This is a genomic window from Paraburkholderia sp. UCT2, from assembly GCF_014397665.1.
GTDB classification, from domain to species: domain Bacteria; phylum Pseudomonadota; class Gammaproteobacteria; order Burkholderiales; family Burkholderiaceae; genus Paraburkholderia; species Paraburkholderia tuberum.
Map to the genome: position 1 here is coordinate 54745 of NZ_VZQO01000008.1, position 56955 is coordinate 111699.

At 64.9% G+C, this 56955-nt stretch carries 50 protein-coding genes (1 of these 50 only partly in view); 15 read left to right on the forward strand and 35 right to left on the reverse strand.

Annotated features, from left to right (window positions below):
- The 6 genes from F6X39_RS09015 to F6X39_RS09040 all read right to left on the reverse strand — a co-directional run.
- Nucleotides 1–516 carry the 5' end (the start) of an FGGY-family carbohydrate kinase gene (locus F6X39_RS09015; protein WP_187616378.1) on the reverse strand. The gene continues 1029 nt to the left of window position 1, outside the view, so 516 of the gene's 1545 nt are visible here — the first part of the coding sequence; it begins with the start codon at nt 514–516; the stop codon falls past the left edge of the window.
- A 31-nt stretch (nt 517–547) separates the two neighbouring features.
- Entirely contained in the window at nt 548–1636 is a 1089-nt protein-coding gene (locus F6X39_RS09020; RefSeq protein WP_187616379.1) for an alcohol dehydrogenase catalytic domain-containing protein, read from the reverse strand.
- A gap of 40 nt (nt 1637–1676) precedes the next feature.
- The gene (locus F6X39_RS09025) at nt 1677–2684 is read right to left on the reverse strand and encodes an ABC transporter permease (protein ID WP_184023043.1); all 1008 of its coding nucleotides are present in this window, start codon (nt 2682–2684) and stop codon (nt 1677–1679) included.
- A complete protein-coding gene (locus tag F6X39_RS09030) occupies nt 2671–4191 on the reverse strand; it encodes a sugar ABC transporter ATP-binding protein (protein WP_187616380.1) in 1521 nt (506 codons plus the stop codon). Before F6X39_RS09030 ends, F6X39_RS09025 begins: the two co-directional genes overlap by 14 nt.
- 62 nt (nt 4192–4253) lie before the next feature.
- Nucleotides 4254–5207: a substrate-binding domain-containing protein gene (locus F6X39_RS09035; protein WP_187616381.1), complete on the reverse strand. Its 954-nt coding sequence runs from the start codon at nt 5205–5207 to the stop codon at nt 4254–4256.
- 111 nt (nt 5208–5318) lie between these two features.
- A complete protein-coding gene (locus F6X39_RS09040; protein WP_184023040.1) occupies nt 5319–6296 on the reverse strand; it encodes an AraC family transcriptional regulator in 978 nt (325 codons plus the stop codon).
- Between the two features lie 377 nt (nt 6297–6673).
- Between F6X39_RS09040 and dalD the strand changes: the two genes are divergently transcribed.
- The 3 genes from dalD (at nt 6674) to F6X39_RS09055 (ending at nt 10669) form a co-directional block, all read left to right on the forward strand.
- Nucleotides 6674–8095 carry a D-arabinitol 4-dehydrogenase gene (dalD, locus tag F6X39_RS09045; protein WP_187616382.1) on the forward strand — a complete coding sequence of 474 codons (1422 nt, stop codon included), beginning with the start codon at nt 6674–6676 and terminating at the stop codon, nt 8093–8095.
- A gap of 67 nt (nt 8096–8162) precedes the next feature.
- Nucleotides 8163–9644, forward strand: coding sequence for a xylulokinase (xylB, locus tag F6X39_RS09050; RefSeq protein ID WP_090801671.1), 1482 nt, complete (start codon nt 8163–8165; stop codon nt 9642–9644).
- Between the two features lie 77 nt (nt 9645–9721).
- Complete coding sequence (locus F6X39_RS09055; RefSeq protein ID WP_187616383.1) at nt 9722–10669, forward strand: sugar-binding transcriptional regulator; 948 nt, start codon at nt 9722–9724, stop codon at nt 10667–10669.
- Nucleotides 10670–10871: 202 nt separating this feature from the next.
- Here the strand turns inward: F6X39_RS09055 and F6X39_RS09060 are convergent, their stop codons facing one another.
- The 3 genes from F6X39_RS09060 to F6X39_RS09070 are packed head-to-tail and all read right to left on the reverse strand — an operon-like array spanning nt 10872 to nt 12308.
- A complete protein-coding gene (locus F6X39_RS09060) occupies nt 10872–11030 on the reverse strand; it encodes a contact-dependent growth inhibition system immunity protein (RefSeq protein ID WP_262413723.1) in 159 nt (52 codons plus the stop codon).
- Nucleotides 11031–11051: 21 nt separating this feature from the next.
- Nucleotides 11052–11462 (reverse strand): hypothetical protein, encoded by a 411-nt coding sequence (locus tag F6X39_RS09065; protein WP_143037119.1) that lies wholly within the window; start codon nt 11460–11462, stop codon nt 11052–11054.
- Nucleotides 11463–11477: 15 nt separating this feature from the next.
- Entirely contained in the window at nt 11478–12308 is an 831-nt protein-coding gene (locus tag F6X39_RS09070) for an RNase A-like domain-containing protein (protein ID WP_187616384.1), read from the reverse strand.
- Between the two features lie 297 nt (nt 12309–12605).
- Between F6X39_RS09070 and F6X39_RS09075 the strand changes: the two genes are divergently transcribed.
- Together F6X39_RS09075 and F6X39_RS09080 are read left to right on the forward strand one after the other, a co-directional pair.
- Nucleotides 12606–13439, forward strand: a complete 834-nt coding sequence (locus tag F6X39_RS09075; protein WP_187616385.1) for an RNase A-like domain-containing protein — start codon at nt 12606–12608, stop codon at nt 13437–13439.
- Nucleotides 13440–13448: 9 nt separating this feature from the next.
- On the forward strand, nt 13449–13736 hold the full coding sequence (locus F6X39_RS09080) for a contact-dependent growth inhibition system immunity protein (RefSeq protein WP_184023033.1): 288 nt from the start codon (nt 13449–13451) through the stop codon (nt 13734–13736).
- A 146-nt stretch (nt 13737–13882) separates the two neighbouring features.
- On the opposite strand, the gene F6X39_RS09085 is transcribed toward F6X39_RS09080, so the two are convergent.
- The 6 genes from F6X39_RS09085 to F6X39_RS09110 all read right to left on the reverse strand — a co-directional run bounded on the left by F6X39_RS09085 (nt 13883) and on the right by F6X39_RS09110 (nt 19953).
- Nucleotides 13883–14992: an ABC transporter ATP-binding protein gene (locus F6X39_RS09085; protein WP_184023032.1), complete on the reverse strand. Its 1110-nt coding sequence runs from the start codon at nt 14990–14992 to the stop codon at nt 13883–13885.
- Nucleotides 14993–15079: 87 nt separating this feature from the next.
- On the reverse strand, nt 15080–15781 hold the full coding sequence (locus F6X39_RS09090; protein ID WP_187609898.1) for an HAD family hydrolase: 702 nt from the start codon (nt 15779–15781) through the stop codon (nt 15080–15082).
- Entirely contained in the window at nt 15778–16653 is an 876-nt protein-coding gene (locus F6X39_RS09095; protein ID WP_090801681.1) for a carbohydrate ABC transporter permease, read from the reverse strand. Before F6X39_RS09095 ends, F6X39_RS09090 begins: the two co-directional genes overlap by 4 nt.
- Nucleotides 16650–17585, reverse strand: a complete 936-nt coding sequence (locus F6X39_RS09100; RefSeq protein WP_026226016.1) for a carbohydrate ABC transporter permease — start codon at nt 17583–17585, stop codon at nt 16650–16652. Before F6X39_RS09100 ends, F6X39_RS09095 begins: the two co-directional genes overlap by 4 nt.
- Nucleotides 17586–17753: 168 nt before the next feature.
- On the reverse strand, nt 17754–19076 hold the full coding sequence (locus tag F6X39_RS09105) for an ABC transporter substrate-binding protein (RefSeq protein ID WP_184023030.1): 1323 nt from the start codon (nt 19074–19076) through the stop codon (nt 17754–17756).
- Between the two features lie 97 nt (nt 19077–19173).
- Entirely contained in the window at nt 19174–19953 is a 780-nt protein-coding gene (locus F6X39_RS09110) for an L-iditol 2-dehydrogenase (protein ID WP_187616386.1), read from the reverse strand.
- Between the two features lie 298 nt (nt 19954–20251).
- Here F6X39_RS09110 and F6X39_RS09115 point away from each other — a divergent pair, with 298 nt between their 5' ends.
- From F6X39_RS09115 to F6X39_RS09130, 4 genes are all read left to right on the forward strand, one after another.
- The gene (locus F6X39_RS09115; RefSeq protein ID WP_187616387.1) at nt 20252–20749 is read left to right on the forward strand and encodes a Fur family transcriptional regulator; all 498 of its coding nucleotides are present in this window, start codon (nt 20252–20254) and stop codon (nt 20747–20749) included.
- Nucleotides 20750–20840: 91 nt separating this feature from the next.
- Nucleotides 20841–21830, forward strand: a complete 990-nt coding sequence (locus F6X39_RS09120; RefSeq protein ID WP_187616388.1) for a metal ABC transporter solute-binding protein — start codon at nt 20841–20843, stop codon at nt 21828–21830.
- Nucleotides 21827–22777, forward strand: coding sequence for an ABC transporter ATP-binding protein (locus F6X39_RS09125; protein ID WP_187616389.1), 951 nt, complete (start codon nt 21827–21829; stop codon nt 22775–22777). Before F6X39_RS09120 ends, F6X39_RS09125 begins: the two co-directional genes overlap by 4 nt.
- Nucleotides 22770–23552, forward strand: a complete 783-nt coding sequence (locus F6X39_RS09130; protein ID WP_090801692.1) for a metal ABC transporter permease — start codon at nt 22770–22772, stop codon at nt 23550–23552. Before F6X39_RS09125 ends, F6X39_RS09130 begins: the two co-directional genes overlap by 8 nt.
- Before the next feature lie 82 nt (nt 23553–23634).
- On the opposite strand, the gene fghA is transcribed toward F6X39_RS09130, so the two are convergent.
- From fghA to F6X39_RS09145, 3 genes are all read right to left on the reverse strand, one after another.
- Complete coding sequence (fghA, locus tag F6X39_RS09135) at nt 23635–24486, reverse strand: S-formylglutathione hydrolase (protein ID WP_187616390.1); 852 nt, start codon at nt 24484–24486, stop codon at nt 23635–23637.
- Nucleotides 24487–24501: 15 nt separating this feature from the next.
- Nucleotides 24502–25608 (reverse strand): S-(hydroxymethyl)glutathione dehydrogenase/class III alcohol dehydrogenase, encoded by a 1107-nt coding sequence (locus F6X39_RS09140; RefSeq protein WP_184023024.1) that lies wholly within the window; start codon nt 25606–25608, stop codon nt 24502–24504.
- 148 nt (nt 25609–25756) lie between these two features.
- Nucleotides 25757–27238, reverse strand: a complete 1482-nt coding sequence (locus tag F6X39_RS09145) for a xylulokinase (protein ID WP_187616391.1) — start codon at nt 27236–27238, stop codon at nt 25757–25759.
- 466 nt (nt 27239–27704) lie between these two features.
- On the opposite strand from F6X39_RS09145, the gene F6X39_RS09150 reads away from it, so the two are divergent.
- Nucleotides 27705–29114, forward strand: a complete 1410-nt coding sequence (locus F6X39_RS09150; RefSeq protein ID WP_187616392.1) for a nucleobase:cation symporter-2 family protein — start codon at nt 27705–27707, stop codon at nt 29112–29114.
- Nucleotides 29115–29228: 114 nt separating this feature from the next.
- Here the strand turns inward: F6X39_RS09150 and F6X39_RS09155 are convergent, their stop codons facing one another.
- From F6X39_RS09155 to F6X39_RS09165, 3 genes are read right to left on the reverse strand one after another with little or no spacing between them, the layout of a single operon-like run.
- Entirely contained in the window at nt 29229–30749 is a 1521-nt protein-coding gene (locus F6X39_RS09155) for an efflux transporter outer membrane subunit (RefSeq protein WP_187616393.1), read from the reverse strand.
- A 1-nt stretch (nt 30750) separates the two neighbouring features.
- Nucleotides 30751–33981 carry an efflux RND transporter permease subunit gene (locus F6X39_RS09160; protein ID WP_187616394.1) on the reverse strand — a complete coding sequence of 1077 codons (3231 nt, stop codon included), beginning with the start codon at nt 33979–33981 and terminating at the stop codon, nt 30751–30753.
- 18 nt (nt 33982–33999) lie between these two features.
- A complete protein-coding gene (locus tag F6X39_RS09165; protein WP_187616395.1) occupies nt 34000–35223 on the reverse strand; it encodes an efflux RND transporter periplasmic adaptor subunit in 1224 nt (407 codons plus the stop codon).
- 428 nt (nt 35224–35651) lie between these two features.
- Between F6X39_RS09165 and F6X39_RS09170 the strand changes: the two genes are divergently transcribed.
- Nucleotides 35652–36293: a TetR family transcriptional regulator gene (locus tag F6X39_RS09170; protein WP_184023018.1), complete on the forward strand. Its 642-nt coding sequence runs from the start codon at nt 35652–35654 to the stop codon at nt 36291–36293.
- Between the two features lie 92 nt (nt 36294–36385).
- Here F6X39_RS09170 and F6X39_RS09175 read toward each other — a convergent pair whose 3' ends face one another.
- Nucleotides 36386–37024 (reverse strand): cysteine hydrolase family protein, encoded by a 639-nt coding sequence (locus F6X39_RS09175; protein WP_184023017.1) that lies wholly within the window; start codon nt 37022–37024, stop codon nt 36386–36388.
- Nucleotides 37025–37194: 170 nt separating this feature from the next.
- On the opposite strand from F6X39_RS09175, the gene F6X39_RS09180 reads away from it, so the two are divergent.
- Complete coding sequence (locus F6X39_RS09180; RefSeq protein WP_187616396.1) at nt 37195–38190, forward strand: helix-turn-helix domain-containing protein; 996 nt, start codon at nt 37195–37197, stop codon at nt 38188–38190.
- A 107-nt stretch (nt 38191–38297) separates the two neighbouring features.
- On the opposite strand, the gene F6X39_RS09185 is transcribed toward F6X39_RS09180, so the two are convergent.
- From F6X39_RS09185 to F6X39_RS09210, 6 genes are all read right to left on the reverse strand, one after another.
- The gene (locus F6X39_RS09185) at nt 38298–39020 is read right to left on the reverse strand and encodes a CoxG family protein (RefSeq protein WP_187616397.1); all 723 of its coding nucleotides are present in this window, start codon (nt 39018–39020) and stop codon (nt 38298–38300) included.
- 34 nt (nt 39021–39054) lie between these two features.
- Nucleotides 39055–39435 (reverse strand): DUF427 domain-containing protein, encoded by a 381-nt coding sequence (locus tag F6X39_RS09190; RefSeq protein WP_184023015.1) that lies wholly within the window; start codon nt 39433–39435, stop codon nt 39055–39057.
- A 147-nt stretch (nt 39436–39582) separates the two neighbouring features.
- Entirely contained in the window at nt 39583–40077 is a 495-nt protein-coding gene (locus tag F6X39_RS09195) for a carboxypeptidase regulatory-like domain-containing protein (RefSeq protein ID WP_187616398.1), read from the reverse strand.
- A 278-nt stretch (nt 40078–40355) separates the two neighbouring features.
- Complete coding sequence (locus F6X39_RS09200) at nt 40356–41873, reverse strand: DegQ family serine endoprotease (RefSeq protein WP_184058614.1); 1518 nt, start codon at nt 41871–41873, stop codon at nt 40356–40358.
- Between the two features lie 168 nt (nt 41874–42041).
- Nucleotides 42042–43340, reverse strand: a complete 1299-nt coding sequence (locus F6X39_RS09205) for an ATP-binding protein (RefSeq protein ID WP_187616399.1) — start codon at nt 43338–43340, stop codon at nt 42042–42044.
- 4 nt (nt 43341–43344) lie between these two features.
- The gene (locus F6X39_RS09210; RefSeq protein ID WP_027198735.1) at nt 43345–44007 is read right to left on the reverse strand and encodes a response regulator; all 663 of its coding nucleotides are present in this window, start codon (nt 44005–44007) and stop codon (nt 43345–43347) included.
- Nucleotides 44008–44317: 310 nt separating this feature from the next.
- On the opposite strand from F6X39_RS09210, the gene dacB reads away from it, so the two are divergent.
- The 3 genes from dacB (at nt 44318) to F6X39_RS09225 (ending at nt 48308) form a co-directional block, all read left to right on the forward strand.
- Nucleotides 44318–45901: a D-alanyl-D-alanine carboxypeptidase/D-alanyl-D-alanine-endopeptidase gene (gene dacB, locus F6X39_RS09215; protein ID WP_410449947.1), complete on the forward strand. Its 1584-nt coding sequence runs from the start codon at nt 44318–44320 to the stop codon at nt 45899–45901.
- A gap of 188 nt (nt 45902–46089) precedes the next feature.
- On the forward strand, nt 46090–47007 hold the full coding sequence (locus F6X39_RS09220; RefSeq protein ID WP_187616401.1) for a sterol desaturase family protein: 918 nt from the start codon (nt 46090–46092) through the stop codon (nt 47005–47007).
- A gap of 95 nt (nt 47008–47102) precedes the next feature.
- Entirely contained in the window at nt 47103–48308 is a 1206-nt protein-coding gene (locus F6X39_RS09225) for an SGNH/GDSL hydrolase family protein (RefSeq protein WP_184023009.1), read from the forward strand.
- Between the two features lie 162 nt (nt 48309–48470).
- Here F6X39_RS09225 and F6X39_RS09230 read toward each other — a convergent pair whose 3' ends face one another.
- From F6X39_RS09230 to F6X39_RS09260, 7 genes are all read right to left on the reverse strand, one after another.
- Nucleotides 48471–49523, reverse strand: a complete 1053-nt coding sequence (locus F6X39_RS09230; protein ID WP_187616402.1) for an L-threonylcarbamoyladenylate synthase — start codon at nt 49521–49523, stop codon at nt 48471–48473.
- 10 nt (nt 49524–49533) lie between these two features.
- The gene (locus tag F6X39_RS09235) at nt 49534–50730 is read right to left on the reverse strand and encodes a 5-(carboxyamino)imidazole ribonucleotide synthase (protein WP_187616403.1); all 1197 of its coding nucleotides are present in this window, start codon (nt 50728–50730) and stop codon (nt 49534–49536) included.
- A gap of 104 nt (nt 50731–50834) precedes the next feature.
- Nucleotides 50835–51353: a 5-(carboxyamino)imidazole ribonucleotide mutase gene (gene purE, locus F6X39_RS09240; protein ID WP_018421699.1), complete on the reverse strand. Its 519-nt coding sequence runs from the start codon at nt 51351–51353 to the stop codon at nt 50835–50837.
- Nucleotides 51354–51410: 57 nt separating this feature from the next.
- Nucleotides 51411–52301 (reverse strand): phosphoribosylaminoimidazolesuccinocarboxamide synthase, encoded by an 891-nt coding sequence (locus F6X39_RS09245; RefSeq protein WP_187616404.1) that lies wholly within the window; start codon nt 52299–52301, stop codon nt 51411–51413.
- A 133-nt stretch (nt 52302–52434) separates the two neighbouring features.
- Nucleotides 52435–53499, reverse strand: coding sequence for a class II fructose-bisphosphate aldolase (fba, locus tag F6X39_RS09250; RefSeq protein ID WP_184023005.1), 1065 nt, complete (start codon nt 53497–53499; stop codon nt 52435–52437).
- 187 nt (nt 53500–53686) lie between these two features.
- Nucleotides 53687–55123 carry a pyruvate kinase gene (gene pyk, locus F6X39_RS09255; RefSeq protein ID WP_018421702.1) on the reverse strand — a complete coding sequence of 479 codons (1437 nt, stop codon included), beginning with the start codon at nt 55121–55123 and terminating at the stop codon, nt 53687–53689.
- A 442-nt stretch (nt 55124–55565) separates the two neighbouring features.
- A complete protein-coding gene (locus F6X39_RS09260) occupies nt 55566–56759 on the reverse strand; it encodes a phosphoglycerate kinase (protein ID WP_187616405.1) in 1194 nt (397 codons plus the stop codon).
- Nucleotides 56760–56955: the final 196 nt, after the last annotated feature.

Genomic DNA, 56955 nt, shown 5'->3' on the forward strand with positions numbered 1-56955 from the left:
GCCGGTCAGCATGTAGATCACGTACGCGTTCGGCGGCAAAAAATAGCGTGTATGCGCCCACACGTCCGGCTCGTTCTCGCGCAGCCACAGCATCTTCGTATAACCGTAGTAGCTGTCCACCCCGTTGCCGGTGATCGTATAGAGCCGTTCGAGATCGACGTTCTCGCGCACCCAGTCGACCTGCGCGGTCGCGCGCCGGTCCATCCAGATCAGGCAGGGCGCGAGCGGCCGCATGTCGTTGTCGACCGCAATGCCCGAGCCGCCGTACAGGCTGCTCACGCACAGCGCCTTTATCGCGCCCGGCGCGATGCCGGCCGCCTTCGCCTCGCTCACGCACGCGGCCACGCATTCGACCACGGCCTTGAGCCACACCGCGGGCCACTGCTCGGCCCACAATGGCTTCGGCGTATCGGGCTGATAGCTCGACGCATGCTGCGCGACGATCGCGCCCTGCTCGTCGACCAGCAGCGCCTTCGTGCTCTGCGTGCCGATATCGACGCCGATGACGTAGTTCATAGAGTCTCCGTTGAAACGCCGCGCCCCAGATTCACGCGCGCGGCTTCATCAGCACCTTGATCGAATCGAGCGAGTTCGCGATCCTGATCGCTTCGTCCCATTCTTCCAACGAAAAGCCGTGCGTGACGATGCCCTTCGACGTAACGAGTCCGCGCGCGAGCAGATCGATTGCGATCGGATAGCAATAGGGCCCAAGATGCGCGCCGCGCACGTCGAGTTCCTTGCGATCGCCGATCACCGACCAGTCGAGCGTCGTATCCGCGCCGAACACCGAGAATTCGACAAAGCGCCCGAGCTTGCGGATCAGGTCCATCCCCTGATTCACCCCAATCGGCGCACCCGTCGTTTCGATATAGACGTCGCAGCCGTAGCCGTCCGTCAGTGAATGGATGATCGCGAGCGCGTCGTCCTTCCGGGGATTGATCGTCACGTCCGCGCCATATTCGCGCGCGAGTGCGAGCCGCTCTTCGACCAGATCGATCACGACGAGCCGCTTCGGCGTCTTCAGATGCGCAACCTGCGTCATCATCAGACCGAGCGGCCCCGCGCCCGCGATCACGACCACGTCGTCGAGTTGCAGATCGCCGCGATTGACAGTGTGAATCGCACACGCGAGCGGCTCGATGATCGCGGCGTCTTCGAGCGAGATGCCGTCGGGAATCTTGTGGACGATCGCGGTCGGCGGAATGCGCATGTACTCGGCCATGCCGCCGTCCGCCACCTCGCGCTGAAAGCCGAAGATGTTGTGCACTTCGCACATCCAGTACTGACCGGATTTGCAATAGCGGCACTTGCCGCACGGCACGATCTGCTCGGCGATCACGCGCTCGCCCTTCTGCACGCCGAAATGCTCGGCCGCGCCTTCGCCCAGTTCCTCGACATAGCCGAAGAACTCGTGGCCCGGAATCACCGGCGCCTTGACCCACGGGCTCGGGCCGCCCCAGAACATCTTCGCGCCCGAATGGCATTTGCAGTCGCTCGCGCAGATGCCGCACGCGGCGATGCGGATCACGAGTTCGTGCGCGCGCGCGCGTGGTTTTTGTACCTGCTCGACGCGATAGTCTTTCGGTGCATGACAGACGATGGCGGTCATGTTCCGCTGGTCGGATTGAGTCGTCATTGCATGGTCCTGCGAAAAGAGGGATGTGGGGAAGCGAGCGTTACTTTCTGCGCTCGCGGCTGATATAGATCGCGAGCAGAATGATTCCGCCCTTGATCACGTTCTGCACGTACGGATTCACGCCGACCATGTTCAGGCCATTATTCAGGACGCCGAGTAACAGCGCGCCGATCAGCGTGCCGATGATCGAGCCGCGCCCACCGGAGATCGACGTGCCGCCCATCACGACGGCGGCGATCGCGTCGAGTTCGAAGCCGACGCCCGCGTTCGGCTGGCCGCTCATCAGGCGCGCGGTCAGCACGATCGCGGCAAACGCTGACGTCAAGCCGGCGATCGTGTAGACGATCAGCTTCACGCGCGCCACACGCACGCCGGACAATCGCGTCGCCTGCTCGTTACCGCCGATCGCGTACACATAGCGGCCAAACGGCATCCGTTCGAGCAGCACCCACGCGATCAGATAGATCACCGCCATGATCACGACCGGTGCCTGGACGCCGAGAATCTTGCCGCTGCCGAAGAAGCTGACCCAGTCGGGCAGACCGTCGATCGGGTAGCCGCCCGTGTAGATCAGTGCGAGGCCGCGCGCGATACCCATCGTCGCGAGTGTGACGATGATCGGCGGCATGCCGGCGAACGCGACGAAAAAGCCGTTGGCCGCGCCGAAGCCGAGACCGACCGCGAGGCCGACCGCAAGCGCGGCCACCCCATTCATGCCGGCGACCATCAGCCCGGCCGACAGCGTGCCCGAAAGCGCCATCACCGATCCGACCGACAGATCGATGCCGCCCGTCAGGATCACGCAGGTCATGCCGACCGCGATGATCGCGTTGATCGACACCTGGCGCAGCACGTTCTCGATGTTCGCGGCCGACAGAAAGCTGTCGCTCGCGAACACCATCACGATGCAGACGACCAGCAGGCCGATGAACGGATAGAACAGTGTCGAGCGTTTCAGCGCGGCCCACGTGAAGCGCACCGGCGCGCCCGGCGTGTCGCTGTTGACACTCGATGTTTTCGGCGAAGAGAAAGGATTAGGCATGTTCATGAGAGGCTCCGAGCGAACCGGCGGTCGCATAGGTCATCACGGCATTCGATTCGATCGCGTCGCCTTCGAGCAGCGCTTCGATGCGGCCCTGCCGGAATACGGCGACGCGGTCGCACATGCCGACGATCTCCGGCAACTCGGACGAGATCATGATGATCGAGTAGCCGCGCGCGGTCAGTTCGCGCATCAGCAGATAGATTTCGGCCTTCGCGCCGACGTCGATGCCGCGTGTCGGTTCGTCGAAGATCAGGATGTTGGTGTGGTGATTGAGCCAGCGCGCGATCACGACCTTCTGCTGATTGCCGCCCGACAGCGTCGCGACTTCGGTGTGCATCGTTGGGGCCTTCACGCCGACGCGCTTCATGATGTCGGCGGTCGCGCGCGCTTCGCTACGTTGGTCGATGAAGAAACGTAGCGACCGGTACTTGCCGAGGTTGTTGATCGAGATGTTCTGCTTGATCGAGAACTCGGTAATGAGCCCTTCGGTCTTGCGGCTCTCGGGCAGAATGCCGACGCCCGCGCGCAGCGCATCGGCCGGATCGGCGAGCTTCGCGGCCGCGCCGTTGACGCGAATTTCCTTCGCGTACGCACGGTCCGCGCCGATCACCGCGAGCGCGCTCTCGGTGCGCCCCGAACCGACGAGTCCCGCGAAGCCGAGAATCTCGCCCTCGCGCAGCGTGAAGCTCAGCTCGGGGCTGTCTTTGAACAGCTGCAAGCGCACGACGTCGAGCACGACCTTCGCATCGGCGCGCGGCGCCGGTTTCGGCGGAAAGCTGCTTTCGATGCGGCGTCCCACCATCATCTGCACGAGCCGGCTCACGTCGGATTGCGCGACCTCGGTCGTGCCGACGTACTGGCCGTCGCGCAGCACCGTGATGCGGTCGCACACCTCGAAAATCTCTTCGAGGTGGTGCGAGATGAAGATCATCGCGACGCCCTGCTGCTTCAGCTCGCGCATGATCGTGAACAGATGCGCGGCCTCGGCGGGCGTCAGCGTCGCGGTCGGCTCGTCGAGAATCAGCACGCGCGCATCGAGCGACAACGCCTTGCCGATTTCGACGAACTGCTGCTGCGCTACCGACAGTTCCCGGATCGGCACCGACAGATCGATCGCTACGCCAAGCCGCTCAAAAATCCGCGCCGCCGCGCGCCGCATGCTGCCGCGTTCGAGCAGACCGAAGCGGTTGCGCAATTCACGGCCGAGAAACATGTTCTCCACCGCGTTCAGATACGGAATCAGGCTGAACTCCTGAAACACGATAGCGACGCCCGCGGCCACCGCGTCGTGATAGTTCGCGAAGTGGCGTTGCTCGCCGTCGAGCGTGATCGTGCCTTCGTCCGGCTGGTAGATACCGCACAGAATCTTCATCAGCGTCGACTTGCCCGCGCCGTTCTCGCCGAGCAGCGCGTGAATCTCGCCGCGCGCGATCTCGAGGTGAATGCCTTGCAGCGCCTTCACGCCGGGAAAGCTCTTGCTGATGTTGTCGAGCTTCAGAATCGTGTCCATCGCATGTTCCTGTGCCGCGCGCCGCCGCGCATGATCCGCACGCGCGGCAGCCTGCGCTTGCGTTACCAGCTGAAGCCCTTGGCGTTGCTCTTGTCGATCATCTTCACGTCGACCGGAATCGCTTTCGGCACATTGGCGCCCCACTTCTTCGCGAGCGCGATGCCGAGCGCGATGCGCACCTGGTCGGCCGGGAATTGCGCGGACGTCTCGACGAATTTCGAATTCGGCTTCTGGATCGCGGCGATCGCTTCCGGTGCGCCGTCGACGCTCGTCAGCTTGATGTCCTTGCCCGACGATTCGATCGCCGACAGCGCGCCCATCGAGCCGCCGTCGTTCACGCTGAACACGCCCTTCAGATTCGGATGCGCCTGGATCATGTTCTCGGTGACGGACAACGCGGTCGCGCGTTCCTGCTTGCCGTTCTGCGTATCGACGAGCTTCACGCCCGGCGACTTCGCGAGCGCCGCCTTGCAGCCGCGCACGCGTTCGAGAATCGGCACGACCGGAATGCCGTCGAGAATCGCCACTTCGCCGCTGCCGCCGATCGACTTCGCGAGGTAGTCGCACGCCATCACGCCCGCGTCGTAGTTCTTCGAGCCGACGAACGAATCGACCGGACCGTTCGCGTTCGCATCGACCGCGACCACGACGACGCCCGCCTTCTTCGCCGACGTGACCGCCGACTGGATGCCGGTCGAGTCGGTCGGATTGACGAGCAGGATGTCGATCTTCTTTTGCAGCATGTCTTCGACGTCGCTGACCTGCTTGCTGACGTCGTGATGCGCGTCGGTGACGACGACCGTCGCGCCGGTCGTCGCGGCCGCGTCGTTCAGCGCTTTCTGCATCGTCACGAAGTACGGGTTGTTCAGTTCCTGGAACGTCATGCCGATTTTCAGCGGCGCGGCCTGCGCGGTCTGCGCTGCCGACACAGCGACTAGCGACAAACCGAACGCGAGCGCGGCGACGCGGCGCGCGAACATCATCGAAGGGTTGAGCGAAAGAGTAGACGGCTTCATGGTTGTCTCCATTTTTTGAAGTGAGCACGCCCCCTCGCGCTGTGGGCGCACAGCGCGATCGATGCGTGTTGAAACGCGAGTGGAATAAAGCGGTGAACTACCGGGCGGGCACTATGTGACCGGGTACGCGACGCCGCTACGCGGCAAGCCCGGCGCGAGCACGATCGCCGGCGCGTTGTCGATGCCCCTGCCATGCGCGGCCGCTTGCTCGGAAGCATCGCGGCTCGCATCGTTCAGTTGCTGATAACGGCGAAACGTCGACGGCGCCATGCCCTTCATCGCAAGGAACTGCCGGTTGAAATTCGACAGGTTGTTGAAGCCCGCCTTGAAGCAGATGTCGGTCACGCTCAGTTCGTCATCGGTCAGCAACTGGCACGCGAGATTGATGCGCATGCGGTTCACGTACTGCACGAACGGCAGCCCGGTATGGCGGCGGAAATATCGCGAAAACGCGCTGACGCTCTGGCCGGCGAGTTGCGCAAGCTCCGACTCGCGCAACTCGTTCGCGAGGTTCTTGCCGATATACGCGAGCACGTGGTTGATGCGGGTCGCCGCGAAGCTGGTCGGATCGGCCTGATAAGCGGGACTCGCGAGCGTGTCGCGATCCGGCGCGTTGATCAGGATCTCGAGCATCGACATGAACAGCACGAGCCGGCGCAGCCCGCGCGCCGCGAGCAGTTCGAGAAAGAGCGGCTTGATCTGCGCGGACGTCTCCAGACCGAACGACAGGCCGCGACGCGCATCGGCGAGCAACGCCTCGACCTGACGCCACTCCGGAAAACTCTCGAGACAGTTCGATACGAACTCCTGGCCGAATTGCACGACCAGATTGCGCTGCGCGACGCTCTCGCCTTCGGGCACGTCGCTGACCCAGTTGTGCGGCAGGTTCGGCCCCATCAACACGAGGTTGCCGGGCGCGAAGCTGCCGATGTGATCGCCGACGAACATCTTGCCGGTCGTCGCGACGATCAGATGGATTTCGTACTCCGGATGAAAGTGCCAGCGCACCGTGCGATACGGATAGCCATGCGACCACACTTTGAACGATTCGTCGTGGCGTACGGCCACGATTTCGAGATCAGGTTGCACTGTCTGCCTCCATGAAGCGGCGCGCGGGAGGCGCCGCCGATCTTGATCTTGTAAAGCGAAAAGTAACCGCCAAACGCGTTGGCGACCACTTTAAAAGAAACCGCGGACCGATACTTTTTTGTATTCGGGTTAGCCCCGACGCGCGCACGGTCAAATTTGATGCAATGCAATATGAGCGGCGCGACTCGTTCTCTCGCCTCGGGCGCTCGTCGCTCCCGCCGGCGCATCGCCCATGCCGCGCTGCGCCATCAAAAGCCCGCCCCTTGCCTTGACTTTCGTTTCTCCGGGTACGATCATTCGCTCACACACAGAGCAAATGCTCTGCACGCACAGAACGCGCGCCGCGAGCGCCGCGGACAAGTTTTTGGAGACACAACATGAACAGCGGGCAAGGCAGCGGCGCGGCCGCACACGTGATCCTGCACATCGGCGCGGGATCGTTTCATCGCGCGCATCAGGCGTGGTATCTGCACCGGCTGAACGAAGCGAGCACGGCCGGCGAGCCGCGCTGGTCGCTGAGCGTGGGCAATATCCGCGGCGACATGAACCCGGTGCTCGAAGCGCTCGCCGCGCAGAACGGCGTCTACACGCTCGAAACCGTCACGCCGCAAGGCGAGCGCGCCTACGAGACGATCCGCTCGATCGAGCGCGTGCTGCCGTGGAGCGAAAGCCTCGACGGACTGATCGAAGCGGGCGCCGATCCGGCTTGCAAGATCATCGCGTTCACCGTGACCGAAGGCGGCTATTACCTCGACGAACACGACCGGCTCGACACCGCGAATGCCGATCTCGCCGCCGACCTCGCCGGCGGCCACACGACGATCTACGGCGCGCTCGCGGCGATTCTCGACGCGCGCGTGAAGCGCGGCGCGGGACCCGTCACGCTGCAGACCTGCGACAACCTGCGCAGCAACGGCGAGCGCTTCCATGCGGGCATGAGCGAGTTTCTCGAACGACGCGGCGCGAACGAACTCGCGCAATGGTTCGACGACAACACGTCATGCCCGTGTTCGATGGTCGATCGCATCACGCCGCGTCCGACGCCCGACGTGCGCGAGCGCGTGAAGGCCGCGACCGGCGTCGACGACGCGAGTCCGGTGATGGGCGAGGCGTTCATCCAGTGGGTGATCGAAGACCGCTTCATCGCGGGACGGCCGGCCTGGGAGAAGGTCGGCGCGGAACTCGTCGATTCGGTGCTGCCGTACGAGGAAGCGAAGATCCGCATTCTCAACGCGACGCATAGCTGCATCGCGTGGGCGGGCACGCTGGTCGGCCTGAACTACATCCACGAAGGCACGCTCGACGCCGACATCCGCCAGTTCGCGTACGACTACGTGACCGAGGACGTGATCCCGTGTCTGACACCGAGTCCGCTCGATCTCGAACGCTATCGCGACGTCGTGCTCGAGCGCTTCAGCAACCCGCATATCCTCGACACGAACCAGCGCGTCGCCGCCGATGGCTTCTCGAAGTTGCCCGGCTTCATCGCGCCGACACTCGCCGAATGCTTCGAGCGCGGCGTCACGCCGGCGGCGAGCGCGATGCTGCCCGCGTTGTTCTTCCGCTTTCTGGAACGCTGGCACACGGGCAAGCTGCCCTACGCGTATCAGGACGGCGTGATGGAAGAGCGCGTCGCGCACGCCTTTTTCACGGCGCCCGATCCGCTGCGCGCGTTCGCCGCCGACCGGCTGCTGTGGGGCGGCATGGCGCAGACGCCCGAGCTCGAAGCGGCGCTCGCGGGCGCGCTCGCGCGGGTCGACGCATGGCTCGCCGAACGCGGCGCGACTAGCCAGGCTTAATGCGCATGACAGCGCGCGCGATGAACCGCTAAAGTAGCGCATCCCCAACGACGAAGGTTTCGCTCCCATGTACCTTGGCATCGACCTCGGCACGTCCGAAGTGAAAGTTCTGCTGCTCGCCTCCGACGGCCGCGTGATCGGCACCGCAGGCTCGCCGTTCACCGTTTCGCGTCCGCACCAGCGCTGGGCCGAGCAGAATCCCGAAGACTGGTGGGCCGGCACGCGCACGGCGCTCGCCGCGTTGCGCGCGCGTCATCCCGACGAATTTGCGCAGATTCGCGGCATCGGCCTGTCAGGGCAGATGCACGGCGCGGTGCTGCTCGACGCGGAAAACCGCGTGCTGCGGCCCGCGATCCTGTGGAACGACATGCGCAGCGACAAGGAGTGCGCGGAGCTGACCGAGCGCGCGCCGGAACTGCACAGCGTCGCCGGCAATCTGGCGATGCCCGGTTTCACGGCGCCGAAGCTGCTGTGGGTCGCGCGTCACGAGCCGGAGATTTTCGCGAGGACTGCCTGCGTGCTGCTGCCGAAAGACTATCTGCGCCTGCAACTGACGGGCGGCAAGGTGTCCGATCCATCGGACGCGGCCGGCACATTGTGGCTCGACGTCGCGAAACGCGATTGGTCCGATTCGCTGCTCGCGGCCTGCAACATGACGCGCGCGCAGATGCCGGCGCTGCGCGAAGGCAGCGCGCCGGCCGGCACGCTGCTGCCGGAACTCGCGCGCGAATTCGGCCTGCGCGACGACGTGATCGTCGCGGCCGGCGGCGGCGACAACGCGACCAGCGCGATCGGCATCGGCGCGACGCAACCGGGCGACGGCTTCGTGTCGTTGGGCACCTCGGGCGTGCTGTGCGTGGTCGGCGACAGCTTCCGGCCGAACCCGGCCTCCGCCGTGCACGCGTTCTGTCATGCGATCCCGGACCGCTGGCATCAGATGAGCGTGGTGCTGTCGGCGGCGAGCTGTTTGCGCTGGGTCTGCAAGCTGACGTCGACCGACGAGCCGACGCTGCTCGCCGAAATCGAGGCGCTGCCCGCCGAGGCCTTGACCACCGCGCCGCTCTTTTTGCCGTATCTGTCGGGCGAGCGCACGCCGCACAACGACCCCTATGCGCAAGGCGTATTCTTCGGCATGACTCACGCAACCGACCGCGCGCTGCTCGGCTACGCGGTGCTCGAAGGCGTGACGCTCGCGCTGACCGACGGCCTCGACGCGCTGCGCGCGGCCGGCACCGAGGCGAAGGTGTTGTCGCTGCTCGGCGGCGGCGCACGCAGCGACTACTGGGCCCAGTTGCTCGCCGATGCGCTCGACACCGTCACCGTCAAGCACGGCGGCGGCGAAACCGGCGCGGCGCTCGGCGCGGCGCGTCTCGGCTGGCTCGCCGCCGGTGGCGAGCCGGCCACCGTGCTGACCAAGCCGCCTGTCGAAAAGGAGTTCACGCCGAATCCGCGCCGCCACGCGCAATTGCGCACGCGGCTCGAAGCGTATCGCGCGCTGTATCGCCACGTACGGCCGCTGTTCGATCCCGCGCGCGCACCGCTCGCCTGAGCGTCAACCGCGGCCGGCCCGCGCGACAGACGCGCCGCCGGCCGCTATCATCGGCGCACTTCAACCGAAACCTCATCGTGCCCAGGTCCACAGAAAAACTCGATCTCGCCACACGCGCCGCGTGGCTTTATTACGTCGCGGGCAATACCCAGAACGAAATCGCCGAGAAGCTGCAGGTATCGCGGCCGGTCGCGCAGCGGCTCGTCGCGTTCGCGGTCGAAAAGAACCTGATCCGCGTGCGGGTCGATCACAAGCTCGCTGATTGCCTGTCGCTCGCCGATCAGCTGTCGAAGCGCTATGGCCTCAGCATGTGCGAGATCGTGCCGATTGATGGCGATACCTCCGAGGAAGTCGACCGTAAGCTCGCGGTAGCCGGCGCGCAGGTGATGGAGCGCTATCTGAGCGAGGAAAAGCCGATGGTCGTCGCGGTCAGCAGCGGCCGCACGCTGAAGGCCGCGGTCGATCAGATCGCGCAGCTAGACCGTCCGCAGCATCGGCTGGTATCGATGGTCGGCGCGATCGCGCAGGACGGCTCCTCGAACCGTTACGACGTCGCGCTGCACATTTCCGAAAAGACCGGGGGCAAGCATTTTCTGCTGCCCGCGCCGCTGCTCGCCGACAGCGAGGCCGAGCGCGCGCAGTGGTGCAATCACCGTCTGTACCGGATCGTCGAATCGCTGTCGGCGCAGGCCGATGTCGCGTTCGTCGGCATCGGCAACATTGGGATGACCTGTCCGTTGCACGAGGACGGCTTCATCACGGAAGGCGAGGTGAATGAGTTGATGCACAACGGCGCGGTCGCCGAAATGCTTGGCCTGCCGATCGATGCGGCCGGCGCGCACGTCGAATCGCCGACCGGCCGACGCGTGACGAGCATTGCGCTCGACACGCCGCCGCGCCGGCCGACCATCGGCTTCGCGGGCGGGCTGCGTAAGCGCGAGGCGCTGATCGCGGTGCTCAAGGGGGGGTGGCTGTCGGGGCTCGTTACCGACGAGGTGTGCGCGCGGGCGGCGTTGGAGGCGTGAAACGGTGCCCGCAGAAGAAGCGGGCGCGATTGGTGTAGACGCGCCGTAAGTTGGCGTAGCCGAGAGTCTTACTCGCTCGGGATCTGCTTCAACTCCACAAGAAGCGAGGCGGTTGTGTGACCTCACAGGTCTGGCGAACAATCTTGGCCGTAAGCCTCCTCAAATGCCTCGTCCAGGTCTGGATGTTCGCCCTTGAATCACTCTATCTCGGACAGCGCATCCTTTCATGCGCGTCCACAGGCGTCCCCTGTTTGTAGCATTCAACGACCTCCGCGAGTGTGTCTCCTGAAAGGTCGTAATCCTGATTGAGGTAGGCTCCGAAGAAATGACCAAGCTCTGGATAAGTTGACTGGTTTTTCATGACTTAACTGAAGACGTCAAATTAATCTTCATCTTCAAGCCAGATACAGAAATATCGACCATCCCCACTACTTATCACAATACCTGAGTCAAAGGTCGAGCCCGTAAGACCATTCCACGAATCCGATGACGGTGATTCCTTGTTTGAAAAATACCTACTTTCTTTTGATTCATTTTCAGAAATTATTTTTTCAGCAAGCTCTTCCGCTTTACTCCTGCCCATGCATTCACAATCATAAGCCTGCCCTTTCCATAGCAGGTTCGTGAGAATAGCAATGGCCCCGGCTCTATCATGCCGCACAAGCATCGCCTCATCTTGAGTCAGGCCGAATTTGGACAGTACCAGGGACAGGTCATTTGAATAGTCCAGTACATTGGAAATTCTAACCATCGTTGGGCCTCTCGCCGCGAGGATATCCGCGATTAAACTCATTTTCACTTCCCTAAATTAGGCATCCAGATAAGCGGTGAGAATATAGTATGGCATTCCATTGTATGCCTGATGTCGAAGAATAACAGTGACCTTGCTCGAACTTATCAATTTTTCTGATTTTTTGAACAAGGTGTAGCCAACATTTTTCCCGACATCTTTCTTTAAAGCTAAATCTCGTGATGGTGAAGCAACCCACGACTTTATCGCAATGGCGTTCGCCTGCATCGTCTCCGAGATGGCCCATTCCGCCGCAGCAATATTCGCAAATGACGAGACCCGATCTCGCCACGGTTCCTTCAACAATCTCTCTGACAATTGTGCCTCAGTACGCCCCACATGTTTCAGCAGCGTGTGCCCGCCAATCCCGCTGCCCGTCTTCGCTTCGTGCATCATCAAGTTGATCCGGCCCAATGTGATCTCGGACGCCCGCACTGCCTTGATCGATCCCGCCACGCCTGCCGACACTGCGATATCGAGCGACAGGCCGATATTGTTGGCCATGTCGGGGCTGGCCTTCATAGTTTCGGCCAGCTTCGCCATACCGCGTTGGATCAGCGTGGAGGAATCTCGCCCGGTCCAAACCTGTCGCAGACCTGCTGCTGCGGTATCCGAGCCATGCACGCCAAACACAATGCACCCGGCCTTGCTTGCCATCGTCGGCTCTGGCAGCACGCATAACGCACCCGCGCCGACCATTTCCAATACTCCGCCGACAACCTGCAAACCGCCCCATGAACGGTTCGAAAGCATCTCAGTCTGGCTAATCGACTGACGAACCAGAACGGCCGCCATTTGCGGGGCGCTCAGTACGACGCGGACGCCGTCTGACTCATTCACCTGTGACATGCAAAAAGTCCCCTTCTCTTTTTTCTCGGACTTTCACATTAACCGGTGGATTCACTGTCCGGCTATGGGCGAAGGATGATTCGGAGAGAAGGGGAAAGTCTGGCGTAGCGGCCCGCTGTAGTGATGCAGGACAGGATATGACCGGAAAATCGCGGCGTGCGTGATGTTGCGCCTGGTCCCGCCCGATGCAGAACGGGTCCGTGCATCGAGCTACGGAAAATTCGGAGTTATCCGAATCTTGAGAGATGGTCAGCAAGGCAGCATCGAAGCCCCATAAAAACATAAGAGGGTTTCTATATGCCCGGTGCCGATAACGCCGACGGAGTGAAGGTTGTACTGAGCGCTCCGCAACTCGCGGCCGTGCTATCCCGCCAGTCGATCAGCCAGACCGAGATGCTTTCCAACCGGCTTTGGGGCGGGTTACAGCTCGTCGGCGGCGTGCTGGAAATGGTCGGTGCGGGTGCGCTGTGCGTTTTGCCCGACCCGACGATGGCGAGCAAAGCCGGCTGTGTCGTGTTCGGGGTACATGGTTCGGACTCGGCGGCGGCGGGCCTGCGGCAGGTCTGGACTGGTCAGGATACGGCCACGCTGACCCAGCAGGGCACGACGAAACTCGCTGAAGCGATGAGGGCGAGCCCCGACATGGCGAACAATATCGGCCTGTCGCTCGATATCGCCGTGCCATTCGGCTTTGCCGGCTCGATCAAGGCGGCACGCGCTGCGCGCGTCACGATGGGCCGGATCAACCTGGACATGCATGAGGCGAAGGCGGGCAGCCGGATCGGTGGACATACGCTCTTGAAACATGTCGGACGGACCGAAGCGCAGTTGCGGGAAAGATTGGTAAATGAGCCGAAGCGGAAAATCGTGTCGTCGTTCACAAGCCGCGGGACTGCGGAATGGGCTATATCGGAAGTTATGTCTTCAAACGTAGGTAGAATCCGCACGTGGGCGCAGAATCCGACGCGAGATATTACTCTCACACTGATTAAGCACGTCGCGGGTGACGTTGGATATGGGATATCGAGGGCAACAGGAAAGCTAACGAAGATGAACAGGGTTACAGTCTTTCTAAAGTACGAACCCTATAATGGCATGTCATATTACGTGCTTACCGCTTACATTGACTGAAGGGAAACGATGTCGCCCGAACGCTACCCGGCGATGCGCCGCATATTTCACGTGTATTTTGGTCAGGATTTTGACCTGTTTGGCGAAACCATTGCCGAAATCGTGGCTTGTTACAAGAAGGACAGTCCCCACACATATTCGGATTTGATTCGTGAAATCAATTCGTTCATGGATGAGCACTCGACCGATCTGGATTCTGCGTTCGAAACAGGCTATGGAGCGGGTTTTGATCCGACACTGTGGGGACACACCACCGAGTCTTTTCTCAATGAACTTAAGCGTCTCATGAGCGAGTAACCTCGTTTTCCCCGAACCGGACGACTCCCCGCCGTCCGGTAGGTTTTTCGTGCGTTCGTTTCACCTTGGGAAGCGAACGCGCCTAACTCCTTCCGCGGACAGCGCCTTGCGTGCGCCGCCTGCTTATGCAATGCGTCATCGCGCGATCAAGCCGCCAGCACCTCCACAATCTTGCGCTGGAACGCCTTACCTTCGCTGTCGAACAGATGGCAATGCTCGGGCGTCGCGCCCAGCTTCTGCGTATTGCCCTTCGCATGCCGTTCGAGCGGCGGAATCCGCGCGATCAAACCATCGGGCGCGACGCTCGACTCCGCGTACAGATACGCGGCATCGCCGAGCGATTCGACCGTCATCGTGCGTGCCTCGATACCATCCTCGGTCGTGCTGACGTGCAGATGCTCGGGGCGGATGCCGACCGTCACCTTGTCGCCCTGCTTGGCCGCGCCCGGCTCGACCAACACGCGCTGCGTCTCGCCGGTCTCGTAACGCACCGAGACGCCGTCATGCGACACCGACTGCACGACGCCTTCCATGAAGTTCATCTTCGGCGAGCCGATGAAGCCAGCGACGAAGCGGTTCGCCGGCGCGTGATACAGCATCGTCGGACTGCCGACCTGCTCCAGATTGCCCGCCGACAACACGACGATCTTGTCGGCCAAAGTCATCGCCTCGACCTGGTCGTGCGTCACGTAGATCATCGTCGTCTTCAACTCGTCGTGCAGGCGTGCGAACTCTAGGCGCATCTTCACGCGCAGCGCGGCGTCGAGATTCGACAGCGGCTCGTCGAACAGGAACACCTTCGGCTTGCGCGTGATCGCGCGGCCGATCGCGACGCGCTGACGCTGCCCGCCCGACAACTGCTTCGGCTTGCGATCGAGCAGATGGTCGATGTGCAGGATCTTCGCCGCGTTGCGCACGGCTGAGTCGATCTCCGGCTTCTTCGCGCCGGCAAGCTTCAGGCCGAACGCCATGTTGTCGTACAGCGTCATGTGCGGATACAGCGCGTACGACTGGAACACCATTGCGATGCCGCGCTTGGCCGGCGGCACGTCGTTCATGCGCACGGCGTCGATGTTCAGATCGCCGCCCGTGATGTCCTCGAGGCCCGCGATCATCCGCATCAGGGTCGATTTGCCGCAACCGCTCGGCCCGACGAACACGACGAACTCGCCATCGGCGATGTCGAGATTGATGTCGCGCATCACTTCGTTTTCGTCGTAGGCCTTTCTGATGTTGCGCAAGGTTACGCTTGCCATGATGTGTCTCCGTGTAATGCCGTTCGATGCTGCTCGTTACTTCATGCTGCTACCTGATGCCGTGTCACGTCGCGTGCATTCGTGCGCTCATGGCGCCGCGGCCGTCGCGGAGAGCGTCCATTGCGCGACGAGGTCGGGCAACTGCCGCATGTCCTCGAACACATGACGCGCGCCCGCCGCGTGCAATCGATCGATCTGCGCATCGCTCGCATGACCGCCGCCGATAAACCCCAGCACCGCCATGCCCGCCGTGGCCGCCGCCGTGACGCCGGTCACGCTGTCCTCGACGACGAGGCACGCACCCGGCGCGAGCCCGAAGCCTTGCGCCGCCGCCAGATACACGTCCGGCGCGGGCTTCGGATTCGGCACCGCATCGGCGCAGAACAGCCGCTCGCCGAAGAAACGCTTCAGGCCCGTGCGCGCCAGCACCGTCTCGACGTAGGGCCGGAAGCTATTGCTCGCGCAGCCTTTGACGAGCGGCACCTGGGTCAGCGCCATCTCGATGCCGTCGACGGCGGGCGCCTCGATCGCCGCCGCTTCGACCGCGCGGCGGATCGCATCGATATCGTCGGCGCCGAGCTGTTTGCCGAGCTGAGTCGCGGTGTCCTGCAACACGCGCTCGATGCGCAGCCCGAGCAGCGGCAGCACGACCGGCGCGGCGTCGATGCCGGGCCAGCGCGCCTCGAGTTCGCGCACCAGCATGCGCGCGGCCACCGCTTCGCTGTCGATCAGCACGCCGTCGCAATCGCAGATCAACGCATAGCGCACGATGCCCGGGCCAGCCGTCATTTGACGGCCCCGAACGTGAGCCCCCGCACCAACTGCTTCTGCGACAGCCAGCCGACGATCAGGATCGGCGCGACCGCCAGCAACGAAGCGGCCGACAACTTGGCCCAGAACAAACCTTCAGGACTCGAATACGACGCGATGAACACGGTCAGCGGCGCCGCGTTCGAGCTCGACAGGTTGATGCTCCAGAACGCCTCGTTCCACGACAGGATCACGAGCAACAGCGCGGTCGACGCGAGCCCGGGCAGCGCCATCGGCATCAGCAGATAGACGATCTCCTGCCACGTCGCCGCGCCGTCGATGCGCCCGGCTTCGAGAATGTCGCGCGGAATCTCGGCGAAGTACGTGAACGCCATCCAGACCGCGATCGGCAGATTGATCAGCGTGTAGACGATGATCAGGCCCGACACGGTATCCAGAAGGCCGGTGTTTTTCCACAGCAGATAGATCGGCACCAGCACGCCGACCGACGGCATCATCTTCGTCGACAGCATCCACAGCAGCACTTTCTGCGTGCGGCGCGTCGGGAAAAACGCCATCGCGTACGCGCACGGCACCGCGAGGATCAGGCACAGCAGTGTGACGCCGACCGAGATCAGTATCGAGTTCCACGCGAACGCGAAGTAGTTGCTGCGCGCGAACACCTCGCGAAAGCTGTCGAGCGTCGGCACGAAAAACAGCGACGACGCATAGGCCTGCTGCTCGGTCTTGAACGCGGTGATCGTCATCCAGAAGATCGGGAAGAACAGCAGCAGCGCGACGAGCCACGCGATCACGCCGGGAATGCCGCGACGAATCGTGTCGAACGGCGATTTGGTCGGCACCGCGACCGGCTGCGTCGTCGATGCCGTAGTGGAGGCAACGTGGCTCATTTTTCGTACTCCCCTTTCAGGTTCTTCGCGAGCATCCGCACGAGGAAGATCGACACGATGTTGGCCAGCACGACCGCGAGAATACCGCCCGCCGAGGCGAGACCGACGTCGAACTGTTGCAGGCCCAGCGCGAAGATCAGGTACGACAGGGTGGTGGTCGCGTTGCCCGGACCGCCGCCCGTGGTCGTATAGATCTCGGCGAAGATCGACAGCAGGAAAATCGTCTCCATCATCACGACGACCGCGATCGCACGTCGCAGGTGCGGCAGCGTGATGTAGAAGAACATCGAGAACGGACCGGCGCCGTCGATCTTCGCGGCTTCCTTCTGCTCCTGGTCGAGCGACTGGATCGACGTGAACAGGATCAGGAACGCGAACGGCAGCCACTGCCACGCGACGATCATGATCACCGCGGTCAGCGGATAGTCGGCGAACCAGTCGATCGGCTGCATGCCGAGCGCGCGCATGCCCTGCGCGACGAGGCCGTACACCGGGTGCAGGATCATGTTCTTCCAGATCAGCGCGCTGACCGTCGGCATCACGAAGAACGGGCCGATCGCGAGCAGGCGTGCCACGCCCTGCCCGTAGAACTTGCGGTCGAACAGGATCGCCATCAGCACGCCGCCGCCCACGGTGATCACGAGCACCCATACGATCAGCTCGATCGTATGCGCGATCGACGGACCGAACGACGGATCGGTCGCGAGATAGCGGTAGTTGTCGAAGCCGGCGAAGCCGCGCAGATCGGGATTGAGCAGGTTGTAGTGCGAGAACGAGAACCAGATCGTCATCGCGAGCGGAATGACCATCCACAGCACGAGCACGCCGACCGACGGCGCCACGAGCCAGCGGGCCGAATTGGCCTTACGCTCCTCGCGTTCTTTTTCTGTCTGGGGATGGGTTTGCATCAGAGGTAGGCGCAAAGGACGCATGATGGACCACCTGTTCGGTAATGCGCGGAGCGTTCGCCGGAGCCGCGTATGTGCGACGCGGCGTGCCGTGCCTGAATGGCGCACGACACGCGCCGCATCGCATCGGGCGCAGACGAACGGCCGCCCTGCTGCATGAGCCGCATCGGTCGATGCGGCGGGCCTGCCGGGTTACTTCTGATAACCCGCCTGCTTGACCGCGCGATTCGCGGCCGCGTTGCCGGCCGCGAGTGCCTGGTCGACCGTCATCTGACCAGCGATCGCGCCGGAGATGCTCTGCCCGACCACCGTGCCGAACGACTGGAATTCGGGAATTCCGACGAACTGCACACCTGTGTACGGGACCGGCTTCAAGGTCGGATGATCCGGGTCGGCGGTCTGGATCGCCTTTAGCACGAAGTCGCCGAACGGCGCGGCCTGCTTGTACTCGGGGCGCGCGTAGGTGGACTCGCGCGTGCCCGGCGGCACCGAGGCCCAGCCTTCGTCCTTCGCGACCATGTCAATGTACTCCTTCGAGGTCGCCCACTCGATGAACTTCTTCGCCGCATCTTGCTGCTTCGACGACTTCGGAATCGCGAGCGCCCACGCCCACAGCCAGTGCGAGCCCTTCGGCGTGACCTCGATCGGCGCGGCCGCGAAGCCGACCTTGTCCGCGATCTGCGACTGCTGCTTGTTGTACAGCATGCCGGCCGCGACCGTCGCGTCGATCCACATCGCGCACTTGCCCGACGACATCAGCGTCAGGTTTTCGTTGAAGCCGTTCGAGCTCGCTCCCGGAGGACCGTCCTTCCTCAGCAGATCGACGTAGAACGTTATCGCCTTCTTCCATTCCGGCGACGTCAGCTGCGCGTTCCACTTCTCGTCGAACCAGCGGCCGCCGAAGGTGTTCACGACCGTCGTGGCGTACGCCATATTCTCGCCCCAGCCCGCCTTGCCGCGCAGGCAGATGCCGTACTGCTCCTTGGACTTGTCGGTGAGCTTGTCGGCGAATTGGCCGATCTGGTCGTAGGTCGGCTGGTCGGGCATCTTCAGACCGGCCTTGTCGAACAGATCCTTGCGGTAATAGGTCATCGAGCTTTCGACGTAGAACGGCAGCGCATACAGCTGGCCGTTCGCGGACAGGCCGTCGCGGGCCGTCTTCACGACGTCGTTGAGGTCATAGCTCGCCGGCAGGTTCGTGATCGGCGCGAGCCAGCCGCGCTTGCCCCATTGCGGCGTTTCATATGCGCCGATCGTCATTACGTCGAACTGGCCGCTGCCGGTCGTGATGTCGGTCGTCGCGCGCTGACGCAGCACGTTTTCCTCGAGGATCACCCAGTTCAGCTTGATGTCCGGATTCGCTTTTTCGAACGCGGGCGACAGCTTCTTCAACTCGATCATGTCCGGATTGTTCAGCGTCGCGATCGTCACCGTCGCCGCCGATGCGCTCAGCGCGAAGCAGGTGGCCGCGCCGGCACCGGCCGCCTTCAGTGCGAATTTGAAAGCTGGTTTCATCGTTGTCTCCTTTCTCGTACGTTATGTGATGCTGCGTTCGTTTGACGGAATGACGCGCCGCTCAGAGCAGTCAACGTGCCCGCTCCCTGCTCTTTATTCAGCTCATCCAGTTGCCGCCGTCGACGTTCAGCGTCTGCGCGGTGATGTAGTCGGCATCGGCCGACGCGAGGAACAGCGCGGCGCCGGTCAGGTCGTCGGGCACGCCCATGCGGCCGAGCGGCACGGCCTCGCCGACGAGGCGCTTCTTCTCGCCGAGCGGCCGGTTCTCGTAGCGCGCGAACAGCGCGTCGACCTCGTTCCACATGGGCGTGTCGACGACGCCCGGCGCGATGCCGTTCACATTGATCTTATGCGGCGCGAGCGCGAGCGCCGCGGACTGCGTATAGCTCAACACCGCCGCCTTGGTCGCGCAGTAGTGCGACACGAGCGCCTCGCCGCGCCGCCCGGCCTGCGACGACATGTTGATGATCTTGCCGCCGCGGCCCTGCTCGACCATCTGCCGCGCGACCGCCTGCATCAGGAAGAACATGCCCTTCACGTTGACCGCGAACAGGCGGTCGAACACGTCCCAGGATTCGTCGAGGAGCGGGCGCATGTCGAACAGCGCCGCATTGTTGAACAGGATGTCGATCTGGCCGAAGCAGCCGAGCGTGCTCGTGACGATGCGCTCGATGTCCTCGCGGCGCCGGACGTCGGCGCTGACGCTCAACACGCGCTCGCCGTAGGTGCCGCGCAGCGCGCCGCCGAGGCTGTCGGTCGGCTTCACGTCGACCAGCACGCAGCGCGCGCCCTCGTCGAGATAGCGCAGGGCTACCGCTTCACCGATACCGCTGGCCGCGCCCGTCAGAATGGCGACTTTGTCCTGCAATCGTGCCACTGCCTGTCTCCGCTTCGTTTTTACATTTTGGCGCGCGGTGAGCGAACGCTCATCGTGCGAACAATTGCTCGGCTAGTGATCGAATGATCGGATACGGACCGGATCATGTCAAGGCACGCGGACGAATTTCGATGGTGCAGCGCGGCAGGAGCAAGCCCATTGCGCCATGGGTCGCCACGACGCGTTCGCTGCGTGCCGCCGTGCGAAGATTCGCGCCGCTGACAAAAAACCGCGATACGTTATATCATTTCGACCTTGCAGCCCGCTCGGGGGCCGCCATGTCAGGAGATTCACGCCGATGACTACCTCGCTCGCCGAACAGCACGCCATGCAGCTCGCGCATGCGGACGCGCACGCCGCGGCGCAGGGGCTCGCGCTGACGCCGCTGCGCCGCCAGGTGTACGCGGCGATCGTCGCGAGCGAGCGGCCGGTCGGCGCGTACGAGTTGCTCGACGCGCTCGCGCCCGAGCGCGGTCGCATGCCGCCGACCACCGTCTATCGCGCGCTCGACTTCCTCGTCGCGCACGGCTTCGTGCACCGGATCGAATCGAAGAACGCGTTCGTCGCCTGCTGCGAAATCGGCGTGCCGCATCGCAGCCAGTTCCTGATGTGCGACGGTTGCGGCGCGACCGTCGAGATTCCCGGCGACGAGCTCGCCGACCGCCTGTCGCACAGCGCACCGGCGCATGGCTTCGAGGTGCATCGTCAGGTGATCGAGCTAAGTGGACTGTGCGGGCCATGTGCGCGAGCGGCGAAGCCTGGCGGCGCCGGCGGCGCAGCAGGCACTTCGTCGTGATCAGATGCGCGGCGCCGCGCTAAGCGCCACCCCATATTTGGCCTTGCCACCGCGAGTGGCTGATTCAACTCTCACCCAGCAGGAAACAACGATGAAAACAATCGGCTTGATGTTGTCCAGAGCGCACCGCGCGCTGAAGCGTTCGACGTCTGTGCGCACCCATCTGTGCACCTGCCTGCTCGCGATCGCGGCGCTCGGCTTCGGCCACAACGCGTTCGCCGCCGACGCGAAAATTCCGGTCGTCGCCGCGGAGAACTTTTATGGCGACGTGGTCCGGCAACTCGGCGGTGATCGCGTCGACGTGACCAGCATCCTCAGCAACCCGGACCAGGACCCGCATCTGTTCGAAGCGAGCCCGGCCACCGCGCGCGCGTTGCAGCACGCGAGCCTCGTCGTCTACAACGGCGCCGACTACGATCCGTGGATGGCGAAGCTGCTGGCCGCGTCGAAAGGCGCGCATCGCACGGTGATCGTCGCGGCCGACCTCGTCGGCAAAAAAGGCGGCGACAATCCGCACCTGTGGTACGACCCGGCGACGATGCCGAAAGTCGCGCGCGCGGTCTGCGACGCACTCAGCGCTGCTGACCCGGCGCACAAGTCGGCGTACGATGCGGACCTCGCGAAGTTTCTCGATTCGCTGAAGCCGATTGACGCGAAGGTCGCCGAGCTGCACGGCCGCTATGCGGGCTTGCCGGTCACGGCGACGGAGCCGGTGTTCGGCTATATGTCTGACGCGATTGGCCTCGCCATGCGCAACCAGCGCTTCCAGCTCGCCACGATGAACGACACCGAAGCGAGCGCGGCCGATATCGCCGCGTTCGAACGCGATCTGCGCGAGCGGCGCGTGCGCGTGCTGATCTATAACAGCCAGGCCACCGAGGCGCTGACCAAACGCATGCTGAAGCTCGCGCAACAATCGAAGGTACCGACGATGAGCGTCACCGAAACCCTGCCGCCCGGCAAGACCTATCAGACGTGGATGCTGACGCAGCTCGATGCGTTGCAGAAAGCGCTCGCGGCGGGTGACACGAACGGCGCGATCGGCGCGACCAGCGCGAACGCGCAAGGAAAGGCTCCATGATTCCGACTGGCCATCAAACGCCAGCAGGTGTGCAATCAGGCGCACCCACCGCGCGCGGCGACAGGCCCGTGCTCGAACTCGACAACGCGACGCTCGATCTGGGCGGCCGCACGATCCTGCGCGACACCAGCTTCGTCGTGAACCAGGGCGAGTTCATCGGCGTGCTCGGGCCCAACGGCGCGGGCAAGACGACGCTGATGCGCGCGGTGCTCGGCCTCGTGCCGGCCGTGGGCGGCGCGATCCGCGTGCTCGGGCAGACGGTCGAGCGCGGCAACGCGTCGATCGGCTATATGCCGCAGACGCGCAGCGCGCTCGCCGGCCGTCGCGTGCGCGGCCGCGATCTGGTCGCGATGGCAGCCGATGGTCATCGCTGGGGCTTGCCGCATGCGGATGCAAAAACGCGCGCGGACGTCGATCGGGTGCTCGAGCTCGTCGGCGGGACGAATCTGTCGAAGCGGCCACTGTCGGAGTTGTCGGGCGGCGAACGGCAGCGGCTCCTGCTGGCGCAATGCCTGCTCGGCAATCCGAAACTGCTGCTGCTCGATGAACCGTTGATCAGTCTCGATCCGCATCACCAGAAGAGCGTCGTCGAACTGGTGCGGCGCGTGCAGCAGGAGCTCGGCATCGCGGTGCTGTTCTCCGCGCACGAACTCAATCCGCTGCTGAACTCGATCGATCGCGTGCTGTATCTCGGCAGCGGCGTCGCGGCGCTCGGCACCGTCGACGAAGTGATCACGCGGCCGGTGCTGTCGCGTCTGTACGGTTCGCCGATCGACGTGATGCGCGTGAACGGCCGCATCTTCGTGATGTCGGGCGGCGTCGAAGTCGAGAAGCACGATCACGAGCACGAACACGACGAGGACGGCGGACATACGCATTCGCACGGCCACTCACACAGTCGCCCAAACCCGCACGACTTACGCGACGGACACACGCACGATGTTTGAATACGATTTCATGGTGAACGCATTCGCGGCCTCGGGGATCGTCGCGGTGCTGGCGGGCGTGGTCGGCTATTTTCTGGTGATGCGCGGACAGACGTTCGCGGGCCACGCGCTGTCGCACGTCGGCTTCACCGGCGCGACCGGCGCGGTGCTGATCGGCATCTCGCCTATCTGGGGGATGATCGGCTTCACGCTCGCGGCCGGTGTGGGCATGGGCGCGCTCGGCGAACGGCTCGCCGGCCGCGACGTCGCGATCGGCGTAATCCTTTCCTTGTCGCTCGGCTTTGGGCTGCTGTTTCTGCATTTCTTCACCGCCTACGCGACGCAGGTGACGGCGCTGCTGTTTGGCAACGTGCTCGGCGTCAATGCAGCGACGCTCGGTGTGCTCGCGGCGTTGGGCGTCGTCAGTCTGGCCGCGCTCGCGGCCATCATGCGGCCGCTGCTGTTCGCGTCGCTGCAGCCGGAGCTGGCCGAAGCGAAGGGCGTGTCGCTGCGCCGCGTGTCGGTGCTGTTTCTCGCGATCGCCGCGCTAGCCGTCGCCGCTTGCACGCAGATCGTCGGCGTGCTGCTCGTGTTCACGCTGATGGTGGGGCCGGCCGCCGCCGCGCAGAACCTGAGCACGCGGCTGTCGACGGGTCTCGTGCTCGCGGCCGTGTTCGCGCTCGCGCAGGCGTGGCTCGGGCTGACGCTCGCGTTCTATACCGATTGCCCGACGAGCTTCTGGATCACCGCGCTGTCGGCGGTGGTGTATGGCGGGAGTCTGTTGAAGCGGCATTGAGCGGCGCTTACGCCGATCAAATGAAAAAACGGCGGCACATGAAGTGCCGCCGTTTTTTTTGCCCCGCGTTTTACGACGTTGTTCAGCCGAGCAACACCTTCGCGTGATGCGCGAGATGATCCTCGACGAACGTCGAGATGAAGTAGTAGCCGTGGTCGTAACCCGCATGCCGGCGCAACGTCAGTGGCTGACCCGCGGCCTTGCACGCCGCTTCGAATACGTCGGGATTGAGCTGCGTGGGCAGGAACTGATCCGCGAGCCCCTGATCGACGAGAATCCCTTCCGCGAACTTGTGCGTCGCGTGCGAAACCAGCTCGCTCGCGTCGTACTGCTTCCACGCTTCACGGTTCTCGCCGAGATAACCGCCAAACGCCTTCTCGCCCCAGGGACAACGCATCGGCGCCGCGATCGGCGCGAACGCCGACACCGACCGATAAATGTCCGGATTGCGCAGCGCGAGCATCAGCGCGCCGTGCCCGCCCATCGAATGACCGAAGACGCCGAGACGCGCGCCATCGATCGGCAGGTTCGCAAGCGCCGTTTCGCGCAGCTCGTCGCGCACGTACGAGTACATGCGGTAGTTCCGCGCCCACGGCTGCTCGGTCGCGTCGACATAAAAGCCCGCGCCGACGCCGAAGTCCCACGCATCGCTCTCGCCGGGCACGCCCGCGCCGCGAGGGCTCGTATCCGGCGCGATCAGCGCGATGCCGTGCCGGGCCGCGAAGCGCTGCGCGCCGGCCTTGATCGCGAACGTCTCTTCGGTGCAGGTCAGCCCCGCGAGGTAGAACAGCGCGGGCACCTTCGCATTGCCCCGCAACGCCTGCGGCGGCAGATAGACCGAGAAGCGCATCGGCAGACCGACGGTGCGCGACTCGTGCCGGTAAAAGCGCTGCTCGCCGCCGTGGCAGGCGTGCGACGATAGTAGTTCGAGCATCGCGACGCTCCTCGCTTAGTAGAGCACGACCGAGCGGATCGACTCGCCCTTCTTCATCAGCTCGAAGCCCTCGTTGATGCGCTCGAGCGGCAGACGGTGCGTAATCAGATCGTCGATATTGATCTTGCCTTCCATGTACCAGTCGACGATCTTCGGCACGTCGGTGCGGCCTCGCGCGCCGCCGAATGCCGAGCCCTTCCACTCGCGGCCTGTCACCAGTTGGAACGGCCGCGTGCTGATCTCCTCGCCCGCCGCCGCGACGCCGATGATGAACGACTGCCCCCAACCCTTGTGCGTGCATTCGAGCGCCTGGCGCATCACCTTCACGTTGCCGATGCATTCGAACGAGTAGTCGGCGCCGCCGTCGGTCAGTTGCACGATGTGATCGACGACGTTCTCGACTTCGTTCGGGTTGATGAAGTGCGTCATGCCGAACTTCTTCGCGAGTTCGACGCGGCCCGGGTTGAGATCGACACCGATGATCTTGTCCGCGCCGACCATCTTCGCGCCTTGAATCACGTTCAGCCCGATACCGCCGAGCCCGAACACCACCACGTTCGCACCCGCCTCGACCTTCGCCGAATACACGACCGCGCCGACGCCGGTCGTCACACCGCAGCCGATGTAGCAGATCTTGTCGAACGGCGCGTCTTCACGCACCTTCGCGACCGCGATCTCCGGCACGACGATGTAGTTCGAGAACGTCGACGTCCCCATGTAGTGAAACAGCGGCTTGCCATCGAGCGAGAAGCGCGAGGTCGCGTCGGGCATCAGGCCTTTGCCCTGCGTCGCGCGGATCGCCTGGCAGAGATTCGTTTTGCGCGACAGGCAGAACTTGCACTGACGGCATTCGGGCGTGTAGAGCGGAATCACGTGATCGCCCTTCTTCAGCGTGCCGACGCCCGGCCCGACATCGACGATCACGCCCGCGCCTTCGTGGCCGAGAATCGCCGGGAAGATGCCTTCGGGATCGGCGCCCGACAGCGTGTAGTAGTCGGTGTGGCAGATGCCCGTCGCCTTCACTTCGATCAGGACTTCACCGGCGCGCGGCCCTTCGAGATCGACTTCCTCGATCGTCAACGGGGCGCCGGCTTTCCATGCGATTGCTGCTTTGGTCTTCATCGTCAATGCTCCTGTGAGTCTGTGAGTCCGTGAGTGCGTGAATGCGAAATGGCATCGCGTGCCGGCGACTGCGTGGCGCGCGAAAAGCGTCATGGTATTGCATAGTGCGTGAAGGCTGCGTCGCCGATGGCTGCGCTCGGCACCGTGTTCAACGCCCTCGCTGTCGCTGCGCTTCGCACGGCGCGCTACCACCGAACCACGGCTCGACCCGGACATACAGATCGACGAAGCGCGCATAGCGTTCAGCAAGCGCCGCATCGCCTCGTGGACCCGCGACGCGCCTCGCGCCCGGCGCGAGCGCGGCGAGATCGCGCGTCTGCCAGTGGCCGCACGCGAGACCGCCGAGGATCGCCGCGCCGCGCGGCGCCGCGTTCGGGCAATCGACCGCATGCAGGTCGACGTCGAGCGCATCGGCGAGCAGTTGTCGCCAGCGCGCGTCGACGGAGCCGCCGCCCGCGAGCTTGAGCGCCGTCACCGGCGCGCCGCTCGCGCGAATCGCGTCGAGCCCCGCGCGCAACGAGAACGCGACGCCCTCGAACGCCGCACGCATCATCGCGCCGCGCGTATGCTCGAGCGACAAACCGAGCCAGCCGCCTCGCGCCTGCGGGTTCAGCCACGGCGTGCGCTCGCCGGTCAGGTACGGCAGGAAGCTCAGCGTCGACGCCACTTCAGCGGCGGCATGAGCGCTTGCATCAGCCGCATCGTCAAATGCCTCCCGGTAAGCCTCCGCCCACCCAAACGACAGCCACCCGCGCACCCGCTCCAGCGCGATGCCGACGTTCTGCATCGCCGCCATCCGATACCAGTGATCGCTCGCCGCGCGATAGCGATGCAAGCCCTTTTGCGGCGCAGGCTCGTCGTTCGCGAGCACGACGATCTGTCCGCCGGTGCCGGTCGTCAGCAGCGCGTCGCCGTCACGCACGAGTCCGCTGCCGAGCGCCGCGCACGGCGTATCCGCGGCGCCGGTTGCGAGCACGATACCGGCCCGTAAGCCAAGTGCCTGCGCGGCCTGCGGCGACAGCGCGCCCGCCGCCGCATACGACGGCGCCACAGGCGCGAACCACTCGGGCGGAATCTCGAGGCGTTGCAGCAGCGCCGTGTCCCACGCGCCGGCGGGATCGGCGAGCGCGGTCGCGCACGCGTCGGACGCATCGGTCACGCACGCGCCGCCGAGCGCGACGCGCAGCCAGTCCTTCGGCTGCAGCGCCCAGCGCGTGCGGCGCGCAGCTTCCGGCTCTTGCAGCACGAGCCAGCGCAGCAGCGGTCCGGCCATGCCGGGCGCGACCGGATTCGGTTGCGGCTCGGGCCACGCGTCGAGCATGGCGAGCGCGCGCGAGTCCGGCCACAGCATGGCGCGCCGCACCGCTGCGCCGTTTGCATCGAGCAGCACGACGCCGTGCATCTGGCCAGAGAAGCCAATCGCGCGCACGCCGTCACGCAGCTCGCGCGGCAGGCCCGCCATCGCATGGACGAGTGCGTTCCACCAGGTCTCGACGTCGATTTCGGCCCAACCCGCGTGCGGCGTAACGAGCGCATAAGCGACGCTCGATACCGCCTGCTCGCGTCCATGTTCGTCGACGATTGCCGCTTTCAGGGAGCCGGTGCCGAGGTCGATGCCGAGAAAACTCATGAGCGCAGGGACGTTGAAACGAGGTGAAGAAGGAGCCAGCGAGACTGGCGACGAAGTTGGAAAGCGAAGCCCAAAGGCGAAGCTGCACAGACGCCGCGAACGTTGAACAAACGGCTCGGAAAACACGCGAAAAAAAACCATTCACGGGTTAACCCCGCCGTGCTGCGAGCGTCATCAAAACAGGACTATGCGTGAAGCGTGATACACGTCATTGATTCTCACACATATCCCCTCGCGCGACGAACCCGCGCCGCGCACGCCATGCATCGCCCGCGGCCCCCACTGCATAGGGTTCTCTGGCGTCCGACGGCCGATCCGTCCCACTCGTGGCTTTAATTTGCCTTTCAAAACAGGTCTCTGCATATCGTCGCCGGGAATGCCGGAATAGCCACGTATGGGCTTGTTGCGACTTTTCGTCCCCGATACCTTGGAGTCATCCCAAAACGAGATGGTGGAGACAGACGATATGCAAGCGAACACGGTTCACCCGTGCGACGAGCGCCTACCGGCGGGCCAGTTGCTCACTCTCGGCATCCAGCACGTGCTGGTCATGTACGCTGGCGCGGTCGCGGTGCCGCTGATCATCGGCGCGGCGCTGAAGCTGCCGAAAGACCAGGTCGCCTTCCTGATCAGCGCCGATCTGTTTTCCTGCGGCATCGCCACGCTGATCCAGACGCTCGGACTGTGGATCTTCGGCATCCGCCTGCCCGTCATCATGGGCTGCACGTTCGCGGCCGTCGGCCCGATGGTCGCGATCGGCACCAATCCTTCGCTCGGCATCCTCGACATCTTCGGCTCGACGATCGCGGCCGGCGTGATCGGCATTCTGCTCGCGCCCGCGGTCGGCAAGCTGTTGCGCTTCTTCCCGCCGGTCGTGATCGGCGTCGTGATTTCGGTGATCGGCCTGTCGCTGATGGAGGTCGGCATCAACTGGGCGGCCGGCGGTGTCGGCAATCCCGACTACGGCAATCCGGTATATCTCGGCCTGGCGCTGCTCGTGCTGACGCTGATCCTGCTGATCAACAGGTTTGCCAGGGGGTTCGTCGCCAATATCTCGGTGCTGCTCGGCATCGTCGCGGGCTTCGCGATCGCGCTGATGCTCGGCCGCGTCAACCTGGACGGCGTCATGCACGCGCCGTGGGTCGGCTTCGTGATGCCGTTCCACTTCGGTCTGCCGCACTTCGATGCGCTGTCGATCGCGACGATGGTCACCGTGATGTTCGTCACGTTCATCGAATCGACCGGCATGTTTCTCGCGGTCGGCGACATGGTCGATCGTCCGGTCGATCAGAAAACGCTGGTGCGTGGCTTGCGCGTCGACGGTCTCGGCACGCTGATCGGTGGCATCTTCAACTCGTTCCCGCATACGTCGTTCTCGCAGAACGTCGGGTTGATCGGCGTGACCGGCGTGAAGAGCCGCTTCGTCTGCGCGATGGGCGGCGTGATCCTCGTGCTGCTTGGCCTCTTCCCGAAGATGGCGCAGGTGGTCGCGTCGGTGCCGGCGTTCGTGCTCGGCGGCGCGGGCATCGTGATGTTCGGCATGGTCGCGGCGAACGGCATCAAGGTGCTGTCGCGCGTCGACTTCGTGAGGAATCAGCACAACCTCTTCATCGTCGCGGTCAGCATCGGGCTCGGCCTCGTGCCGGTCGTCTCGCCGCACTTCTTCTCGCAACTGCCGCCGGCGTTGTCGCCGCTGCTACATAGCGGGATTCTGCTCGCGTCGGTGTCGGCGGTCGCGCTGAACCTGATCTTCAACGGCGTGAAGAGCGAGAAGAAGGCGAAGAGCGAGCTTCGCCGCGCCGGGCACGATCTCGACGCCAGCGCGGGCGGCGCACCGCAGAGCAACGAGATGCTGCGGGCGGCGGATCTGCATTGAGCTTTGATGCAGCGATGATGCGGCGAGCGGCACCGAACGCCGCGAATCAACAAAAACGCCACGGCATGCCGTGGCGTTTTTGCTTTACTTCAGCGGTTCGTCGAGCCGCAGCGCTTACCCTGCCGTCGCCGCCGAAGCCGCGACCGGTGCGCTCGCCGCACCGTAGTCGACCGGCGCGTCGGCGGGACGCGGATGGTCGCCGTTGTGCTCGATCCAGCCGCCGCCGAGCGCCTGGTACAGCGTGACCAGGTTCTGCAGACGTTCCATGCGCGCGGTGACCAGCGCCTGCTGAGCCACGTACAACGAGGTCTGCGCGGTCAGCACCGAAAGATAGCTGTCGACACCGTTCGTATAACGGAGGGTCGACAGATCCAGCCGGCGCTGCTCGGCCGCGACATCCCGCTCGAGCGCCGCGATCTGCTCGTCGTACGTGCCGCGCGCGGCCAGTCCGTCCGCCACTTCGCGGAAGGCCGTCTGGATCGCCTTTTCATACGTGGCGATCTGCACGTTCTTCTCGATGTTGGCGAGATCGAGGTTGGCCATGTTCTGACCGCCCTCGAAGATCGGCAGCGTGATCGATGGCGCGAAGCTCCACGCCGCCGAACCCGGCTTGAACAGCCCGCCGAGCGTCGGGCTCAGCGTGCCGGCGCTGCCGGTCAGCGTGACCTTCGGGAAGAACGCGGCGCGCGCCGCGCCGATGTTCGCGTTGGCCGCGAGCAGATTTTCCTCGGCCTCCATGATGTCGGGACGGCGCGTCAGCAGATCGGACGGCAGGCCCGCCGGAATATCCGTGAGCAGGCTCTGGTCGCTCAGCGGCAGGCCTGGCGCAAGATCAGCCGGTAACGGCTCGCCGATCAGCAGCACCAGCGCGTTGTCAGCCTGAGCCCGCAAACGCATCTGCGCCTGCAGGTCCGCGCTCGCGGTTTCGACAACCGTTTGCGACTGGCGCAGATCGAGTTCCGAACCGGTGCCGTTGTCGAACTGCAGCTTGGTGATCCGAAACGACTCCTGCGCCGTCTTCAGCGTGTTCTGCGTGACCTTCAGCAGATCGTCCAGTTCGAGCACCGTCATGTACTGGTTCGCCACCTGCGACACCAGCGCGATTTCCGCGGACTTGCGCGCCTGCGCGGTGCCGAGGTATGTGGCCAACGCCTGATCCTTCAGGCTCTGCACGCGCCCGAAGAAGTCGATTTCCCACGACGCGTTCAAGCCCACCGAATACGTGTTGGTAATCGTCGGGCCGTTGGGCGACGCCAGCAGATCGCGCGGCGTGCGCTGCCGGCTTTGCGAAGCCGCGGCGTCGAGCGTCGGGAACAGGCCCGCGCGCACGATACGGTACTGCGCCGCCGACGCCTGCATGTTCAGCACCGACACACGCAGATCACGGTTGTTCTTCAGCGCGATTTCGATCAGCTGCTGCAGACGCGGATCGACGAAGAAGTCGCGCCAGCCGATGTCGGCGGCAGCCAGGCCGTTCGCGCCGCGCGCGCCCTGCGCGCCCGGCTGCTGGTCGTACACGCCGCCCGTCGGGAAAGTCGCCGTCACGGGCGCGGCGGGCCGCTGGTAGTGCGGCGCCAGCGTGCAACCCGTGGCGAGCAGCGCGACCGCCACTGCAATCAAAGAGTGTTTTTGCATCTCAATGCCCATCCTTGCCCGAGCCATTGCCATCCGACCCGTCGGTCGTGCCACCCGCCGCGCCGCCTTGCGGATCGTGCGGATGGTGCTGTTCATAGTGGCGCAGCGCCTCATCCGGGTCTTCCTTCTCACCGCCGAACTTCGCGCGAATCACGACGAAGAACATCGGGATCATGAAGATCGCGAGGAAGGTCGCCGTCAACATGCCGCCGATCACGCCGGTACCGATCGCGTGCTGGCTGGCCGAGCCCGCGCCGTTACTGATCGCGAGCGGCAGCACGCCGAGAATGAACGCGAGCGAGGTCATCAGGATTGGACGCAACCGCAGACGCGCCGCTTCGAGGGCGGCTTCGATCGGTCCCATGCCTCCACTCTGCTGCAGTTCTCGCGCGAATTCCACGATCAGAATCGCGTTCTTCGCCGACAGACCCACGGTGGTCAGCAGACCCACCTGGAAGAACACGTCGTTCTCGAGCCCGCGCAGCGTCGCGGCCAGCAGTGCGCCGATCACACCGAGCGGCACCACCATGATCACCGAGAACGGGATCGACCAGCTTTCATACAGCGCCGCGAGACACAGGAACACGACGAGAATCGAGATGCCGTACAGGATTGGCGCCTGCGAACCCGACTGACGCTCTTGCAGCGACAGACCGGTCCACTCGTAGCCGACTCCCGCCGGCAGCTTGGTGACGATCCGTTCCATCGCCGCCATCGCCTGACCGGTCGACTTGCCCGGCGCGGCCGCACCCTGGATTTCCACCGACGAAATACCGTTGTAGCGCTCGAGCTTCGGCGAACCGAAGGTCCACTCGGTGCTCGCGAAGGCCGAGAACGGCACCATCGCGCCCGCGCCGTTGCGCACGAACCAGGCATTCACGTCTTCCGGTTTCATCCGGAACGGTGCGTCGCCCTGCAGGTAGACCTTCTTGATCCGGCCGTCGGTGTCGAGGAAGTTGTTCACATACGCCGAGGCCCATGCGATCGAGAACGTCTGGTCGATCGAGGCGAGCGAAACACCCTGCGCCGAAGCCTTCTCGTGGTCGATGCTCACCTTGAACTGCGGCGTATCGTTCAGGCCGTTCGGACGCACCTGCGCGAGCGTCGGATCTTTCGCCGCCAGACCAAGCAGCATGTTGCGCGCTTCCATCAGCTTCGCGTGACCGATACCCGCGCGGTCCTGCAGCTGGAAGTCGAAGCCCGCAGCCGTGCCGAGTTCAGGAATCGACGGCGGATTGACCGGGAACACCGTCGCGTTCTTGTAGGTGCTGAAGTGCATGTAGAGACGGCCCACCAGCGCTTGCACCTTCTGGTCCGCGTGCTGGCGCTGCGCGTAGTCCTTCATCCGCACGAACACGAGACCCGCGTTCTGGCCACGACCCGCGAAGCTGAAGCCGTTCACCGTGAAGGTCGATTCGACGATCGCCTTTTCTTCGTTCAGCAGGTAGTCCGACACGTCCTTGAGGGCGCGCGCGGTGGTTTCCTGCGTGGAACCCGACGGCGTTTGCACCAGCACGAACATCGTGCCCTGGTCTTCGTCAGGCAGGAACGACTTCGGCAGACGCACGAACAGCAGCCCCACCGCGAAGATCACCACCATGTAGATGATGAGCCAGCGGCCCGAGCGCTTGATCACGTGGTGCACGCCCGAGTGGTACTTGTCGCGGCTCGTGTTGAAGGTACGGTTGAACCAGCCGAAGAAGCCGGTGGCTTTTTCGTGATGACCCTTCGGAATCGGCTTCAGGATCGTCGCGCACAGCGCCGGCGTCAGAATCAACGCGACGAGCACGGACAGCACCATCGCCGCGACGATCGTCAGCGAGAACTGCCGGTAGATCGCGCCGACCGAGCCGCCCGAGAATGCCACCGGCACGAACACCGCCGACAGCACGAGCGCCACGCCGACGAGCGCGCCGGTGATCTGGTCCATCGCCTTGCGGGTTGCCTCGCGAGGCGACAAGCCCTCCTCCTGCATCACCCGCTCGACGTTTTCCACCACCACGATCGCGTCGTCCACCAGCAGGCCGATCGCGAGCACGAGACCGAACATCGACAGCGTGTTGATCGAGAAACCCACCACGTTCATGATCGCGAACGTACCGAGCAGCACCACCGGCACCGCGATCGTCGGGATCAGCGTAGCGCGCAGGTTCTGCAGGAACAGGTACATGACGAGGAACACCAGCACGATACCTTCGAGCAGCGTCTTGACCACTTCCTCGATCGACAGGCGCACGAACGGCGTCGTGTCGTACGGGTACTGCACCACCAGGCCGTGCGGGAAGTACTTCGACAGTTCGGCGATCTTCGTGCGCACCGCCTTCGCGGTGGCGAGCGCGTTCGCGCCCGTGGCGAGCTGGATACCGAAGCCTGCCGTCGGCTGACCGTTGTACTTGGTGTCGAAGTTGTAGTTTTCGCCGCCGAGCTCGACGCGCGACACGTCGCGCAGACGCACCTGCGAGCCGTCCTGGTTCACCTTCAGCAGGATGTTGCCGAACTGCTCGGGCGTATTGAGCAGCGTCGCCTGCGTGATCGTGGCCTGCAACACCTGACCCGGCACCGACGGCGTGCCGCCGAGCGAGCCGCCCGCGACCTGCACGTTCTGCGCCTGCAGCGCGGTTTCGACATCGAGCGGCGTCAGACCGAAGTTATTCAGCTTGTTCGCGTCGAGCCAGATGCGCATCGCGTACTGCGAGCCGAACAGCGTCACCGTGCCCACGCCGTCGATACGGCTGATCGGATCCTGAATGTTCGACGCGACGTAGTTCGCGAGGTCGTACTTGTTCATGCTGCCGTCGGTCGACACGAACGCCATCACCAGCAGGAAGCTGCTGCTCGACTTCGTGACCTTGGTGCCGAGCTGCTGCACCGCCTGCGGCAGCAACGGCGTGGCGAGCTGCAGCTTGTTTTGCACCTGCACCTGCGCGATGTCAGGGTTGGTGCCGGCCGCGAACGTCAGCGTGATGGTGGCCGTGCCCGTGTCGTCCGAGGTCGACGCGAGGTACAGCAGGTGGTCCAGACCACTCATCTGCTGCTCGATCACCTGCGTAACGGTGTTTTCCACCGTCTTCGCCGAAGCACCCGGATAGGTTGCGCTGATCTGGATGGACGGCGGCGCGATGGTCGGGTATTGCGCGATCGGCAGCGTGAACACCGACGCGAGACCCGCGAGCATCAGGATGATGGCGATCACCCATGCAAAAATCGGGCGATCAATAAAGAACTTTGCCATGAGGCGGGCTCCCTGTTATTACGCGCCCGAAGCGGCGGAGGCAGGCTGAGCCGCGGGTTGACCTGTCTGGGCGCCGTTTGCGGCGGCGTCGGAAGCCGGGTTGCCGGGCAGCTGCGCCGGCACGGGCTTGACCAACTGGCCGGGACGCGCCTTGTCGGTGCCCTGGACGATCACGCGGTCACCCGCCTTCAGGCCGTCCGAGACCACCCAGTACGAGCCGAAGGTGCCTGAGGTGACGAGCTGACGCAGCTCGACCTTGTTGTCGTTGCCGACGACGAGTGCGGTGGGCTGACCCTTCTGGTCGTGCGTGACGCCGACTTGCGGCACGATCAGCGCGTTCTGGTTGACGCCCTCGTCGATCTTCGCGCGCACGAACATGCCCGGCAGCAGCACGTGGTTCGGGTTCTTGAAGATCGCGCGCACCGTAACCGAACCGGTGCCCTGGTCGACGGTCACGTCGGTGAACTGCAGCTTGCCCTTCTCGGAGTAGACGCGGCCGTCTTCCAGCACCAACGTCACCTGCGCGGCGCCCGGACCGGTCGTCTTGAGACGCCCTTCCTGCATGTCGCGGCGCAGCTTCAGACCCTCGAGGCTCGATTGCGTGAGGTCGGCGTACACCGGGTCGAGCTGCTGAACCGTGGCCATCAGCGTGGCCGCGCTCTGCTGCACGAAGGCGCCCGGCGTGACCTGCGACACGCCGATCCGCCCGGTCACGGGCGAGGTCACGTCGGTATAGCCGAGGTTGATCTGCGCGGTATCGACCGCGGCCTTGCCTGCGGCGACGTCGGCGGCGGCCTGGCCTTCGGCGGCGACCGCGTTGTCGTAGTCCTGCTTGCTGACCGCGTTCGCCGCGACCAGCACCTTGTAGCGATTGGCCTGCGCGGTGGTCGTCACCAGGTTCGCCTGCGCCTTCGCGAGCGATGCCTTCGCGTTGTTCAACGACGCGATGTACGGCGCCGGATCGATCTTGTACAGACGCTGGCCGGCCTTGACCTCACTACCCTCGGTGAACTCACGGCGCAACACGATGCCGTCGACCCGCGCGCGCACCTGCGCGACGAGGAAGGCACTGGTACGGCCGGGCAGTTCGGTGACGACGGGCACGGTCGTCGGCTGGAGGGTGACGACGCCGACTTCGGGCGTCTGTGGCGGCGGGGCAGATTGTTTTGGTCCGCACGCCGCCAGCAAGATGGCAGCCGTCGCGGCACTGATTAAGCGGAATGGAACCCGTTCGACGCGCATGGAGCGACCTCTGTCAAAGACTGAGTAATGAAAAAGTGCGCGCATCCCTACCCCGGGGACGACAGCGCACACAAGCGTCTCGCGACGCTCGACCGGAAGCCCATGGATGCAAACCTGCGCCTGCAGGGCACCCTGCTACGAATGCGCCATACCGGGGAATGCCGCGCAGCGCCGCCGTTTGGCGGCCGCGAAAGCGCTTTCGAAAGGCAACAGTGACGGATATTAACCGCTCGTCACGGCTTGGGCTATCCGATCGTGGGGTGCTATTATATATACATTCATGAATGCATGTAAAAGTGCATTCATATCTTCCGAGGCTGGGGTACCGCAGATTCGCGTCGCAATTCGCTTGAGAAGTAGTCAAAGCGTCATCAGACTGACTTAAAACTGTCCGCATAAACCCCAGGATCAGCGCAGGCTACACCAATATGGTCAGAAGAACCAAAGAAGAGGCGCTGGAGACGCGCAACCGGATTCTCGACGCGGCCGAACAGGTCTTCTTCGAGAAGGGTGTATCGCGCACGTCGCTGGCCGATATCGCCCAGGCCGCGGGCGTCACGCGCGGCGCCATTTATTGGCATTTCGCGCATAAGAGCGAGCTGTTCACAGAAATGTTCGACCGCGTGCTGCTGCCGCTCGACGAACTGAAGGCGGCGTCGCTCGATCCCAACGAAGCTGATCCGCTCGGGCGCCTGATTGAAGTCTGCGTGGTCTGCCTGCGCGACACTGCCAACGATCCGCGCCGCCGCCGCGTGTTCGACATTCTGTTTCTGAAGTGCGAGCTGGTCGAAGATATGGGGCCGGTGATGGAACGGTATCAGACCAATATGCGCGAGGGGCTCGCGAAGATCGAGGGCGGTCTGCGCAATGCGATCTCCAAAGGCCAGATGCCCGCCGACCTCGACACGAAGCTTGCCGCGGCGATGGTCCACGCGTTCGTCGGCGGCTCGTTGCGCGACATGCTGTTTTTGCCCGACGCGACCGACTTCGGCGCGCAAGCGCAGCAGATGGTGGAAGCGATGTTCGACGCCTTGCGCCTGAGTCCGGCGTTGCGCAGGAAGGCGGCATAGAAGGCGCGCCAGGGTGACGGATTGGAACAGCGGGCGGTTCGCTGAACCGCCCGTTTCTGTTTTTGGACCGGACCACCGCCCCTGCGCCGGGTTCAGGCAACCGCCCGGCGCGCTCGCGCCGCCTGATTCGACGCATAGATGTTGCCGCGCTCGAGCGGCGCGCCGCTCTTTAGCGCCGCGATCCATTGATCGGTGCTCGCGACCGCCGCGAAGCGCGACTGCAGCACCACGCTGAACACGCGATGAATCTCCTCCGCGCTCGCGAAGCCCGCGCTGTTTTCATACGGCACCGAGCCGGTTGCGTCGTGCAGGAACTCGACGGCGAGGCCAGCATGCACCGCGTGGTTGATCGTCGAGGCATCGCAATTGTGGGTCATGTAGCCGGTGACGCTCAGCGTATCGATCTGCCGGGCGGCGAGCCAGTCGGCCAGATCGGTCCCAGCGAATGCGCTCGGCAGCGACTTCTCGACGAAATGATCATGAGCGCGCGAGCTCACGACCGTGTGCAGTTCCGCGCCCGCGCTGCCGCGCGCGAACAGCGGCGAGGTGGCGGGCGCGAGGTTCTGCACGACCACGACCGGCACACTGGCGGCGCGCGCTGCATCGATCGCGCGACCGATGTTGGCGAGCGACGTGCGCACGTCCGGAAATTCGATCGGCAGGTCGCCGCTCACGTATTCGTTCTGCACGTCGATGACGATCAGCGCACGGCGCGGCGCGGGTGTGCTCATGGCAAGGCTCCTTGTCAGAAAAAGCGGTCGATGGTGCGCGCCCAGCGCGGTGGCCGCGGCGCAACGGCAATGACGGCATTGTTGCTCCGCTGCCCGCCTGTCGACAGCGGCCCGAATGACAACCTTCGCTAGAATCGGGCCATACTGATGGCTTTCATGAGGCGCCCGGCATGACCACCTTCGCACCTTCCGACGACGTCTCCGATCAGGCGCCGCGCCACGTCGTCGCCGTCGTCGCATTCGACCGCATCAGCCCGTTCCATCTGTCGGTGCCGTGCGTCGTGTTCGGCGAGGACCGTCGCGGCGGCGGTGTTCCCGACTTCGACTTTCGCGTCTGCGCCGCGGAGACGGGCGCGCTCGCGACGACCGCGGGCTTCTCGATCGCGGTCACGCACGGACTCGAAGCGCTTGCCGACGCGCAGACGATCATCGTGCCGAGTTGGCGCGATCCCGCCGAAACCCCGCCCGCCGCGCTGCTCGACGCGCTGAGGGCCGCGCATGCGCGCGGCGCGCTGCTCGTCGGCCTGTGCCTCGGCGCTTTCGTGCTGGCCGCCGCGGGCATCCTCGATGGACGGCCCGCTTCGACGCACTGGGCCTGGGCCGACGACTTCGCGCGCCGCTACCCGCGCGTGCGGCTCGACGCCGACGTGCTGTACGTCGACGACGGCAACGTGCTGACCTCGGCCGGCACCGCCGCCGGCCTCGACTGCTGCCTGCACGTGCTGCGCAAGATCTGCGGCGCGCGGGTGGCGAACCACGTCGCGCGCCGGCTGGTCGTGTCGCCGCATCGCCAGGGCGGCCAGGCGCAATACGTGCAGCAGCCGATGCCGCCGAAGCCGCGCGGCGATCGCCTGTCCGGCCTGCTCGACTGGGTGAGCGGCAACCTGGCCGCGCGGCATACGCTCGACACGCTCGCCGCGCGCGCGTTGATGAGCCGCCGCACCTTCACGCGGCGCTTCCTGCTCGCGACCGGCACCACCGTCGGCGCGTGGCTGCTCGCGCAGCGGCTCGCGCGTGCGCAACAGCTGCTGGAAAGCACCGACGAGTCGGTCGAAGCGATCGCGGCGAGCGCCGGATTCGGCTCGGCCGCATCGCTGCGGCAGCATTTCGCGGACGCGTTTCGCACGTCGCCGAGCGCGTGGCGGCGGGAGTTTGGCGGGGATTAGATGAAGGCGGCGGGAGCACCGCTTTTTCGTAGTGCGTCACCGGGATTTCGTAGTCGCGCGGGACGTTTGTCGCGCGTTCCATCAGGGGCTGCGCGCGGCTCGCGGCCTCAATGCTCGCTGAACCAGCGCGCGACATACAACAATAGTGCGACCAGAAAGATCATCCCGGCCCACGCCCAGTACGGCACGACATGCTGACCGGGCTCGTGATGCGCCCAGCTATGCGACGCGCTCGCCGCGCGCCCCGACAGCGCATGGCTGTGCTCGATGCGCGCTCGCCGCGCGATGCCGCCGAGGGTGATCGGCCGCAAAAACACGTACTGGCGACGCGGCGCCGTGCCACGCGCGCGGTTCGGCCCTTTGCCGTGCTTGGCGCGCACGACGGCGTCGAACTCGGCGAAAAAATCGTCGGCGATCTGACGCAAGGCGTTCTCGAGCTGGCGCGTCGGCAGCTCGGCGAGCGGTCCCGACGACGTCGCCCACAGTGTGTAGTCGATGCGCGTGCCGCGCTCCCGCCCCTCGTCCGCGCGCAAACGCACTTCGATCTGACCGCGCAACGCGCCGATGCCCTCGGCCAGGGCCTTGAAGTTGATGGTGCGGCGCTGCGCGTCCGCCGGGCCGGAATCCTGGCCGGCGACGTGCGCGCGCGCCTGATAATGCGCACGCAACGGGCCGAGCGGCACGGTCATCGTCAGCGCGTATTCGCCGTGGGCGAGACGCACGAACGACTCGCAGTTGTCGAGGCTGGCACGCAACAGCGCGAGGTCCTGCAACGCGTCCCAGACCTCGGACGGCGCCAGCGGAATCCGTAACGCGTCGTTCAGTTCCATGACAACCTCCCCGATGAACGCGCCGACTGCGGGATCAGGACGTCTGATCGATGCGGTCGACGCGCGATGCGTAAAAAGCGAGATAGCCCTTGATGCGACTGACCTGCTCGAACGGCGCCTCGTAGCACCACACCGCGTTCTCGATCACGCCATCTTCGGTGCGCAGATGGAAGTAGGACGCGTCGCCCTTGAACGGACAATGCGACGTGTGCGTCGAGCGTTCGAGCCGGGCCATGTTCACGTGCTCGCGCGGGAAATAGAACACGTCGGCGAGGCCGGTCTCCGATAGCGTCAGCGCGGCCTGGGTGTCGGCCATCGTCACGCCGCCGTGAATCACGCGCACGCGGTGACCGTTGTCGCGGATCACGATGGTATGGCCGTCCAGCCGTCCCGCAGATGTCGACGCATCGCTCATGTCCAGGCTCCGTGATGGGGTGGGTGCTGCACTGCCGGCTGTTGCCGCCGGAACGGCAAAGCCACGGGAACTGCCCGTGGCTTCATTATCGGCCAAACTTCGGCCGATTGCGCAAGCTTGCTGCGCGGCGGTGGACCGATCGACCCGTTACTTCGCGTTCCAGATGAACGCGGATTTGACGTTGCCGTGCGCCGGCACGCTAAGCGAGCGGGTTTGCTCGCTGTCGTTGTATTTCGCGTGCACCGTATAGCGGCCGGGGCTCAAGCGCACCAGCATGAACGGTCCGCGCGACGTCGTGTTCAGCACTTCGCCGTTATGGGCATCGACGATACGCACGTGCACATCCGCGAGAAACTCGGCGTTGGGTCCGGTGAAGCGCAGCGTCAGTGGCCACTGACTTTGCGCTTGTCGCAACGCCCGCGATTCGTCGAGGCCGACGCCGCCCGACACGTACGACACGTCGCCCTGCTGCTGGACTTGCGGCAAGCCGCCGCCGTTGGTGTTGCCCGCGCTGGTGTTGTCGGTCGTCGAGCCACCGGTCACGCCCGCCTGCTGCGCGTACGCACCGCCCGCCAGTCCGAGCGCGAGCGCCGCGCACAGCGCGACGGCTACGATCCTTTGCTGATTGCGTTGGGTTTTCATCGGTTCGCTCTCCTTGTTGCAGTCCTTGCCCAGTCCCCGAACAGGCCCAAATCAAGGTCGAAGCAACCTGCGTGCCAACCATCCGGTTGCGTCGACTGGACATGCACGACCGTGACAACAAGCCGCGTGGCGCGTTTCGCCCTGTCCGCGCTGCTCGCCGTAGCACGGTGCGGACAGGCGAAAAAAAACCGGTCCTTGCAGTAAATGCAAAGGACCGGCAATCGCTACTACAGCTCAAACTGGGATGGGCGATCCGTTCGAACCGCCCGGATACTGGATCAGCCGAGATCTACGGGCACGAAAATCTGCGCGTTATCCCGCTGGATCAGCAGCGCAATGCTGTTGCCTGCGCCCGAAATCATCTGCTTCAGCTGATCGATGTTCGTGACCGGACGGCCATTGACCGCGAGAATCACGTCGCCCGCCTGGATGCCGGCACTCGCCGCCGCGCCGCCTGCCTGCTGTACGAGCAGACCGTGCGACACCGACGCGCTGCTCTTCTCTTCCGGCGTCAACGGCCGCACAGCGACGCCGAGACGGCCTTGCAACTGGGTCTGCTGATCGGTCTTGTTCGCCGACGCAACCTTTGCGTCCGAGAACGAGCCGATCGTCACCTTCACGTCCTTGCTGGCCTTATCGCGCCACACTTTCAGCGTCGCCGAGCTGCCCGGCGCGAGACCTGCGATCTTCGCCGGCAGATCCGTCGAATCGCTCACTTCGTCGCCATTCACCGACAGGATCACGTCGCCCGGCTGCAAGCCAGCCTTGGCCGCTGGCCCGTTGGCGTCGACCGAGCTGACCAGCGCGCCTTGCGGCTTCTGCATGCCGAACGACTCGGCGAGCGTCTGGTTCAAGCCCTGTACTGCGACGCCGAGGCGGCCGCGGCTCACGTGACCGGTCTTGACGAGATCGTCTTTGACCTTGATCGCCTCGTTGATCGGGATCGCGAACGAGAGGCCCTGGAAGCCGCCCGTCTGCGAGTAGATCATCGAGTTGATGCCGATCACTTCGCCTTGCAGATTAAAGAGCGGACCGCCCGAGTTGCCAGGGTTCACCGGCACATCGGTCTGGATGAACGGCGTGTAGTTCTCATTGGGCAGCGAACGCGACTTCGCGCTGATGATGCCCGAGGTCACGGTGTTGTCGAAGCCGTACGGTGAGCCGATCGCGACGACCCACTGACCAACCTTGCTTTGGCGCGGATCGCCAATCTTCACCGTCGGCAGATCGCTCGCGTTGATCTTCAGCACGGCGACGTCGGACTGCTTGTCGGCACCGACCACCTTCGCCTTGAATTCGCGCTTGTCGGTGAGCTTCACGGTGACGACGTTCGCGCCATCGACCACGTGCGCGTTCGTCAGAATGTAGCCGTCATTGCTGATGATGAAGCCCGAGCCGAGGCTCGCGCTCGGCTGGTCGGGCGCGTCTCCGCCATCGCCGCCCTGCATGCCGGGCACGCCGCCGAAGAACCGCTTGTAGAACTGATAGAACGGATCGTTCGGATCGATCGGCAGCTGGTTGCCGTTGAGGTTGCCGCCATTACCACGCATCGCGGTTTGCTTGACCACGTGCTTCGCGCTGATGTTGACGACGGCCGGACCGTAGGTTTCGACGAGACCGGAGAAATCGGGGATACCGGTTTTGGCGGCTGCTTCGGCTGGCATCATCGCGGCGGCTTGCGCCGGCGAGATGATCTGCGGTGCTGGCACGTCGCGATGGCCCGCCACATAGCCGGCTGAAAGCGCAGCGGCCACAGCTACCGCAACGGCGCCGCGGGACAAGGTTTTCGCGTTCATCATGAGCTCCTGACTGGACAAAGTGACTTTGGATGTCGAGGAGCGTAAGGGGCATCACTTAAAAGAGTCTTAAGCAGCGCCAGATCATGGGAACCTTATCGGACCGGCCGCTACGGACCGCCGCGCCAGCATGAACGCCGGCGTTGGCCGAACAGTAAATCACCATGATCAGAAGCGTACGATGACCTGCAAACCACCGGCCGGCGAGTCATCGAGCGACACTTGCGCATGATGCTGGGTGGCGATGCGACGCACGATCGCGAGACCGAGGCCGCTGCCCGCCACGTCGGTGCGCGCGCGATTCGCGCCCGCTCCCGCGCGATAGAACCGGTCGAACACGCGCTCGCGATCGGCGGGATCGATACCAGGGCCGCTATCGGCGATCCGCACGACCGGGTGGCCGTCCTCGACACGCAGGCTGACGTCGACGCGGCCGCCACGCGGCGTGTACTTGGTCGCGTTGTCGACGAGGTTGTTGAACATCACGCGCAGCGCTTCGGCGTCGCCGGTCACGCTAGCGGCCTCGCTCGCCTCGATGCCGAGGTCGACGCCGCGATTCATCGCGAGCGGCGCGTAGGTCGCGACGCACTCCTGCAGCAGCTCGCGCAGATCGAGCATCACTGCGCCGGCGGCGCCGTCCGGCTCGGCGCGCGCGAGCGCGAGCAGTTGCTCGGCGAGGCGCGTCGCGCGCGTGACACCCGCCTGCAGATCGGCGAGCGCCTCGCTGCGGGCTGTGTCGTCCTTCGCGCGCGCGACCAGTTGCGCCTGAATCTGTACCGCGGCAAGCGGCGTGCGCAATTCGTGCGCGGCATCGGCGACGAACGCCTTCTGGATATCGAGCGCGGTCGCGAGCCGCTGCAGCAGCCCGTTCAGCGCACGCACGAGCGGCCGCACTTCGAGCGGCAGGCGCTGATCAGGCAATGGATCCAGCGCTTCGGGATGACGGGTGTCGAGCGCGCTCGTCACGCGCCGCAGCGGCCGCAGCCCGCGACCGACGATCACCCATACCGCGAGTCCGAGCAGCGGCAGCAGCACGATCAGCGGCCACAGCGTGCGCAGCGCGACATCGGCGGCGAGCCGGTTGCGCACCGACAGCGGCTGCGCGAGTTGCACGACGTTGTCGCCGACGATCGCGCCATATACGCGCCATTCGCCGCGGTCGGTGCGCTCGGTCGAAAAACCGAGTTCGGCGCGCGGCGCGAGCGGCGCACGCGGCCGCGAGTAATACATCAGCATGCCGTTGCGGTTCCAGATCTGCAGCACGATGCCCTCGTCGCCGGTATCGCGGCCGAGCACCTGCGAGAACGGTTCCGCCGGCAGCGCCGCGGCGATCTGCTCGAGCTGGTAGTCGAACAGCTCGTTCGCTTCGGCGAGTGCCTGCCGGTAGATCAGCCAGCCCGCGATGCCGACGCCGAGCAGCACGAGCGCGAGCAGCCAGAACAACAGTTGTCGGCGAATCGAGCGCATCGGCTCAGGCGTCCTTCGCGATCATGTAGCCAAGCCCGCGGACGTTGCGGATCAGATCGGCGCCGAGCTTCTTGCGCAGCGCGTGGATATAGACCTCGACGGTATTGCTGCCGATCTCCTCGCCCCAGCCATACATCTTTTCCTCTAGCTGGCTCTTGGACAGCACCGCGCCGGGTCGCGCGAGCAGCGCCTCGAGCAGCGCGAATTCGCGCGCGGATAGCGCGACCAGGGCGCCATCGAGCGTCACCTGGTGCGACGCGGGATCGAGGGTCAAATTGCCGTGGCGAATCGTCGAATCGCTGCGGCCGGACTGGCGCCGGATCAGCGCGCGCATCCGCGCACCGAGTTCGTCGAGATCGAAAGGTTTGACAAGGTAATCGTCAGCGCCGGCGTCGAGGCCCTTGACACGATCGGCGACCGCGTCGCGCGCGGTGACGATCAGCACCGGCAGCGCATGGCCGCGCGCACGCAGTGCGCGCAGCACCTCGAGACCGTCGCGCTTAGGCAGACCGAGGTCGAGCAACGCGAGGTCGTAAGGCTGGGCCGCCGCCGCTCGCAGCGCCGCTTCGCCGTCCTCGACCCAATCGACGGCGAAGCCTTCGCCGCGCAGCGCCTTGCGCACGCCTTCGGCGATCATCCGGTCATCTTCGACTAGCAGGATGCGCATGGTTGTCCGTTCCAAAACATTCGATGATGCCGCATTCTAGCGCCCGCTTCCGACCCGTGCGGCGTGTGGCGCTTTTTTCACCGCAGCCTCGCGGGATGTCACTACAATGGGCGCTTTGCGTCGCGCGACGGCCGGTAGACCGCGGCGCGCTACCGCGCCGTCAAGGCGCCCAGCTTGCCGTTCCATTGTCCCTCGCACGCTGCTCGCCGCACACCTTGAAATCCTGCTCGTCCGTTTGCCCGTTCACCCGTTCATGACGCACGCTTTTCTGTCTTCCGTCGCACGCCGTATGGCGCTGCACTCGCGCCGTATGTTCGATCGCGCAGCCTTCATGCCTAACCGCGTCGTGCCGCGCGCAGCCGTCTGGCTCTGCGCCGCCGCGCTCGGCGCAGGCACCCTGCTGCCGCTGACCGCGGAGGCACGCGTCAAGGCCACGCATCCGAGCGTCAACGTCACGACGGTACTGCCGCAGCCGGTGATGGTCGGTCTGCAGCGCGCGCACGTGCCGTTGTCGTCGATCAGCGTGGTCGTCGAAAAGGTCGGCGATCGCACGCCGATCCTCGCGCTGAACGCCGGCAAGCCGATGATGCCCGCCTCGACCATGAAGCTCGTCACCACCTACTCGGGCCTGTCGATCCTCGGTCCCGGTTACCGCTGGCGCACCAGCGCGTACGCGGACGGCCCGCTCGACGCGAGCGGCGTGCTGCACGGCAATCTGTACATCCAGGGCACCGGCGACCCGAAGCTCGTGCCCGAAGAACTGATCGACCTCGTGCAGAAGATTCACAAGGCGGGCATCAATGGTATCGACGGCGCGCTGGTGCTCGACAAGCGCTACTTCGATCCGTCGACTCGCGACCTGCCCGCGTTCGACGACGACGTGAACGCGCCGTACAACGTCGGCCCCGATCCGCTGCTGTACGCGTTCAAATCCCTGTCGTTCACGCTGACGCCGTCGCCCGATGGCACGGTGGCGATCGACGTGCTGCCCGCGCTCGCGCAACTGCGCATCGACAACCAGCTGCGTGCGACGAGCGGCCCATGCCGGGGCGAGCTGCCGACGCCGACCGTCACGCCGGAGCCTGACGGCACGCTCGTCGCGTCGTTCATCGGCGACTTGCCGGTGCGCTGCGACGCGCGCACGGTCAACGTCGCCGTGCTCGATCACTCGACGTTCTTCGCGCGCGGCTTCCTCGCGCTGTGGCAGCAAACCGGCGGCACATTCACGGGCGCGACCCGCGAAGGCGCAGTGCCCCCCGGCGCGAAGCTCGTCGCCAGGCACGAGGGGCCGATGCTGTCGGACATCGTTCGCGACATCAACAAGTTCAGCAACAACACGATGGCGCGCAACCTGTTCCTGACGATCGGCGCCGCCGAGGAAAGGCCGCCCGCCACGCCCGCGAAAGCCGCGCACGCGGTCGAAGCTTTCCTGACGCGCGACAGCCTGAACACCGAATACCTGTCGCTCGATAACGGCTCGGGCCTGTCGCGCGACGAACACATCACCGCGCTCGCGCTCGCCGATGTTCTGCAACGCGCGAACGCGAGCCCAGTCGCGCAGGTGTTCGTCGACTCGCTGCCGATCGCCGGTGTCGACGGCACGATGCGCAATCGCCTGACCAGCCAGGGCGCGGGCGGCAACGCGCACATCAAGACCGGCACGCTGCGCGACGTACGCGCGATCGCCGGCTACGTCGCGTCGGCCGACGGCAACAGCTATGTCGTCGTCAGCCTGATCAACGATCCGCATTCGGAAGCGGCGCGCGCCGCGCACGACGCGCTGCTCGAATGGGTGTACGAAGGCCCGTCGCAGGGCTTCACGAAGGTTTCCGCGCCCATCGAGGAAGCGCGCGAGAAGCCCAGGAAAAACCCGCGCAAGCGCGGCAGCCACTGAGTATTCCTTCTAGCGATGCCGCGCGCGGCAAGCTCCTAACCGTGTACGCTGTCGGGCAGCATGCGGCGCGCGACATCACGGGCTTGCCGCGCAGGGCGCCGGTCGTGCAGACCGCGCGACCTCACGAACGATAACGACACCACCCGCCGCGTACCGCGCGGCGGTCAGGGACCAGGAAGGGAGACAAGATGCAATTCGATGCCGAATTGCTGCTGCTCGCCATGGCGCCCGTCTTTCTTGCCTGCATCGGCTGGGAGGCGTGGCACGTGAGCCGCACGCGCCCGGCCGAGCGGCTCTACAGCTGGCGCGACACGCTGTGCAACGCCGCGCTCGCGCTGCTGCAGCAGGCCGCCGACAAGCTCGCGTGGCTCGCGATCATCCCTGTCTACGCGTTTTTCTACGAGCATTACCGCTTTCATACATGGCCGGCGACATGGCTGTCGTTCGTCGTGCTGTTCGTCGCGCAGGACCTGCTCTATTACGTCTTTCATCGCTGCAGTCATCGCGTGCGCTGGCTGTGGGCCGCGCACGTCGTGCATCACTCGTCGGAGCGGATGAATTTTTCGACCGCGTTCCGCCAGAGCCTGATGTACCCAATCGCCGGCATGTGGGTGTTCTGGATTCCGCTCGCCATTCCTGGCTTTGCTCCGAAGCAGATCGTCGCGATCGTGCTGATCAATCTCGGCTTCCAGTTCTTCGTGCACACGCAGGCGATCGGCAAGCTCGGCTGGCTCGAATACGTGTTCAATACGCCGTCGATCCATCGCGTGCATCATGCGCGCAACGATCGCTACATCGATCGCAATTACGCAGGTGTACTGGTGATCTGGGATCGCCTGCTCGGCAGCTACGTCGAAGAAGATCCGCACGAGGCGCCGCGGTACGGCATCGTCGAGTCGCCGCACACGTACAACCCGCTGAAGGCGACGTTTCACGAATGGGCATCGATGGCCGCCGACTTCGCGAGCGTGCGCGGCTGGCGCAACAAATGGCGTGCGCTGTTCGCGCCGCCCGCCCGGGCCGCCGCTTATCATGCGCAGCGCGCGAAGGGAGCCGGCTTGAACTCAAACCATACGGTCGCGCTTCGGACATCGCGCCGGCCGTAGAAGATTCTGTAAGCTGTCGTCACGCCGCCAACGCGGTGGACGCCGCCTGCAACACATGGCATCAAGGGCCACACATACGAGGAGATGCAGTCAACATGAATCAAACCGCTTCGAAGAAACAGCAATGGTTGCGCGTCACGCAGATCGCAGTGGCGAGCGCAGCGTTCGCCGCGCTCGCGGCATGCGGCGGTGGCAGCGACAACAATAGTTCGAGCAGCAGCACGCCGTCAGGTGGCGTCAAGTTGCAGGTCGTGTCATTCGGCGACAGCCTGTCGGACGTCGGCACGTATTCGCCGGTGATCCAGGCCAGTTTCGGCGGCGGTCGTTTCACGACGAATCCTGGCGAAGTCTGGACGCAGAAAGTCGCTGAGTACTATGGGGATACGCTGACGCCAGCTTTTGTGGGCGGCTTCGGAGTGCCACTGAAGGCCAACGGCGGCTTGGGCTATGCGCAAGGCGGCTCCGATGTGGCGAACCCCATCGGCATTGGCTTCGCACCCAATAGCATGGCGGCCACGACCGTACCTGTCACGTCGCAGATCGCGCAGTACCTGACGGACCACGGCAGCTTCAATTCGAATCAGCTCGTGCTGGTGAGCGGCGGCGCCAACGACGTCCTGCAACTGTTGCAGAACACGCAGTTCATGACCGACCTCCAGACCCAGCTCGCGACGGCCACCTCCTTGCAGCAACAGCAGTTGATCATTGGGACGGCGGTTGGAACGCAGCTTCAGACGACTATCCAGAGCTTTGTGGGCGTCGTCGGCACCGCCCTCTCGAAAGGTGCGACACATGTCGTCGTCATGGACGTGCCGGACATCGGCCAGGCGCCGCTCGCGGCTGCCCAAGCGGCAGCAAGCAATGCGCCGCAACTGCCGACGCTGATCACGGCCATCGTGACCGCATACAACACGCTGGTCGCGAATGGACTCAAGACAGCCGGGATTGACACGAAAGTGATTCCGGTCAGCTCGTTCGCCTGGCAGCATCAGTTGCTCGCCAGCTACCAGTCGCAGGGATTTTCCAATGCAACGGGCACGGCCTGCGCGCTCCAACAGATGGAGCAGAACGCGACCGCGTATGCGACGGCCAATCCGTCGGTGCTGCAAGGCGGCATGACGGCGCAGCAGTACGGCCAGCAATTCGGCTCGTCGCTGTTCTGCTCGCCGCAGACCCTCACGGTAGCGGGCGCCGACCAGTCGTACGTCTTCGCCGACACGCTCCATCCGACGACGCACGCACACGCTGCGTTCGCAACTTTCGTCGAACAGCAGATCGCGGCGACGGGTCTGGGCAAGTAAGCGCACATCCGGCGTCCGGCGGGAGCGTTGTCTCCCGCTAACGTCTTCTCGAACTTTAGTTCGATACGAAAAAAGCCCGCCTCATTGCGAGTCGGGCTTTCTGCTTTTGCGTGTTCGCTTTTGCTTGGCGCGCGAAGTATCAGAGGCGAAAACGTAGCGCCTTCAGGACTCGTGCGCTTCGAATGCCGCCGCCGCGCGCCCGAGCCGATCGTTGACCGCGATCCATTCGATCGTATCGGGCAGCTTCTCGATCAGAATCCGCGTGACGTTCGCGCGATCGAGCGTGCGCAGCAAGCCGTAGAGTTCGCGTGCATAGACGTGCGGATCTTCCGGCGCGGCGACGAAATGCACGCCGTCGACATCGGCCCACTGTCCCGCACGCGACGCGCGCGCGACCAGCGCGACGCGCTCGCCCGGCTCACGCACCGCGAGAAGCGGCTCGAGCTCGCCGAGTGGCAGCAGCACGAGCGGCGTGCGCGGCGCGTAATGCGCTTTCAACGTGCCCGACGCGCGCGGCGCGGTCGCGTCCGACCCGTCAGGCAGACGCGGCGCCTCGCCGAGCACGTCGGCGATATCCTGCGGCGTCACGCGACCGGGCCTCAGCAGCGCCGGAAAGCCGCGCGACAGATCGAGAATCGTCGACTCGATACCGACATCCGACGCGCCGCCATCGAGCACATGAATCGCGCTGCCGAACTCGTCGCGCACATGCTGCGCCGTGGTCGGGCTCACATGCCCGAAGCGGTTCGCCGACGGCGCGGCGACGCCGCCATGCCCGCCGCGCAACGCGCTGAATGCATCGAGCAACGCCTGCGCAACCGGATGCGACGGGCAGCGCAGTCCCACCGAGTCCTGCCCGCCGCTGACCGCCGCCGGAATGCGCGCAGCGCGCTTGAGGATCAGCGTGAGCGGTCCCGGCCAGAACGCGTCGATCAGGCGCTGCGCATCCGCCGGCAAATGCTCGACCCAGTAGTTCGGATCGCCATGCGGCGCGAGATGCACGATCACCGGATGATTGGCCGGCCGCCCCTTCGCCGCGTAAATGCGCGCGACCGCGTCCGGGTTCTCGGCATCGCCGCCGAGGCCGTACACGGTTTCCGTCGGAAACGCGACCAGCCCCCCCGCGTCGAGCAAGGCCGCCGCGTGCTCGATCTGCGCGGCGCTGACCGGCAACGCGTTGGTAGCGTCCTTGGCGGGTTTCAGTTGATCCGGCATGGCGCGCGCGTCAGCTGGTGGCGATGTGCAGCAGCCGCGCGCAATCGCGCGCCGCGGTGCGGGCTTCTTCGAGGGTCGGCGCAGTGAAGTTCACGTGGCCCATCTTGCGGCCGCAACGCGCCTCTTCCTTGCCGTACAGATGCAGGCGCGCTGACGGCATCGCGGCGACTTCCTGCCATGGCGGCGTGACCGCCGCGCGCTTCGGACCGTCCGGAAACCACACGTCGCCGAGGATGTTCAGCATCACCGCCGGCGAATGCTGGCGCGTGTCGCCGAGCGGCATGCTGGTCATCGCGCGCACCTGCTGCTCGAACTGGCTCGTCGCGCACGCGTCGACCGTGTAGTGGCCGGAGTTATGCGGGCGCGGCGCCATTTCGTTGGCGACCAGCGAGCCGTCTTCGAGAATGAAGAATTCGACGCACAGCACGCCGATGTAGCCGAGCTTTTCGGCGATCTGCAGCGCGGCCTGTTGAGCCTGCTGCACGAGCGCCGGCGACGCGTCCGGCGCGGGAACGATGGTGTGCGACAGCACGCCGTCGCGATGGGTGTTCTGCGCGAGCGGATAGACCACCGACGCCCCGCTCGCCGCGCGCGCGATCAGCGCCGACACCTCGAACTTCAGCGGCAGGCGCTTCTCGAGCACACACGGCACGCCGCCGAGCGACGCATGTGCCTCGCGCACTTCCTCGGCGTTGCGCACGCGAATCTGGCCTTTGCCGTCGTAACCCATGCGCGCCGTTTTCAGGATGCCGGGCAGCACCGCTTCGAGCTCGCCATCGCCCAGCGCCGCAAGCGCATCCGACGACTCGATCACGACGTGCGGCGCAACCGTCACACCCGACGACGCGATAAAGCGCTTCTCGGCGATCCGGTCCTGCGCGACGGCGACGCAACGCCCCGCCGGGCTCACGAAGGTGGTCTTGCCGAGAAAGTCGAGGCTCGCGGACGGCACGTTCTCGAATTCGGTCGACACCGCCGCGCACAACCGCGCGAGTTCGGTCAGCGCCGCTTCGTCGCCGTAGGCCGCGCGCAGGTGGCGGTCGGCGACCGCGCCCGCCGGGCTGGTTTCGTCCGGATCGAGCACGGCGACGCGATAGCCCATCGCCTGGGCGGCAAAACAGAACATGCGGCCGAGCTGGCCGCCACCGACCATGCCAAGCCATGCGCCAGGCAGAATCGGTGAAACCGGTGTGTTGTCAGGGTTCATCTTGGTGGTCGGTCGCGGCCGGATACGCGTCGCGCTCGCACAGCGAGCGGCGGGCATCCGGCCGGGGGTCGGACAGGAGACGTCTTATAAAACAACCAGCGCGCTTACAGCGCCGGCAATACCATCGCGTGAGCCGCTTCGTTCTGGCGCACACGGAATGCAGCGAGCTTGTCCGCGTATTCGGCGCTGGTGCCGGAGAGCAGGGACACCGCGAACAGCGCCGCGTTCGCGGCACCCGCCTCGCCGATCGCAAACGTCGCGACCGGCACTCCCTTGGGCATCTGCACGATCGAATGCAGCGAATCGACGCCCTTCAAATACTTGCTCGCGACCGGCACGCCAAGCACCGGCACCGTGGTCTTCGCGGCCAGCATGCCCGGCAGATGCGCGGCGCCGCCCGCACCCGCGATGATCGCGCGAATGCCGCGCTCGCGCGCGCTTTCAGCATAGGCGAACATTTCGTCGGGCATGCGGTGCGCGGACACGACCTTCGCTTCGTACGGCACGCCGAATTCCTGCAGAATCGCGACGGCGTTTTTCATCACTTCCCAGTCGGAACTGGAGCCCATCAATACGCCGACGACCGGCGCATCATGCGTATGGGCGGTTTGTGCTTCACTCATCTTTACGGCTTCCTTGTTTCCCGGCGATGCGCGCCTGACACGGCGCGCGCGATCAGATCAGTCGAGCTTGTGGCCGGTCAGGCGCTCGAGCGCTTCCTGGTACTTCTCGCCCGTTTTCGCGACCACGTCGTCCGGCAGCTTCGGCGCCGGCGGCTCTTTCTTCCACGGCTGGGTTTCGAGCCAGTCGCGCACGAACTGCTTGTCGAACGACGGCGGATTCGTGCCGACCTGGTACTGGTCCGCCGGCCAGAAGCGCGACGAATCGGCGGTCAGCGCCTCGTCCATCAGGTACAGCTTGCCGTGGTTGTCCAGACCGAATTCGAACTTCGTGTCCGCAATGATGATGCCGCGCGTGGCCGCGTAATCAGCGGCTTCCTGATACAGACGGATCGAAATGTCGCGGATCGTGGCCGACAGTTCGGTGCCGATGCGGCGCTCCATCTCGTCGTAGGTGATGTTTTCGTCGTGGTGGCCCATCTCGGCCTTGGCGGCCGGCGTGAAGATCGGCTCGGGCAGCTTCTGCGCGTTCTGCAGACCCGGCGGCAGTTGCACGCCGCAGACCGAACCGGTGGCCTGGTAATCTTTCCAGCCACTGCCGGCCAGATAGCCGCGCACCACCGCTTCGACGAGGATCGGCTCGAGACGCTTGACGACCGCCGCGCGCCCCTTGACTTGCTCGACTTCGTCCGGCGCGACCACCGACTCCGGCGCGACGCCCGTCAGGTGGTTCGGCACCACGTGCTTCAGTTTCTCGAACCAGAAGTTCGCCATCGCGTTGAGCACGCGACCCTTGTTCGGAATCGGCTCGCCCATGATCACGTCGAACGCCGACAGACGGTCGGTCGTGACGATCAGCAACTGGTCGTTGCCCACGGCATAGTTGTCGCGGACTTTGCCGCGGCCGAGCAGCGGCAGCGAGCGGAGCGTGGATTCGTAGAGGGTAGACATCGTCGTGGTTCGCTAAAAGTGGTGCAAAAAATGTGACCGGAACAAAAGGGAAACGCCGTTCCCCCGATGATGCGGGAACGGCGATCGGACGACAACCTGGCCAAACGGCCAGGCGCGGAGCCAAAACTACAGCTTAGCGGACGACTTGCGCGAGCTCGCCCGACTTGTACTTCTGCGCAATTTTATCAAGCGAAACCGGCTTGATCTTGCCAGCCTGGCCTTCGCAGCCGAATTGTGTGTAACGGTCGATACAGATCTTCATCGCCGCTTCGCGCGCCGGCTTCAGGTAATCGCGCGGATCGAACTTGCCCGGGTTGGTCGCCATGTAGCGACGGATCGCGCCCGTGATCGCCAGACGCAGGTCGGTATCGATGTTGACCTTGCGCACGCCGTGACGGATGCCTTCCTGGATTTCTTCGACCGGCACGCCGTAGGTTTCCTTCATGTCGCCGCCGAATTCGCGGATTTCCGCGAGCAGCTCCTGCGGCACCGACGACGAGCCGTGCATCACGAGGTGCGTGTTCGGAATGCGCTGATGGATTTCCTTGATGCGCTGGATCGAGAGAATATCTCCCGTCGGCTTCTTGCTGAACTTGTAGGCGCCGTGCGAGGTGCCGATCGCGATGGCCAGCGCGTCGCACTGGGTCAGCTTGACGAAGTCGGCGGCCTGCTCCGGATCGGTCAGCAGTTGTTCACGCGTCATCGTGCCTTCGGCGCCGTGGCCGTCTTCCTTGTCGCCCTTCATCGTTTCGAGCGAACCGAGCACGCCCAGCTCCGCTTCCACGGTGACGCCGATCGAGTGCGCCGCCTCGACGACCTTGCGCGACACTTCGACGTTGTACTCGTACGATGCGACCGTCTTGCCGTCGGCTTCGAGCGAACCGTCCATCATCACGCTGGTGAAGCCGCTGCGAATCGCCGCCATGCAGACCGCCGGCGACTGACCGTGGTCCTGGTGCATCACGACCGGAATGTGCGGATACGACTCGACCGCCGCTTCGATCAGATGACGCAGGAACGGCTCGCCCGCGTACTTACGCGCACCGGCCGACGCCTGCATGATGACCGGGGCGTTCACCTTGTCGGCCGCGGCCATGATCGCCTGCACCTGCTCCAGATTGTTCACGTTGAATGCCGGAAGGCCATAGCCGTTTTCCGCGGCATGGTCCAGCAGTTGACGCATTGATACGAGAGGCATGCTGAAACTCCTTAGATTGAAACGAATTCTTTTGCCGTCGGCATCTTTTGCGGCGATTTTATCGCGAAGCAGGGGGTGTTCCCGCGATGACAGCGGCGCTTTGGTGCGCCGTCGCACATGGACCGTGCGGGTTTCGCCGCCCTGCTTCGCTCAATCGAGCCTGTGCCGATCGAGCAGTCCTGCCTGATCAGTACGGTTCACCGACCCGCACGATCTTCAACGTGTTGGTGCCGCCCGCCTGACCCATCGGCTCGCCGACCGTCAGCACGACCATGTCGCCGTGCGACGCGTAGCCCTTGCCGACCACCGTTTCGAGCGCCTGCTGCAGCGCCGTGTCGCGGTCGGTGTTGGTGTCCAGATGCAGCGAAGTCACGTTGCGGTACAGCGCCATCGCCCGTTCGCTGCCGACGCGCGGCGTCAGCGCGAAGATCGGCACGTGGGTCCAGTGACGCGACATCCACAACGCGGTCGAGCCCGATTCGGTCAGCGCGACGATGGCCTTGGCGCCCAGGTGATAGGCGGTGAACAGCGCGCCCATCGCGATCGACTGGTCGATCCGCGTGAACGTGCGGTCGAGGAAGTCCTTGTCGAGCTCCGACTGCTCGGACTTTTCCGCTTCGACGCAAATCGCGGCCATCGTCTCGATGGTCTGCACCGGGTACTTGCCCGCCGCCGATTCCGCCGACAGCATCACCGCGTCCGTGCCGTCGAGCACCGCGTTGGCGACGTCCGACACTTCCGCGCGGGTCGGCACCGGCGCGTGGATCATCGACTCCATCATCTGCGTCGCGGTGATCACGAACTTGTTCGATTCGCGCGCCATCCGGATCATGCGCTTTTGCAGCGCCGGCACCGCGGCATTGCCCACTTCCACGGCCAGATCGCCACGCGCGACCATGATGCCGTCCGACGCGTCGAGGATGCCTTGCAGCGCCGGAATCGCTTCCGCGCGCTCGATCTTCGCGATCATCTTCGGCTTGATGCCATACGGCGCGCCGGCGATGTTCGCGAGCTGGCGGGCCATTTCCATGTCGGTCGCGTTTTTCGGGAACGACACCGCGACGAAATCGACGCCGAGCGACATCGCCGTGCGGATGTCCTCCATGTCTTTGGCGGTCAGCGCGGGCGCCGACAGACCGCCTCCCTGGCGGTTGATGCCCTTGTTGTTCGACAGCTCGCCGCCGATCTTCACGACCGTGTGGATCTCGTTGCCGATCAGGCGCTGCACGTTCAGCACGATCAGGCCGTCGTTGAGCAGCAGTACGTCGCCCGGCTTCAGGTCGCGCGGCAGATCCTTGTAGTCGAGGCCGACGCGCTCGTCGTTGCCGAGCTCGCAGTCGGCATCGAGGACGAACGGATTGCCGGTGACGAGCGTCGTGCGGCCGTTCTCGAATTTGCCGACGCGGATTTTCGGGCCTTGCAGGTCAGCCATGATGGCGACTTCGCGGCCGGCCTGGCGGGCCGCCTCGCGCACGAATTCGGCGCGCTGGCGATGGTCGTCCGCGGTGCCATGTGAGAAATTGAGCCGCACCACGTCCAATCCCGCCTGAATCATTTGCAGCAGGATTTCCGGCGTGCTGGAAGCCGGACCGATAGTAGCGACAATCTTGGTGGCGCGATGCATGAGTCTCCTCGTCTGGATAGGATCGCTGGTAAGAGCGCTGCGGGGCTGCTGCGGAGTTCGTGTCGCTTTGTGGAGTGATGCGGGTGATGCGGTATTCGAGAGCGGCGCCTCGCGCGCCGGAGATTTGCTGCCCTGCTTGCCGGAAGGCTGTTCCGGCTGGGCCGAATCGTGTTGAGCAGCTTCGACCTGTGCCGTTGGGGGCTGCTCCGCGTCGCCGGTCGGAGCTTGCGCTGCAACCGGTTCCGCGGGCGCTCCGGCGGCTAGCGCCGGTTCGGTGGCCGCGGGCGCTATCGGCGCTTCGGCAGCCTCGTCCTGTCCGGCCGCTGCCGACGCAGCGGCCGCGCGTGTCGCGCTCTCCCCTGCCGGCGTTGCCGCGTTACCGCGCGGCGCTTTCACGCCACGCGCCTTGGTCGACTTCGCCGCTGGGGAGCGCGTCGCCACGTTAAGCCCGCGATTCCAGAACTTCTACCGCCGGCAGCTTCTTGCCCTCGAGGAACTCGAGGAATGCGCCGCCGCCCGTGGAAATGTAGCTCACCTGGTCGTGGATGCCGTACTTGGCGATTGCCGCGAGCGTATCGCCGCCGCCTGCGATCGAGAACGCCGCCGAGCGCGCGATCGCGTCCGCGAGCGTCTTCGTGCCGTTGCCGAACTGGTCGAACTCGAACACGCCGACCGGGCCGTTCCACACGATCGTGCCGGCCTTCTCGAGTTGCGCGGCGAGCACCTTGGCCGTTTCCGGGCCGATGTCGAGGATCATGTCGTCGTCCTGCACATCGGCGACGGCCTTTACTTCTGCCTTCGCGGTCGGCGAGAACTCCTTGGCCGTGACGACGTCGGTCGGGATCGGCACCGAGGCGCCGCGGGCCTTGGCCGCGTCGATGATCGCCTTCGCTTCGTCGACCAGATCGGCTTCGGCGAGCGACTTGCCGATCTTCAGGCCGGCCGCGAGCATGAACGTATTGGCGATGCCGCCGCCGACGATCAGCTGGTCGACCTTCTCCGCGAGCGACTTCAGGATGGTCAGTTTGGTCGACACCTTGGAGCCCGCGACGATCGCCACGAGCGGACGCTTCGGTGCGCCGAGCGCCTTGCCGAGCGCTTCGAGCTCAGCGGCGAGGAGCGGACCCGCGCAGGCAACCGGCGCGTACTTCGCGATGCCGTGCGTAGTCGCTTCGGCGCGGTGGGCGGTGCCGAACGCGTCGTTCACGTAGATATCGCAGAGCTTGGCCATTTTCTGCGCGAGCTCGTCGGAATCTTTCTTTTCGCCCTTGTTGACGCGGCAGTTTTCGAGCAGCACGACCGAGCCCGACGCGACGTTCACGCCGTTTTCGACCCAATTCGCGACGAGCGGCACGTCGCGGCCGAGCAGCTCCGCGAGACGCTTCGCCACCGGTGCGAGCGAATCTTCCGGCTTGAAGTCGCCTTCGGTCGGACGGCCAAGGTGCGAGGTGACCATCACCGCGGCGCCGGCGTCGAGCGCGGCCTTGATGGCCGGCACGGAAGCGCGGATGCGGGTGTCTTCGGTGATGTTGCCTTGATCGTCCTGCGGCACGTTCAGATCGGCGCGGATGAACACGCGTTTGCCGGACAGCTTGCCTTCGGCGATCAGGTCGGAGAGACGCAATACCTTGTTCATGGGCTTGAGTATGCGAGTTGATGAGAAGGCGGTGACGGACAGCGCGCGGGGACGAGGCGCAGCGAACTCCAGCGCTTCGGCCCAACCGCTCCGCGGGATCGGGCGCCGGCGGCCGGCCGCGGCACCAGGCGCCTTGCCGCGGCGCGCTCAACCCGGAAAAGGCATTTTAACTGATCCCAACGGCCTTCTGATCCGC

Excerpts from the sequence above, each read along its gene's own strand:
- F6X39_RS09020 (WP_187616379.1), bottom strand. The coding sequence starts at position 1,636 with ATGACGACTCAATCCGACCAGCGGAACATGACCGCCATCGTCTGTCAT.
- F6X39_RS09025 (WP_184023043.1), bottom strand. The coding sequence starts at position 2,684 with ATGAACATGCCTAATCCTTTCTCTTCGCCGAAAACATCGAGTGTCAAC.
- F6X39_RS09030 (WP_187616380.1), bottom strand. The coding sequence starts at position 4,191 with ATGGACACGATTCTGAAGCTCGACAACATCAGCAAGAGCTTTCCCGGC.
- F6X39_RS09035 (WP_187616381.1), bottom strand. The coding sequence starts at position 5,207 with ATGAAGCCGTCTACTCTTTCGCTCAACCCTTCGATGATGTTCGCGCGC.
- dalD (WP_187616382.1), top strand. The coding sequence starts at position 6,674 with ATGAACAGCGGGCAAGGCAGCGGCGCGGCCGCACACGTGATCCTGCAC.
- xylB (WP_090801671.1), top strand. The coding sequence starts at position 8,163 with ATGTACCTTGGCATCGACCTCGGCACGTCCGAAGTGAAAGTTCTGCTG.
- F6X39_RS09060 (WP_262413723.1), bottom strand. The coding sequence starts at position 11,030 with ATGAAAAACCAGTCAACTTATCCAGAGCTTGGTCATTTCTTCGGAGCC.
- F6X39_RS09065 (WP_143037119.1), bottom strand. The coding sequence starts at position 11,462 with ATGAGTTTAATCGCGGATATCCTCGCGGCGAGAGGCCCAACGATGGTT.
- F6X39_RS09070 (WP_187616384.1), bottom strand. The coding sequence starts at position 12,308 with ATGTCACAGGTGAATGAGTCAGACGGCGTCCGCGTCGTACTGAGCGCC.
- F6X39_RS09075 (WP_187616385.1), top strand. The coding sequence starts at position 12,606 with ATGCCCGGTGCCGATAACGCCGACGGAGTGAAGGTTGTACTGAGCGCT.
- F6X39_RS09080 (WP_184023033.1), top strand. The coding sequence starts at position 13,449 with ATGTCGCCCGAACGCTACCCGGCGATGCGCCGCATATTTCACGTGTAT.
- F6X39_RS09085 (WP_184023032.1), bottom strand. The coding sequence starts at position 14,992 with ATGGCAAGCGTAACCTTGCGCAACATCAGAAAGGCCTACGACGAAAAC.
- F6X39_RS09090 (WP_187609898.1), bottom strand. The coding sequence starts at position 15,781 with ATGACGGCTGGCCCGGGCATCGTGCGCTATGCGTTGATCTGCGATTGC.
- F6X39_RS09095 (WP_090801681.1), bottom strand. The coding sequence starts at position 16,653 with ATGAGCCACGTTGCCTCCACTACGGCATCGACGACGCAGCCGGTCGCG.
- F6X39_RS09100 (WP_026226016.1), bottom strand. The coding sequence starts at position 17,585 with ATGCGTCCTTTGCGCCTACCTCTGATGCAAACCCATCCCCAGACAGAA.
- F6X39_RS09105 (WP_184023030.1), bottom strand. The coding sequence starts at position 19,076 with ATGAAACCAGCTTTCAAATTCGCACTGAAGGCGGCCGGTGCCGGCGCG.
- F6X39_RS09115 (WP_187616387.1), top strand. The coding sequence starts at position 20,252 with ATGACTACCTCGCTCGCCGAACAGCACGCCATGCAGCTCGCGCATGCG.
- F6X39_RS09120 (WP_187616388.1), top strand. The coding sequence starts at position 20,841 with ATGAAAACAATCGGCTTGATGTTGTCCAGAGCGCACCGCGCGCTGAAG.
- F6X39_RS09125 (WP_187616389.1), top strand. The coding sequence starts at position 21,827 with ATGATTCCGACTGGCCATCAAACGCCAGCAGGTGTGCAATCAGGCGCA.
- F6X39_RS09130 (WP_090801692.1), top strand. The coding sequence starts at position 22,770 with ATGTTTGAATACGATTTCATGGTGAACGCATTCGCGGCCTCGGGGATC.
- fghA (WP_187616390.1), bottom strand. The coding sequence starts at position 24,486 with ATGCTCGAACTACTATCGTCGCACGCCTGCCACGGCGGCGAGCAGCGC.
- F6X39_RS09140 (WP_184023024.1), bottom strand. The coding sequence starts at position 25,608 with ATGAAGACCAAAGCAGCAATCGCATGGAAAGCCGGCGCCCCGTTGACG.
- F6X39_RS09145 (WP_187616391.1), bottom strand. The coding sequence starts at position 27,238 with ATGAGTTTTCTCGGCATCGACCTCGGCACCGGCTCCCTGAAAGCGGCA.
- F6X39_RS09150 (WP_187616392.1), top strand. The coding sequence starts at position 27,705 with ATGCAAGCGAACACGGTTCACCCGTGCGACGAGCGCCTACCGGCGGGC.
- F6X39_RS09155 (WP_187616393.1), bottom strand. The coding sequence starts at position 30,749 with ATGCAAAAACACTCTTTGATTGCAGTGGCGGTCGCGCTGCTCGCCACG.
- F6X39_RS09160 (WP_187616394.1), bottom strand. The coding sequence starts at position 33,981 with ATGGCAAAGTTCTTTATTGATCGCCCGATTTTTGCATGGGTGATCGCC.
- F6X39_RS09165 (WP_187616395.1), bottom strand. The coding sequence starts at position 35,223 with ATGCGCGTCGAACGGGTTCCATTCCGCTTAATCAGTGCCGCGACGGCT.
- F6X39_RS09170 (WP_184023018.1), top strand. The coding sequence starts at position 35,652 with ATGGTCAGAAGAACCAAAGAAGAGGCGCTGGAGACGCGCAACCGGATT.
- F6X39_RS09175 (WP_184023017.1), bottom strand. The coding sequence starts at position 37,024 with ATGAGCACACCCGCGCCGCGCCGTGCGCTGATCGTCATCGACGTGCAG.
- F6X39_RS09180 (WP_187616396.1), top strand. The coding sequence starts at position 37,195 with ATGACCACCTTCGCACCTTCCGACGACGTCTCCGATCAGGCGCCGCGC.
- F6X39_RS09185 (WP_187616397.1), bottom strand. The coding sequence starts at position 39,020 with ATGGAACTGAACGACGCGTTACGGATTCCGCTGGCGCCGTCCGAGGTC.
- F6X39_RS09190 (WP_184023015.1), bottom strand. The coding sequence starts at position 39,435 with ATGAGCGATGCGTCGACATCTGCGGGACGGCTGGACGGCCATACCATC.
- F6X39_RS09195 (WP_187616398.1), bottom strand. The coding sequence starts at position 40,077 with ATGAAAACCCAACGCAATCAGCAAAGGATCGTAGCCGTCGCGCTGTGC.
- F6X39_RS09200 (WP_184058614.1), bottom strand. The coding sequence starts at position 41,873 with ATGAACGCGAAAACCTTGTCCCGCGGCGCCGTTGCGGTAGCTGTGGCC.
- F6X39_RS09205 (WP_187616399.1), bottom strand. The coding sequence starts at position 43,340 with ATGCGCTCGATTCGCCGACAACTGTTGTTCTGGCTGCTCGCGCTCGTG.
- F6X39_RS09210 (WP_027198735.1), bottom strand. The coding sequence starts at position 44,007 with ATGCGCATCCTGCTAGTCGAAGATGACCGGATGATCGCCGAAGGCGTG.
- dacB (WP_410449947.1), top strand. The coding sequence starts at position 44,318 with ATGTTCGATCGCGCAGCCTTCATGCCTAACCGCGTCGTGCCGCGCGCA.
- F6X39_RS09220 (WP_187616401.1), top strand. The coding sequence starts at position 46,090 with ATGCAATTCGATGCCGAATTGCTGCTGCTCGCCATGGCGCCCGTCTTT.
- F6X39_RS09225 (WP_184023009.1), top strand. The coding sequence starts at position 47,103 with ATGAATCAAACCGCTTCGAAGAAACAGCAATGGTTGCGCGTCACGCAG.
- F6X39_RS09230 (WP_187616402.1), bottom strand. The coding sequence starts at position 49,523 with ATGCCGGATCAACTGAAACCCGCCAAGGACGCTACCAACGCGTTGCCG.
- F6X39_RS09235 (WP_187616403.1), bottom strand. The coding sequence starts at position 50,730 with ATGAACCCTGACAACACACCGGTTTCACCGATTCTGCCTGGCGCATGG.
- purE (WP_018421699.1), bottom strand. The coding sequence starts at position 51,353 with ATGAGTGAAGCACAAACCGCCCATACGCATGATGCGCCGGTCGTCGGC.
- F6X39_RS09245 (WP_187616404.1), bottom strand. The coding sequence starts at position 52,301 with ATGTCTACCCTCTACGAATCCACGCTCCGCTCGCTGCCGCTGCTCGGC.
- fba (WP_184023005.1), bottom strand. The coding sequence starts at position 53,499 with ATGCCTCTCGTATCAATGCGTCAACTGCTGGACCATGCCGCGGAAAAC.
- pyk (WP_018421702.1), bottom strand. The coding sequence starts at position 55,123 with ATGCATCGCGCCACCAAGATTGTCGCTACTATCGGTCCGGCTTCCAGC.
- F6X39_RS09260 (WP_187616405.1), bottom strand. The coding sequence starts at position 56,759 with ATGAACAAGGTATTGCGTCTCTCCGACCTGATCGCCGAAGGCAAGCTG.